The organism is Mesorhizobium sp. M4B.F.Ca.ET.203.01.1.1 (assembly GCF_004791025.1).
GTDB classification, from domain to species: domain Bacteria; phylum Pseudomonadota; class Alphaproteobacteria; order Rhizobiales; family Rhizobiaceae; genus Mesorhizobium; species Mesorhizobium abyssinicae.
This window is the reverse complement of record NZ_SRUO01000020.1, coordinates 1-57,671: the sequence shown is the minus strand read 5'-3', so window position 1 is coordinate 57,671 and position 57,671 is coordinate 1. Positions and strand designations below refer to the sequence as shown.

At 64.7% G+C, this 57,671-nt stretch carries 48 protein-coding genes, 2 tRNA genes and 1 pseudogene (1 of these 51 running past the window's edge); 30 read left to right on the top strand and 21 right to left on the bottom strand.

Annotation, left to right across the window (positions count from 1 at the left end):
* From EN846_RS29295 to EN846_RS29250, 10 genes are all read left to right on the top strand, one after another.
* Positions 1-2,200, top strand: the 3' portion of a protein-coding gene (locus tag EN846_RS29295) for a caspase family protein (protein WP_135858355.1). Its footprint begins 812 nt before the window's first position; only the last 2,200 of its 3,012 coding nucleotides appear in the window; the start codon falls outside the window, past its left edge; it ends in the stop codon at positions 2,198-2,200.
* A gap of 84 nt (positions 2,201-2,284) precedes the next feature.
* Positions 2,285-2,833 (top strand): histidine phosphatase family protein, encoded by a 549-nt coding sequence (locus tag EN846_RS29290; RefSeq protein ID WP_127311155.1) that lies wholly within the window; start codon positions 2,285-2,287, stop codon positions 2,831-2,833.
* Positions 2,834-3,062: 229 nt separating this feature from the next.
* Positions 3,063-3,136 (top strand) — tRNA-OTHER (locus tag EN846_RS29285).
* Between the two features lie 2 nt (positions 3,137-3,138).
* Positions 3,139-3,214 (top strand) — tRNA-Arg (locus EN846_RS29280).
* A gap of 353 nt (positions 3,215-3,567) precedes the next feature.
* Positions 3,568-4,710, top strand: a complete 1,143-nt coding sequence (locus tag EN846_RS29275; RefSeq protein ID WP_189340610.1) for a slipin family protein — start codon at positions 3,568-3,570, stop codon at positions 4,708-4,710.
* A 177-nt stretch (positions 4,711-4,887) separates the two neighbouring features.
* Positions 4,888-5,169: an acyl carrier protein gene (locus EN846_RS29270; protein WP_126054139.1), complete on the top strand. Its 282-nt coding sequence runs from the start codon at positions 4,888-4,890 to the stop codon at positions 5,167-5,169.
* A gap of 54 nt (positions 5,170-5,223) precedes the next feature.
* Entirely contained in the window at positions 5,224-6,414 is a 1,191-nt protein-coding gene (locus tag EN846_RS29265) for a beta-ketoacyl-ACP synthase (RefSeq protein WP_135858353.1), read from the top strand.
* A 20-nt stretch (positions 6,415-6,434) separates the two neighbouring features.
* Positions 6,435-7,706, top strand: a complete 1,272-nt coding sequence (locus EN846_RS29260; protein ID WP_127393278.1) for a beta-ketoacyl-ACP synthase — start codon at positions 6,435-6,437, stop codon at positions 7,704-7,706.
* Between the two features lie 38 nt (positions 7,707-7,744).
* Positions 7,745-8,770 carry a zinc-binding dehydrogenase gene (locus EN846_RS29255; protein ID WP_127285699.1) on the top strand — a complete coding sequence of 342 codons (1,026 nt, stop codon included), beginning with the start codon at positions 7,745-7,747 and terminating at the stop codon, positions 8,768-8,770.
* Between the two features lie 4 nt (positions 8,771-8,774).
* On the top strand, positions 8,775-9,788 hold the full coding sequence (locus tag EN846_RS29250; protein ID WP_127311765.1) for a lipid A biosynthesis lauroyl acyltransferase: 1,014 nt from the start codon (positions 8,775-8,777) through the stop codon (positions 9,786-9,788).
* A gap of 227 nt (positions 9,789-10,015) precedes the next feature.
* Here EN846_RS29250 and EN846_RS29245 read toward each other — a convergent pair whose 3' ends face one another.
* The 3 genes from EN846_RS29245 to EN846_RS29235 form a co-directional block, all read right to left on the bottom strand.
* Positions 10,016-10,861, bottom strand: a complete 846-nt coding sequence (locus tag EN846_RS29245) for a hypothetical protein (RefSeq protein WP_127394190.1) — start codon at positions 10,859-10,861, stop codon at positions 10,016-10,018.
* 357 nt (positions 10,862-11,218) lie between these two features.
* Positions 11,219-12,064: a hypothetical protein gene (locus tag EN846_RS29240; RefSeq protein ID WP_128346155.1), complete on the bottom strand. Its 846-nt coding sequence runs from the start codon at positions 12,062-12,064 to the stop codon at positions 11,219-11,221.
* Positions 12,065-12,222: 158 nt separating this feature from the next.
* A complete protein-coding gene (locus EN846_RS29235) occupies positions 12,223-12,654 on the bottom strand; it encodes a L,D-transpeptidase (protein ID WP_127285696.1) in 432 nt (143 codons plus the stop codon).
* Positions 12,655-12,876: 222 nt separating this feature from the next.
* Between EN846_RS29235 and EN846_RS29230 the strand changes: the two genes are divergently transcribed.
* The 5 genes from EN846_RS29230 (at position 12,877) to EN846_RS29210 (ending at position 19,296) form a co-directional block, all read left to right on the top strand.
* Positions 12,877-14,157 (top strand): acetylornithine deacetylase/succinyl-diaminopimelate desuccinylase family protein, encoded by a 1,281-nt coding sequence (locus EN846_RS29230; RefSeq protein ID WP_127285695.1) that lies wholly within the window; start codon positions 12,877-12,879, stop codon positions 14,155-14,157.
* A 151-nt stretch (positions 14,158-14,308) separates the two neighbouring features.
* On the top strand, positions 14,309-15,790 hold the full coding sequence (locus tag EN846_RS29225) for an ABC transporter substrate-binding protein (RefSeq protein ID WP_128346156.1): 1,482 nt from the start codon (positions 14,309-14,311) through the stop codon (positions 15,788-15,790).
* Positions 15,791-15,863: 73 nt separating this feature from the next.
* Positions 15,864-16,811, top strand: coding sequence for an ABC transporter permease (locus tag EN846_RS29220; RefSeq protein WP_127391680.1), 948 nt, complete (start codon positions 15,864-15,866; stop codon positions 16,809-16,811).
* Positions 16,808-17,677: an ABC transporter permease gene (locus tag EN846_RS29215; RefSeq protein WP_127391679.1), complete on the top strand. Its 870-nt coding sequence runs from the start codon at positions 16,808-16,810 to the stop codon at positions 17,675-17,677. The genes EN846_RS29220 and EN846_RS29215 overlap by 4 nt, the downstream gene beginning before the upstream one ends.
* Entirely contained in the window at positions 17,674-19,296 is a 1,623-nt protein-coding gene (locus EN846_RS29210) for a dipeptide ABC transporter ATP-binding protein (RefSeq protein ID WP_127391678.1), read from the top strand. The genes EN846_RS29215 and EN846_RS29210 overlap by 4 nt, the downstream gene beginning before the upstream one ends.
* A gap of 32 nt (positions 19,297-19,328) precedes the next feature.
* Here EN846_RS29210 and EN846_RS29205 read toward each other — a convergent pair whose 3' ends face one another.
* Positions 19,329-19,760 carry a TerB family tellurite resistance protein gene (locus tag EN846_RS29205; RefSeq protein WP_127287368.1) on the bottom strand — a complete coding sequence of 144 codons (432 nt, stop codon included), beginning with the start codon at positions 19,758-19,760 and terminating at the stop codon, positions 19,329-19,331.
* Positions 19,761-19,874: 114 nt separating this feature from the next.
* Here EN846_RS29205 and EN846_RS29200 point away from each other — a divergent pair, with 114 nt between their 5' ends.
* The 4 genes from EN846_RS29200 to EN846_RS29185 all read left to right on the top strand — a co-directional run bounded on the left by EN846_RS29200 (position 19,875) and on the right by EN846_RS29185 (position 22,324).
* Positions 19,875-20,660 (top strand): TSUP family transporter, encoded by a 786-nt coding sequence (locus EN846_RS29200; protein WP_127391677.1) that lies wholly within the window; start codon positions 19,875-19,877, stop codon positions 20,658-20,660.
* A 51-nt stretch (positions 20,661-20,711) separates the two neighbouring features.
* Positions 20,712-20,882 (top strand): hypothetical protein, encoded by a 171-nt coding sequence (locus EN846_RS29195; protein WP_126054125.1) that lies wholly within the window; start codon positions 20,712-20,714, stop codon positions 20,880-20,882.
* 103 nt (positions 20,883-20,985) lie between these two features.
* Positions 20,986-21,810 carry an AraC family transcriptional regulator gene (locus EN846_RS29190; RefSeq protein WP_127391676.1) on the top strand — a complete coding sequence of 275 codons (825 nt, stop codon included), beginning with the start codon at positions 20,986-20,988 and terminating at the stop codon, positions 21,808-21,810.
* Between the two features lie 91 nt (positions 21,811-21,901).
* Positions 21,902-22,324, top strand: coding sequence for a VOC family protein (locus EN846_RS29185; protein WP_127391675.1), 423 nt, complete (start codon positions 21,902-21,904; stop codon positions 22,322-22,324).
* Here EN846_RS29185 and EN846_RS29180 read toward each other — a convergent pair.
* Positions 22,321-23,814, bottom strand: coding sequence for a cobyric acid synthase (locus tag EN846_RS29180; protein WP_128346158.1), 1,494 nt, complete (start codon positions 23,812-23,814; stop codon positions 22,321-22,323). The genes EN846_RS29185 and EN846_RS29180 overlap by 4 nt on opposite strands.
* Positions 23,814-24,428 carry a dimethylsulfonioproprionate lyase family protein gene (locus tag EN846_RS29175; protein WP_127391673.1) on the bottom strand — a complete coding sequence of 205 codons (615 nt, stop codon included), beginning with the start codon at positions 24,426-24,428 and terminating at the stop codon, positions 23,814-23,816. Before EN846_RS29175 ends, EN846_RS29180 begins: the two co-directional genes overlap by 1 nt.
* Positions 24,429-24,566: 138 nt before the next feature.
* Between EN846_RS29175 and EN846_RS29170 the strand changes: the two genes are divergently transcribed.
* The 3 genes from EN846_RS29170 to mmsB all read left to right on the top strand — a co-directional run bounded on the left by EN846_RS29170 (position 24,567) and on the right by mmsB (position 27,096).
* Positions 24,567-25,733, top strand: a complete 1,167-nt coding sequence (locus EN846_RS29170) for an isobutyryl-CoA dehydrogenase (protein ID WP_127310007.1) — start codon at positions 24,567-24,569, stop codon at positions 25,731-25,733.
* Between the two features lie 42 nt (positions 25,734-25,775).
* Positions 25,776-26,144 (top strand): four helix bundle protein, encoded by a 369-nt coding sequence (locus tag EN846_RS29165; protein WP_128346159.1) that lies wholly within the window; start codon positions 25,776-25,778, stop codon positions 26,142-26,144.
* 67 nt (positions 26,145-26,211) lie between these two features.
* Entirely contained in the window at positions 26,212-27,096 is an 885-nt protein-coding gene (mmsB, locus tag EN846_RS29160; protein ID WP_127391671.1) for a 3-hydroxyisobutyrate dehydrogenase, read from the top strand.
* A gap of 333 nt (positions 27,097-27,429) precedes the next feature.
* On the opposite strand, the gene EN846_RS29155 is transcribed toward mmsB, so the two are convergent.
* The 7 genes from EN846_RS29155 to EN846_RS29125 all read right to left on the bottom strand — a co-directional run bounded on the left by EN846_RS29155 (position 27,430) and on the right by EN846_RS29125 (position 38,279).
* Positions 27,430-29,868: an FAD-dependent oxidoreductase gene (locus tag EN846_RS29155; protein ID WP_127391670.1), complete on the bottom strand. Its 2,439-nt coding sequence runs from the start codon at positions 29,866-29,868 to the stop codon at positions 27,430-27,432.
* A gap of 191 nt (positions 29,869-30,059) precedes the next feature.
* On the bottom strand, positions 30,060-31,439 hold the full coding sequence (locus EN846_RS29150) for an aspartate aminotransferase family protein (protein WP_127391669.1): 1,380 nt from the start codon (positions 31,437-31,439) through the stop codon (positions 30,060-30,062).
* Between the two features lie 51 nt (positions 31,440-31,490).
* Complete coding sequence (locus EN846_RS29145; RefSeq protein ID WP_127391668.1) at positions 31,491-31,613, bottom strand: capsid protein; 123 nt, start codon at positions 31,611-31,613, stop codon at positions 31,491-31,493.
* A gap of 32 nt (positions 31,614-31,645) precedes the next feature.
* Complete coding sequence (locus tag EN846_RS29140) at positions 31,646-33,715, bottom strand: prolyl oligopeptidase family serine peptidase (RefSeq protein ID WP_128346160.1); 2,070 nt, start codon at positions 33,713-33,715, stop codon at positions 31,646-31,648.
* A 106-nt stretch (positions 33,716-33,821) separates the two neighbouring features.
* Entirely contained in the window at positions 33,822-34,982 is a 1,161-nt protein-coding gene (locus EN846_RS29135; protein WP_127393373.1) for an MFS transporter, read from the bottom strand.
* An 89-nt stretch (positions 34,983-35,071) separates the two neighbouring features.
* A complete protein-coding gene (locus tag EN846_RS29130; protein WP_127393374.1) occupies positions 35,072-36,241 on the bottom strand; it encodes an MFS transporter in 1,170 nt (389 codons plus the stop codon).
* A 130-nt stretch (positions 36,242-36,371) separates the two neighbouring features.
* Positions 36,372-38,279, bottom strand: a complete 1,908-nt coding sequence (locus tag EN846_RS29125; protein ID WP_127393372.1) for a phospholipase D-like domain-containing protein — start codon at positions 38,277-38,279, stop codon at positions 36,372-36,374.
* Between the two features lie 204 nt (positions 38,280-38,483).
* On the opposite strand from EN846_RS29125, the gene EN846_RS29120 reads away from it, so the two are divergent.
* From EN846_RS29120 to EN846_RS29095, 5 genes are all read left to right on the top strand, one after another.
* Positions 38,484-40,061, top strand: coding sequence for a trimethylamine methyltransferase family protein (locus tag EN846_RS29120; protein ID WP_128346961.1), 1,578 nt, complete (start codon positions 38,484-38,486; stop codon positions 40,059-40,061).
* 361 nt (positions 40,062-40,422) lie between these two features.
* Positions 40,423-40,908, top strand: coding sequence for a DUF559 domain-containing protein (locus EN846_RS29110; protein WP_127392220.1), 486 nt, complete (start codon positions 40,423-40,425; stop codon positions 40,906-40,908).
* Positions 40,905-43,475 carry an FAD-dependent oxidoreductase gene (locus EN846_RS29105; RefSeq protein ID WP_127311051.1) on the top strand — a complete coding sequence of 857 codons (2,571 nt, stop codon included), beginning with the start codon at positions 40,905-40,907 and terminating at the stop codon, positions 43,473-43,475. Before EN846_RS29110 ends, EN846_RS29105 begins: the two co-directional genes overlap by 4 nt.
* A gap of 14 nt (positions 43,476-43,489) precedes the next feature.
* Positions 43,490-45,079, top strand: a complete 1,590-nt coding sequence (locus EN846_RS29100; protein ID WP_127392221.1) for a glycosyltransferase family 39 protein — start codon at positions 43,490-43,492, stop codon at positions 45,077-45,079.
* A gap of 20 nt (positions 45,080-45,099) precedes the next feature.
* Positions 45,100-46,452 carry a Xaa-Pro peptidase family protein gene (locus tag EN846_RS29095; RefSeq protein WP_127392222.1) on the top strand — a complete coding sequence of 451 codons (1,353 nt, stop codon included), beginning with the start codon at positions 45,100-45,102 and terminating at the stop codon, positions 46,450-46,452.
* Between the two features lies 1 nt (position 46,453).
* On the opposite strand, the gene EN846_RS29090 is transcribed toward EN846_RS29095, so the two are convergent.
* Both EN846_RS29090 and EN846_RS29085 read right to left on the bottom strand, forming a co-directional pair.
* On the bottom strand, positions 46,454-47,254 hold the full coding sequence (locus tag EN846_RS29090; RefSeq protein ID WP_127392223.1) for a PhnD/SsuA/transferrin family substrate-binding protein: 801 nt from the start codon (positions 47,252-47,254) through the stop codon (positions 46,454-46,456).
* 90 nt (positions 47,255-47,344) lie between these two features.
* Positions 47,345-48,355, bottom strand: coding sequence for a fatty acid desaturase (locus EN846_RS29085; RefSeq protein ID WP_189379712.1), 1,011 nt, complete (start codon positions 48,353-48,355; stop codon positions 47,345-47,347).
* Positions 48,356-48,582: 227 nt separating this feature from the next.
* On the opposite strand from EN846_RS29085, the gene EN846_RS29080 reads away from it, so the two are divergent.
* Positions 48,583-49,425, top strand: a complete 843-nt coding sequence (locus tag EN846_RS29080; protein WP_127392224.1) for a helix-turn-helix transcriptional regulator — start codon at positions 48,583-48,585, stop codon at positions 49,423-49,425.
* A gap of 89 nt (positions 49,426-49,514) precedes the next feature.
* On the top strand, positions 49,515-50,531 hold the full coding sequence (gene bmt, locus EN846_RS29075) for a betaine--homocysteine S-methyltransferase (protein WP_127392225.1): 1,017 nt from the start codon (positions 49,515-49,517) through the stop codon (positions 50,529-50,531).
* Positions 50,532-50,555: 24 nt separating this feature from the next.
* Here the strand turns inward: bmt and EN846_RS29070 are convergent, their stop codons facing one another.
* The 6 genes from EN846_RS29070 to EN846_RS29045 all read right to left on the bottom strand — a co-directional run bounded on the left by EN846_RS29070 (position 50,556) and on the right by EN846_RS29045 (position 57,280).
* A complete protein-coding gene (locus EN846_RS29070) occupies positions 50,556-50,741 on the bottom strand; it encodes a hypothetical protein (RefSeq protein WP_245493432.1) in 186 nt (61 codons plus the stop codon).
* A gap of 453 nt (positions 50,742-51,194) precedes the next feature.
* On the bottom strand, positions 51,195-53,348 hold the full coding sequence (locus EN846_RS29065) for a VWA domain-containing protein (protein WP_127392227.1): 2,154 nt from the start codon (positions 53,346-53,348) through the stop codon (positions 51,195-51,197).
* Between the two features lie 2 nt (positions 53,349-53,350).
* Positions 53,351-53,908 (bottom strand): RNA polymerase sigma factor, encoded by a 558-nt coding sequence (locus EN846_RS29060; RefSeq protein ID WP_128346821.1) that lies wholly within the window; start codon positions 53,906-53,908, stop codon positions 53,351-53,353.
* Positions 53,909-54,090: 182 nt separating this feature from the next.
* The gene (locus EN846_RS29055) at positions 54,091-54,822 is read right to left on the bottom strand and encodes a dienelactone hydrolase family protein (RefSeq protein WP_127394225.1); all 732 of its coding nucleotides are present in this window, start codon (positions 54,820-54,822) and stop codon (positions 54,091-54,093) included.
* Positions 54,823-54,926: 104 nt separating this feature from the next.
* Entirely contained in the window at positions 54,927-55,616 is a 690-nt protein-coding gene (locus EN846_RS29050; RefSeq protein ID WP_127394224.1) for a 4Fe-4S dicluster domain-containing protein, read from the bottom strand.
* Positions 55,617-55,705: 89 nt separating this feature from the next.
* Positions 55,706-57,280: a trimethylamine methyltransferase family protein gene (locus EN846_RS29045; protein ID WP_128346820.1), complete on the bottom strand. Its 1,575-nt coding sequence runs from the start codon at positions 57,278-57,280 to the stop codon at positions 55,706-55,708.
* A 274-nt stretch (positions 57,281-57,554) separates the two neighbouring features.
* Between EN846_RS29045 and EN846_RS36095 the strand changes: the two are divergent.
* Positions 57,555-57,671, top strand: a pseudogene (locus tag EN846_RS36095) (cobalamin-binding protein); the annotation flags it as partial.

Sequence of the window (57,671 nt, the reverse complement as noted above, 5' to 3'; positions counted from 1 at the left end):
GGTCAACGAAAGCCTGCGCCGGCTGCTCTATTTCGGCGTCGCGCCGCCGGAGCCGGCCGGCGATGACGGGCTGATCACCGGCGAGCGGCGGCAGCTGCTTTTGACCATCGCCGACCTGCCCGATCCGAAGCGCTCGCAAGTGGAACTGGCTTCGCAGCAGGACGGCGTGCCGCTCGACGCGCTCTATGGCGTGCTCAGGGCACTGGGCACGGAGAAGATACCCGAGGACCCAACGGACCTGGAAAAGCTCCTCGATGCCCAGGCCGAGCGGCTGAAGAAGATGCTGTCAGAGCGCGACGCGCTCAGCACCGACGACCCCGAGATCAAGCGCCTCGTAGCCTCGGCCGACAAGGCGATCGGCCAGGGCGCGATAGTCACCGCGCACAAGTTCCTCGACGAAGCGGTGAGCCGGGTCGAGCAGACCCGCGGCGCCGTCGACCAGGCGGAGGAACTGGTCCGGCAGAAGCGCCTTGCCGATGCCGCCATCTATGCCAGGCGAGCCGATGCCTCGGCGCTGGTCTTCGACTACAGCGCCGCCGCCAGTGACTACGGCAAGGCGTTCTCGCTGGTCGAGAAGTGGGACGACAAGCTGCGCTGGAATTACAAGAACCAGGAGGCCGAGGCGCTGAACGCGCATGGCGATGCCACCGGCGACAGGAAGGCGCTCGAGCAGGCGATCGATGCCTATCAGGTCATCCTCGGCTTTATTCCCAATGGCCAACAGAACCGCGACTGGGCGATCACCCGCAACAACATGGCGGTGGTGCTGCAGACCATTGGCGAGCGCGAAACCGACACGGCCAGGCTCGATGAAGCGGCACGGATCTTCCGGGACTCGCTGGTCGTCTTCGAGCGCGAGAAGGACGACCTCAACTGGGCCGCAGCCCAGAACAATCTCGCCAATGTCCTGTTGAAGATCGGCGAACGGGAGAGCGACCCCAAGCGCGTGAACGAGGCGGTTGCCGCCATGCGCGCGACGCTGGAAAAGCGGCCGCGCGACAAGGTTCCGCTCGACTGGGCCGCCTCGCAGAACAATCTCGGCCTGGCGCTTTACGCGCTCTCGGAACGCGAGCCCGGCGGCGAGCGCCTTGTTGACGCCGAGGCCGCCTATCGGCTGGCGCTGCAGGAGTACACGCGCGAGAAGGCGCCGGTGCAGTGGGCAATGGTTGAGAACAATCTCGGCAACACGCTGGTGTCGCTGGGCACGCAGCTCAACGATCAGGCGAAGATCACCGAGGCGGCCGCGGCCTTCCGCGCCGCGCTCGAGATCCGCACGCGCGAGACCTTCCCGGTTTCCTGGGCGACCAGCCGGCTCAATCTCGGCAACGCGCTGAGCAGCGCCGCCCGCTTCGATCTCGGCACCGGCGAGCTCGAAGAAGCGGCGACGGCCTATGGCGATGCGCTGAGCGTCTTCACCCGCAAGCGTTTCCCGATGGACTGGGCTTCCACCCAGAACAATCTCGGCTCGGTCTACCAGACGCTCGGCCAGCGCGCCCGCGATCCGGCGAGACTGGAGCAGTCGGTTGCCGCCTTCCGGGCGGCGCGGCGCATCTACACCAGGCGCGCCTTTCCGCTCGACTGGGCGATGACCGCCTACAATCTCGGCAACACGCTGCAATTGCTCGGCGGCCTGTCCGACAAGCCGGAACACTACAAGGATGCGGTGACGGCCTATCGGGACGCGTTGCGAGAATACAAGCGCGAGACGACGCCGCGGCAATGGGCGCTGGCCCAGGCCGGCCTCGGCTCGGCGCTGCATTGGCTGAGCATGGCCGAAGGCGATACCACGTCCCTGGCCGAGTCGGTCGCCGCGCGCCGGGCCGCGCTCGAGGTGCTGACCTTGGAAGCGGCACCCGTCGATTGGGCGAACGCCCAGAACGGCATCGGCATGAGCCTGCTTAATCTCGGCACGCTCGAACGCAGCGGCAAATATCTGGACGAGGCCGAAGCGGCCTTCCAGGCGACGCTCAAAGTGTTCACCCGCGACAGCCAGCCGCTGCAGTGGGCCTTCGCGCAGAACAACCTCGGCGATGTCTATTGGAACCGCGCCAGCCAGGGCGGAGGCGACGCCGATTATTTGAAAGCGATCGAGTTCTTCGAAAATGCCAAGGAGGGTTTTGTCGAAGCCGGCTACACCATCCCGATCCCGCTCACCGACAAGAAGATCGAGCTGGTGAAGCAGCAACTGGCGAAGAAATAGCCCGAGCTTGTCTTTCAGCCGGCTTTGCGGTCCCTATATGGCGCTCACCGCCGTCGCTGCCGGTGGATGCAAGAAGGATGGCTGATGGTTCGATTTCTCCTGGCGCTGATGCTGCTCCTCGCTTCTGCCACGGCGCATGCGACGGATGCCGGCTGGGCGCTGCTGCGCGACGGCGGCCATATCGTGCTTTTGCGCCATGCCATGGTCACCGGCGCTGCCGATCCGGCCAATTTCGACATCGCCAAATGCCCGACCCAGCTCAATTTGTCGGCGCGCGGCCAGCAGCAGGCGAGCCGGATCGGCGCCCTGTTCGCCGCCCGCGCAGCACCCATCGAGCGCGTGCTCTCCAGCCGCTACTGCCGCTGCCTCGACACCGCCCGCATCGCCTTCGAGGCCGAGCCCGAGCCTTTCGCGCCGCTCGACCTCCTGAAGACCGATCCCGCCGAGAAGGCCGCACAGCTTGAGGCGACGCTCAAGGAGATTCGCGGCTATTCCGGTTCCGACAATCTGGTGCTGGTCACCCATCTGGAGAACATCATGGCGCTGACCGGCGTCGCGCCGCGCGAAGGCGAAGCGGTGGTGGTCGAGCCACAGGGCGACGGCCTAAGGGTGCTTGGCCGCGTCACTTTCTGACGGGCGCGAGCCTGATACAGGCGATGGTTGCAACTGTTGCCGAAATGCCACTGCCGAAAGAAGCCGCAAAGCCGCCGCGACAATGCCGCTTGCGACAACCCGTCGCAGGGTCTATAGGCGCGCTCCCGGTCACGAAAACCGAAGCGAGCACAGCGGTTGGAGCTTTCGTCTCCGCCCGCGCAGGCGGCACTGCCGCCCTGTGTACGGCGCCGTTTCGGAGGTTGGGATCGCGGATGTAGCTCAGGGGGAGAGCGCCGGATTTGGATCCGGAGGTCGCAGGTTCGAATCCTGCTGTCTGCACCACGGATAGCTCAGTTGGGTAGAGCATCAGATCACGAATCTGACGGTCGAAGGTTCGAATCCTTCTCCATTGGCCTTCCAAGCCAAGCCACCCTGTCACGGTGTTATTCGGAAAATCGGTCCGGGGACCGGAATGCGAAAGAGCTGACGGACGGCCGAAGCCTTCGGGCCAAGGCCGTACCGGCAGATCCAACGCCATCGGCTCGCGGCCAGGCCCGCGGTGACGATCAAGGCGCAGTGTCGCCGGCTAGGGAGGCCAAGGCCTCCGGCGCCCGCTTCGCTGCCTCGCGATCCGCTCCCGAAAGCCCGCTGCTTGGCGATGCCACCGGTCTCCGGATCATTCGTGCCGGGAAAAGGGAAACGAGAAACGAAAAGGATGATCGACGCATGAGTTGACGCCTCGCATGGGGCCATGCCCGACAGGAGTGAAGACAATGACCATTCTCGATAAGGTTCTGGGGCGCGAGCGCGTCCTTGTTAAGGAAAACGAACGGGCCGTCACCCTCTACAAGGGGGAGATCAAGGCTGTCCTGATGCCGGGCGAGCATTGGCTTGCCAACCGGCGCGGACGCCTTGAAGTGTCCCGGCACGACCTGAAGAACCCGGAATTCGTTTCGGCCTACGAGAAGGCGTTGTTCGACAAGCTGCCGGAGGTGGCGGCGCGTCATTTCACCGTCGTTCGCACCGGGCGTACGGATGTCGCCGTCATCGAGCGTGACGGCAACCTCCATGCCGTCCTGGCGCCGGATCGCAAGCTCGTGCTGTGGACCGATGCCGGCCCGTGGAAGGTGACGCTGGTCGACACCTCGGCCGATCTTGCGATCGATCCGGCTCTCATGCGCCGGCTCGGCCAGGCCCGCAAGACGGAACTGATGTCCGTTCACCCGGTGGTCGACGGTCAGGCCGGACTGCTGTTCGTCGACGGGGCGCTGGCGCGGACGCTTGCCGCGGGCGTGCACGCCTTCTGGAACGTCGGGCGCATGGTGCAGATCAAGGTCGTCGACCTCAAGCGCCAGTCGCTCGACGTCGCCGGGCAGGAAGTGCTGACCAAGGATCGCGTGACGATCCGCGTCAACATCGCCGCCGAATACCGGGTCCTCGATCCGGTCAAGGCGGTGAGCGCGGTGAAGGACTTCTCTGAAGCCCTCTACCGCGCCCTGCAGTACGCCTTCCGCAAGACGCTTGGCGCGCTCACGCTCGACCAGATCCTTGAAAAGAAGGTGACGGTCGACGAGGAGGCGGCGGCCAAGGTCCGCGCCGACATGGCCGAGATCGGGGTCGAGGTCAGCGACATCGCGCTCAAGGATGTGATCCTGCCGGGCGAGATGCGCGAGATCCTCAACCAGGTGGTTTCGGCCGAGAAGCAGGCCGAGGCCAACGTCATCCGCCGGCGCGAGGAGACGAACGCGACGCGTTCGCTCCTCAACACGGCCAAGGTGATGGCCGAGAACCCGGTGATGCTGCGGCTGAAGGAGCTCGAGGCTCTGGAAGCCATCGCCGGCAAGGTCGAGCGGCTGACCGTCCATAACGGGACGGGCGGACTGCTGAACGACCTGGTTAAGCTCCGTGAAAACTGAGCTGACGTGACGTCAAATGGGAAGGGCCGCCGGCAATCCGGCGGCCCTTCTTGCGTTTCGAAAGCCAGCATCCCATCTGCACCGGGCTTATCAGCCCTTTTCCTGCCCGGAAAAACCGATTAGACAGCGCCCAAACAAGATGCGGACAGATTCCGCCCGCAACCGAAGGAAGAGCCCTTGTCCACCACGTTCGACAAAGTCGCCAAGATCATTGCCGACACCAGCGAGATCGATATCGAGACGATCACGCCCGAAAGCCACACCATCGACGATCTCGGCATCGACAGCCTCGATTTCCTCGACATCGTCTTTGCCATCGACAAGGAATTCGGCATCAAGGTGCCGCTGGAGAAGTGGACGCAGGAGGTCAACGACGGCAAGGCCTCGACCGACGACTATTTCGTCATGAAGAACCTGTGCGCCAAGATCGACGCGCTGGTCGCGGCCAAGAACGCCTGAGGCGGTTCGGGCGCGAACTTGACGCGCCCGGCCACGTGACCCACAAAGCCGCCCATGAGCAGCCCCCACGACGTCGTCATCACCGGTATCGGCCTTGTCTCCTCGCTGGGAGAGGGCCCGGATGCGCACTGGCAGAAGCTCGCCCAGCCCGGCCTTGAGCCGGTGCTCGATGCCGGGCGCTTTGCGCCCTATACCATCCACCCGCTGCCGGAGATCGACTGGAACCTGCAGATCGCCAAGCGCGGCGACCAGCGGCAGATGGAGACGTGGCAGCGGCTCGGCACCTATGCGGCGGGTCTGGCGCTGGACGATGCCGGCATCAAGGGCAATGACGAGCTCTGCGCGACCATGGACATGGTGGTGGCAGCCGGCGGCGGCGAGCGCGACGAGGCGGTCGATGCCGCCATCCTCGCCGCATCCGAAAGCCGCAACGACCGCGACGTGCTGCTCAACGAGAAGCTGACCACTGAACTGCGCCCGACGCTGTTCCTCGCCCAGCTCTCCAATTTGCTCGCTGGCAACATCTCGATCGTCCACAAGGTCACCGGGTCGTCCCGCACCTTCATGGGCGAGGAAGGCGCTGGCGTCGCCGCCGTCGAGACGGCGGCCGCGCGCATCCGCTCGGGACAGTCGACGCATGTGCTGGTCGGCGGCGCCTTCCAGACCGAACATTCCGACATGCTGCTCGGCTACGAGTTGGCCGGCTACCTCCATCGTGGCGCCTGGAAGCCTGTCTGGCAAAGGCAGGGCGGCGAAGGCGGCGGCGTGGTGACCGGATCTGGCGGCGCTTTCCTGGTGCTGGAGCAGCGCGAGCACGCGACGAGCCGCGGGCGCAAGATCTACGCCGAGCTCGGCCCCATCGTTTCCGGCCGCGCCAAGCGGCGGAACGGCGGGCTCGATGCCGAGATCGCGACCTTGCTCGATCAGACGGCGCTGCCGAATGGCGAATTGCTGGCGATCTCCGGCGCCTCCGGCGCCCACACCGCCACAGCGGCCGAAAGAGCCGCGTTCGCCGCCCACCCGGCGATCGCGGCGCGTGCCTTTTCGACGCTGACCGGCCATATGAAGGAGGCGCAGTTCCCCTTCGCCGTGGCGCTGGCGGCGCTCACCGTCGAGCGCAAGGCCGCCTATCCCGCTTTCGATGCCGCGACCGAGAAGCCGTTCGCCGGCATTCCCACGACCGTGCTTGCAACGGCGATCGGCTATCACCAATTCGAGGGCATGGGGCTGATCAAGGCGGCCTGAGTGACCACCAGGGACAAAACATGGCCAATCTGAACGACCACATGGGCAGGCCGATCGTCGCCGTCACCGGCATCGGCGTGGTGACGTCGCTGGGCGTCGGCAAGGCCGACAATTGGGCGGCGCTCACCTCCGGCAAGTCCGGCATCCACCCGATCACCCGCTTTCCGGTCGATCATCTGAACACCCGCATCTCCGGCATGGTCGACTTCCTGCCGTCAAGCTCCAAGGGCGCCAGCCCCCTCACCTACGAGCTGGCCGAGACCGCGGCGCAGGAGGCGGTGGCGGAAGCCGGGCTCGACAGCGGCGATTTCGCCGGACCGCTCTTCCTTGCCTCGCCGCCGGTCGAACTCGACTGGGCCGACCGTTTTTCGCTCTACAATTCCGACAAGCAGGATGCCGGCGCCGAGAGGCTGCTGCGCGTGGCGCGCGCGCTGAAGGAGCTCGACATCTTCGAGACCACCCAGTTCGGTTCGATCGCCGACCGGCTGGCCGACCGTTTCGGAACGCGCGGCCTGCCGATCACGCTGTCGACCGCCTGCGCTTCCGGCGCCACCGCCATCCAGCTCGGCGTCGAGGCGATCCGCCGCGGCGAATGCGACAAGGCGCTGTCGATCGGCGCCGACGGCTCGGCGACCGCCGAGGCGCTGATCCGCTTCTCGCTGCTTTCGGCGCTCTCCACTCACAACGACATCCCGGAAAAGGCGTCGAAGCCTTTTTCCAAGGATCGCGACGGCTTTGTGCTGGCCGAGGGATCCGGCGCGCTGGTGCTGGAATCGCTGGAGGCGGCCCTTGCCCGTGGCGCCCCTATCCTCGGCATCATGCGCGGCTGCGGCGAAAAGGCCGACGATTTCCACCGTACCCGCTCCAAGCCCGATGGTTCGCCGGCGATCGCTGCGGTGCGCGCCGCCCTTGCCGATGCCGGCCTGAGCGAGGACGAGATCGACTACGTCAACGCGCATGGCACCTCGACGCCTGAAAACGACAAGATGGAGCATCTGTCGTTGTCGACCGTATTCGGCGAGCGGATCGGCTCGATGCCGATCTCGTCCAACAAGTCGATGATCGGCCACACGCTGTCGGCAGCCGGCGCGGTCGAGGCCGCTTTCTCGCTGATGACCATGCGCGAAAGCGTCATTCCGCCGACCATCAATTACGACAATCCCGACCCGGCGATCGTGCTCGACGTGGTGCCCAACAAGCAGCGGAACGCCGAGGTCGGCACCGTATTGTCGAACTCCTTCGGCTTCGGCGGCCAGAACACCTGCCTTGTCATGGCGAGGGAACCGGTCTAAGCGGACGTTTTCCCGCTTTTGACGAACTGACAGGCCCAATGCGCGCATTGCAACTTATCGAGGACCGCCGTCTTGAAACGGTGGACCTGCCGCCTCCCCCGCCGCCTTCGCTCGGCGAAGTGACGCTTCGCATCAAGGCGGTGGCGCTGAACCATATCGACGTCTGGGGCTGGCGCGGCATGGCCTTCGCCAAGCGCAAGCTGCCGCTTGTCGTCGGCGCCGAGGCCTCGGGCGAGGTCGACGCCGTCGGACCCGGCGTCTCCAGCCTTCTGCCGGGACAGCTGGTCTCGATCTATGGCGCGCGCACCTGTGGCCTTTGCCGGGCCTGCCGCGAAGGCCGCGACAATCTCTGCGAGCACGTCTCCGGCGTTCATGGCTTCCACCTCGACGGCTTCGCGCAAGAGAAGATCAACCTGCCGGCCCGCCTGCTGGTCCCCGCCCCGCCCGGCGTCAGCGAGATCGGCGCGGCGGTCGCGCCCGTTACCTTCGGCACGGTCGAGCACATGCTGTTCGACAATGCAAAGCTCGAGCCCGGCGAGACCATCCTCGTCCATGCCGGCGGTTCCGGCATCGGCACCGCCGCGATCCAGCTGGCGAAAAAGATGGGCTGCACCGTCATCACCACCGTCGGCTCCAACGACAAGATCGACAAGGCCAAGGCGCTCGGCGCCGATCATGTCATCAACTACCGCGAGGACCGTTTCGAAGGCGTCGTGCGCAAGCTGACGAAGAAGAAGGGCGTCGACGTCGTGTTCGAGCATGTCGGCGCCGACACCTTCGCCGGCTCGATGCTGTGCCTCAAGCGCGGTGGCCGCCTTGTCACCTGCGGCTCGACCTCCGGCGTGTCGACGCAGGTCAATCTTATGCAGCTCTTCCAGCAGCAGCTGAAGCTGCTCGGCTCCTTCGGCTGCCGCATGGAGAACATGGCCGATGCCATGCAGAAGATGGCGGCCGGCCTCGTCGCTCCCGTCATCGACACCGAAGTCGGCTTCGACGACATCGACGCGGCGCTGAAGCGCATGGAAGGCCGCGACGTGTTCGGCAAGATCATCCTGCGCGTCTAGGGCAATGGTCGGCAAGGTGCTCAAGAAAGCCCGCCGGGACTTCATGTTCCGCTACGGCCGGCGGCTGCGCCAGATGGAGCACTGGCTGGTGGCGCGCCTGGCCATGGCGATGATCTCGCTGCTGCGGCTCCTGCCGCCGGACAAGGCGCTCAACTTCGCCGACCGCGTCGCCCGCCGCATTGGCCCGCTGGTCGGACGTCACCGCGTTGCGGTCAACAATCTGCGCCTTGCCTATCCCGAAAAGAGCGACGCCGAGATCGAGGCCATCGCGCTCGACATGTGGGGCAACATGGCCCGGCTGGCGGCCGAGTACATCTTCCTCGACGCCCTCTTCGATTATGATCCGAAAGCGACAAAGCCCGGCCGCGTCGACGTCCGTGGCGTCGAGCATTTCGTCGAGATCGCCGGCGAGAAGAAGCCGCATATCCTGTTCACCGGCCATCTCGGCAATTTCGAATTGCTGCCGGTGGCCGCCGCCACCTTCGGCATGAACATCACCGCGCTGTTTCGCCCGCCCAACAATCCCTATCTCGCCGACTACATCCACTCGACGCGCCGCTCGACCATGGGGGGCTTGCTGCCCTCCTCGACCGGCGCGTCCTTCGCGCTTGCCGCCATCCTGGAGAACGGCGGCAATATCGGCGTGCTTGTCGACCAGAAATTCTCCAGCGGACTGGAGACGACCTTTTTCGGCCGTCCGTGCCAGAGCAATCCGGTGCTGGGCATGCTCGCCCGCCACTACGACTGCGACGTCTATCCCGCCCGCTGCGTCCGGCTGCCGGGCAACCGGTTCCGCCTGGACATCGAGGACAAGCTGACCTTGCCGCGCACCGAAAGCGGTAGCGTCGACGTCCACGCCACCACCCAGCTTCTCGCCGACGTCGTCGAGCGCTGGGTGCGCGAGGATCCCGGCCAGTGGATGTGGTTCCACAAGCGTTGGGAGATGAGCGGCCGCCGGCGCAAGCGGCGTGGGCAGGCCGAGGAGCGGCCGGCTGACCCGGTGCCCGGCCCGAATTGACCATTGACGCCGCACCAAGCAAAAGCCGCGAAGAGACCCTTCGCGGCTTCGTTGTTTGTTCATCGGTTGCGCTTGTGGGAAATTCTGACTGAAGGACCGGGCGCCGAAGCCTTTTCCATTCCGCTCGGTGAATGTGCCATCGCGTGCGCAGATTGGACGCGGCAAAGAAAAACCGCGAAGATTGCTCTTCGCGGTCTTCGCCATAAATCTCTTGTTTCCCGCCGATACTACAGTAACGAAGGCAGGATGAGGTTCGGCCGGCCGGTATCCATCGTGGCGCCGTTGCGATCCTCATCAAGCAATGTGTCCGAACCGAAGCTCGCCCGCACGCCAATCACATATTTGTGGATGTTCTCGGTTACGTCGAACGCAGATATGGACGCGCGTTCGAACTGATAGCGGCCGAACACCGAAAACGCCGTTCCGGAAAACCGGTACGTAGCCTGCAGCGCGCCGGTGAAGGTGTTGGTGTCGAAGGGGCCCACAGATGTCGTCGAATAGCCCAGTTCACCATCGAAGCGGAGATTGTCCTGGGCGAAATAGCGCACCACCCCGCGACCGCCCCAGGTGTCGATATGCTCGGACGAGCCACTGGCCCGCAACTGGCCATAGTAAACCTGGCCGTACACGGTCACATTACCCATGTAGACTTGGCCTTCCGGTCCAACCGAGAAACTGTAGAGATCGTCGTCGAACCCGTCGCCGCCATAGCCGGTGACGGAGGCGAACGCGCCAAGCGCAAAGGCGCTGGGATCGCGCCAGTAGCCGTGAACCGCGCCGCCATAGCCGTAAATGTTGGTGCCCTCGGCCCACAGCGAATCGACGAACGCGTCTGTCTGGACGTTCCAGCGGGAATCGATCGGGAAATTGACCCGGCCCGTGCCGCCTGCGGTCGTGCCATCCGCGTGCTCGCCAGCGGCCGTCACATACAGCCCGCCGAGATAGGCCTCGACGTAGCCCGAAACATGCGGCTGGGCGAGTTCCTGATCCATAACGATCGGAGCGACGGCATCGGCGGCAAAAGCCGACGTGGCCGTTGCGGCAAGTGCCGCACCAAAGAGAAGTCGATACATCGTGAAGCCCCTCAAATGTCTGACTTATCCGGCATTTACCATCGCTGCCCGTTCACACAAGCGTGAACAGCCTCAAACCCGGGCGTAGAAGCCGGGTTCTGAAGCCCTGCGACATTACTGCAACGCTTTGGCCTTGATCTGCCCAAATACTGTGCAGCGTTCATGGGCACTTGCAGTATTCATAAGCACTGGCAGGAGCCGGATTGTCTTTTCTCCAACACTCCATCTGATCCGTGACGGCGATGCGCGTTGGCAGATGAGCGGCCGTCGGCGCAAGCGGAGGCTCCGATTGCCCTGCTCCGATGCGCAACAAAAAAGCCGCGAGGAGTACTCCTCGCGGCTCTGGATTAAGCTCCCTCAGAGCGGAGCAGGGACGGTGAAGTTCGGCCGGAATGTATCCATGGTGGCGCCGTTGCGATCTTCGGAGAGCAACGTGTCCGAACCGAAGCTTGCCCGCAGGCCGATCAGATATTTGTGGATGTTCACGCTGCCCGAAGCTTCCGAGAAGCTCAGGTGATCCAGCTGATAGCGGCCAAACACTGACCAAGGGGTCCCCGAGAACCGATAGTTCGCCTGCAATGCCGCCGAGACGGTATCGAAATGCCCGCCAAAACCGGACAGCCGCGAGAAGCCGAGTTCGCCGTCGAAGCGCAGATCGTCCTGCGCGAAATACCGCACGACGCCGCGGCCGCCCCAATTGTCGAAGTGTTCGGGTTCGCCGCTGGCCCGCAGCTGTCCGTAATAGACCTGCCCGTAGACCGTCACGTTGCCGAAATAAGCCTGTGCCTCGGGACCGACGGTGAAAGTGTAGAGGCCTGCGTTACCGAGGCCCTCGTCGCCGCCATATCCGTTGATCGTGGCAAAGGCGCCCAGGGCATACGAGCTCGGATCGCGCCAGTAACCATGGATGGCGCCGCCGTAGCTGTAGATGTTCGTACCTTCGACCCACAGCGAATCGATCACTGCGTCGGTCTGGATGTTCCAGCGGGCGTCGATCGGAAAATTGACCCGGGCGGCGCCGCCGGCGGTCGTGCCGTCTGCATCGTCCCCTGGGGTCGCGAAGTACAGACCGCCGAGATATACCTCGCCGTAGCCTGAAACATGCGGCTGGGCGAGTTCCTGGTCCAGGACGACGGGCGCGTCGGCAGCGAAGGCGGAAGTAGCGGTTACGGCAATCGCCGCGCTCAAAACAAGTCGATACATTGTAGTCCCCAAGCATCAAAAAGTAACGTTGCGATACCTACCACCGCCGAAGATTCACGCAATCGACGCCGGCACCGGAAACCATGCGTCGACGCGAGTTCCGGTTGCAGTGCGGCATTGCTGCAACGCTTTTGGCGCCGAAAGCCAATCGCGCGAGGTCAGTCGGTGACCACGATGCGCGTGTTGCCGTAGCCCGCTTCGCGCACCATCGAATAGAAGGTCGCGGCGTTGGCGGTGTGCAGGCGCACGCAGCCATGCGAGGCCGGACGCCCGAGATATTTCACCGCACCGGTGCCGTGGATGGCGTAGCCGCCACGGAAGAACACTGAGTATGGCATCGGCGACATCTCGTATTTGCGCGAATACCACATCCGGGCCGTCCACTGCGGGCGGTAGCTGCCGCGCGGCGTGAAGTAACCTTTGCGGGCGGTGGACACGCTCCAGCGGTACAGCACCTGGCCGTATTTGCTGACGGTCATCGTTTGTGAGGATACGTCGATATTGGCCACCAGTGCGGCAGCCTTGCCTGCGACCGAGGTGCCGAACAGCGCGGTCGCCAGTATCGTTGCCATGAGAACAGTCTTTTTCATGCGATCAAACCCCTTTGATTGCCCCTTGCATGCCTGCCATCACGCGATTTTTCAGCATTTTAACGGCAGGTGAATGAAGTAACACACACTCGTTGATGAATTCGCCAATCCAAAGCAGCGAATTTGAACGATTTTCCCGCCATAGTTGCCGCCGCGACACGTAGTTTCAAAGACTTCGCCGTCGCGCTTGCCAGTCGCCCGCTTCACTGCTCAACTTCAGGAATGACCGAACGACTCCTTAAGGCCGTCGACGCGCGGATCGACGACCTCGTTGCGCTGACCGCGGACCTGATCCGCTTCCCGACCGTCAATCCGCCAGGCGAGGCCTATCGCCCCTGCGCCGAATATGTCGGCGAGCGCCTGAGGAAGCGCGGCTTCGAAACCGAGTTCATCCGCGCCGAAGGCACCCCCGGCGACACCGACCGCTACCCGCGCGTCAACGTCGTTGCCCGCTTCGACGGCAGATCGGCCGGCGCCTGCGTGCATTTCAACTCGCATATCGACGTCGTCGAGGCCGGCGAAGGCTGGACCGTCGATCCGTTCGCCGGGCTGGTGAAGGACGGCAGGGTCTACGGCCGTGGCGCCTGCGACATGAAGGGCGGGCTGGCGGCCTCGATCATCGCCGCCGAGGCATTCATGGAGGTGTTCCCGGACTTCCCGGGCGCCATCGAGATCTCGGGTACGGTCGACGAGGAGTCCGGCGGCTTCGGCGGGGTCGCCCATCTTGCCAGGCTCGGCTATTTCTCGAAGCCGAAAGTCGACCACGTCATCATTCCGGAACCGCTGAACAAGGATCGCATCTGCCTTGGCCATCGCGGCGTCTGGTGGGCGGAGATCGAGACCAAGGGCGAGATCGCGCATGGCTCGATGCCGTTCCTCGGCGACAATGCGGTGCGCCACATGGGCGCCGTGCTGCAGGCCTTCGAGGATGAACTGTTCCCGGCCCTCGACCGCAAGGTGACGCGCATGCCGGTGGTGCCTGAAGGCGCCAAGCGCTCGACCATGAACATCAATTCCATCCATGGCGGCCAGACCGAGGATTTTCGTCCCGGCCTGCCCTCCCCCAACGTGCCCGATTCCTGCCGGCTGACCATCGACAGGCGCTTCCTGCTCGAGGAGGACCTCGCCACGGTGAAGAGCGAGGTGACGGATATCCTGGAGCGGCTGAAGCGCGAGCGGAAGAAGTTCGACTACGAGATCCGCGATCTGATGGAAGTGCTGCCGCTGATGACCGAGCGCGACGCTCCGGTGGTGAAAGCTGTGGCGCAAGGCATCATGGCGATATTCGACCGCGAGCCCGACTATGTGATTTCGCCCGGTACCTACGACCAGAAGCACGTCGCCCGTATCGGCCACATCTATGACTGCATCGCCTATGGGCCGGGCATTCTCGACCTGGCCCACCGGCCCGACGAATGGGTCGGCATCGCCGACATGGTGGAATCGGCCAAGGTGATGGCGATCGGCCTCAACGTGCTGTTGCGGGGCACCGTCGCGGACTGATCCATACGAAAACAGGCAAGTGGAGGTCGGCCAGTCCGCCTGTTTCGGGAAAAACATTCCGCCTGGCGCTGTCCGACAGCACGAAACGCAATTTACTCGACCTCGAAATCACGCTTCTATCCACCCGGTTTGAGAAGATGGGAGTTGCCCGATGAAATTGTGGAAGACCGTTCTCGCCGCCGCCGCCGCTCTGGCGCTCGCCACCGCCACCTCGGCTTTTGCCGCGCGTACCGATCTCGTCATCGGCATTCCGCTCGAACCCCCGCATCTCGACCCGACCGCGGGTGCTGCCGCGGCGATCGACGAAGTGCTCTACGCCAACGTGTTCGAAGGCCTGACCCGCATCGGCCCGAACGGCGAGGTGCTGCCCGACCTCGCCGAAAGCTGGAGCATTTCCGACGACGGCAAGGTCTACACGTTCAAGCTTCATACCGGCGTAAAATTCCATGACGGCGCCGACTTCAGCGCCGACGACGTCAAGTTCTCGCTTGACCGCGCCCGCGCCGACAATTCGGTCAACGCGCAGAAGGGCCTGTTCGCGGCGATCGACAAGGTCGATGTCGTCGATCCGGCCACCGTCAAGGTGACGCTGAAGAACCCGCAGGGCTCCTTCCTCTACAATATGGGCTGGGGCGACGCGGTGATCGTGTCGCCGAAATCGGCCGACACCAACAAGGAGAAGCCGATCGGCACCGGCCCGTTCAAATTCCAGGACTGGGTCAAGGGCTCGTCGATCACGCTGGTGAAATCTGACGCATACTGGGGCGCGCCGGTCTCTCTCGACAAGGCCGAGTTCCGCATCGTCCCCGATGCCGCCGCCGCCGTTCCGGCCCTGCTTTCCGGCGACATCCAGGCCTTCCCTTTCTTCGATCCCGACAGCGTCGCCCAGGTCAAGGACGATCCGCGCTTCCATGTCGTGATCGGCTCGACCGAGGGCGAGACCATCCTGTCGATCAACAACAAGAAGCCGCCCTTCGACAAGGTCGAGGTCAGGCAGGCGATCTCCTACGCGCTCGATCGCAAGGCGATCATCGATGGCGCCTCGGCGGGGCTCGGCCAGCCGATCGGCTCGCACATGTCGCCCGCCAACAAGGACTATGTCGACCTCACCGGCCGTTATCCGCATGATGTCGCCAAGGCCAAGGAACTGCTCAAGCAAGCCGGGCTCGAGAACGGCTTCAAGGCGACGCTGAAGCTGCCGCCGCCTTCCTATGCGCGGCTCGGCGGCGAGATCATCGCCTCGGAGTTGCGCGACGTCGGCATCGATCTCGAGATCGTGCCGGTGGAATGGGCGCAGTGGCTGGACCAGGTGTTCACCAAGAAGGACTACGACCTCACCATCGTCTCCCACACCGAGCCCAACGACATCGATATCTATTCGCGCAAGGACTATTACTTCAACTACGACAACCCGGCCTTCGACAAGGTCATCGCCGATCTGAACCTCACCTCCGACGAGGCCAAGCGCAAGGAATTGCTCGGTGAGGCGCAGAAGATCCTCGCCGACCACGCCGTGGTCGGCTTCCTCTACGAACTGCCGAAGGTCGGCGTTTGGGACGCCAAGCTGCAAGGCCTGTGGGAGAACGCGCCGATTCAGGCCAATGATCTGACCAAGGTGAAGTGGTCGGATTGACCTCGAGAGAAATGCAACGCCCCGGTGGCGAAAGCCGCTTCCGGGGCCTTTGCTTTTCCGGCAGGTTGTGCCGATGAGTGCCTACCTCCTGAAGCGTCTGATCATCGCCGCCGCCACGCTTGTGCTGGCCTCCATGGTGGTGTTCGCGGTGCTCGAGATCATCCCGGGCGACCCCGCGCGCCTAATGCTGGGCATGAACGCGAGCGCCGAGCAGGTCGAGGTGCTGCGCAATCAGATGGGGCTCAACGCGCCGCTGGCCTTGCGTTACCTGCATTGGGCGGGCGGGCTGCTGAGCCTCGATTTCGGCCGCTCCTACACCTATTCGGTGCCGGTCATCGATCTCGTGCGCGAACGCGTCGTCGTCTCGCTGCCGCTGGCGCTGATCGCCCTGGCGCTGTCCACGGCCATCGCCATTCCGGTTGGCCTGTTTTCCGCCAGCCGGCGCGGTCGCGCCGGCGACGCGATCGCCATGGGCGTCGCCCAGTTCGGCGTCGCCGTGCCGAACTTCTGGTTCGCGCTGATGCTGATCTATCTTTTTGCCGTCTGGCTCAGGCTGGTACCGGCCGGCGGCTTCCCCGGCTGGGGCGCCGGCGCCTGGCCGGCGCTGAAATCGCTGCTTTTGCCGGCGGTCGCCCTTGCCTTGCCGCAAGCCGCGATCCTGGCACGCGTCGCCCGCTCGGCGCTGATCGAGGTTCTGAACGAGGACTATATCCGCACCGCCCGCGCCAAGGGCATGCCCTACCGCGCCGTGCTTTGGCGGCACGCGCTGCGCAACGCCATGATCCCGGTGCTCACCATCCTCGGGCTGCAGTTCGCTTTCCTGCTCGCCGGCACCATCATCATCGAGAACGTCTTCTACCTGCCCGGCCTCGGAAGGCTGCTGTTCCAGGCGATCACCCAACGCGACCTCATCGTCGTCGAAAGCGTCGTCATGCTGCTGGTCGCCGCCGTCATCGCCGTCAACCTCCTCGTCGACCTCTCCTACGCGGTCGTCGATCCGCGCCTGAGAAGCCGGCAATGACACTGCATGTCGACATCCCCGAGGAGACCCTGGCCGGCATTCTGGCCAAGGCGTTCCGCAACCGATCCTTCCTTGTCGGTTTCGTCATCACCGCGCTGGTGGGGGCGGTGGCGGTCCTCTCCTACGCCTGGACGCCATACGACGTCACCAGGCTGGTGATCTCGGACAAGACCCTGGCGCCCTCATGGGCGCACTGGTTCGGCACCGACCATTTCGGTCGCGACATCCTGTCGATGATCATGGTCGGCGCCCGCAACTCGATCGCCGTGGCGCTGGTCGCGGTCGGCATCGGCATGGGCGTCGGCGTTCCGCTCGGCGCCTTCGCGGCAGCGCGCGGCGGCCTCGCCGACGAAGCGCTGATGCGACTGAACGACCTCGTCTTCGCCTTCCCCGCCCTGCTTTCGGCGATCATGATCACCGCCATCTTCGGGCCGGGCGCCATCAACGCCATCATCGCCATCGGCATCTTCAACATTCCGGTGTTCGCGCGCGTCGCCCGTGCCGGCGCGCTGGCCATCTGGCCGCGTGAGTTCATTCTCGCCGCCCGCGCCGCCGGCAAGGGCCCGACGCTGATCACCATCGAGCACATCCTGCCCAACATCGCGACGCTGCTTCTGGTGCAAGGCACCATCCAGTTCGCGCTGGGCATCCTTGCCGAAGCAGGCCTCTCCTATGTCGGCCTCGGCGCGCAGCCGCCGATGCCGAGCTGGGGCCGCATGCTGTTCGACGCGCAGACGCGCATGGTGGTGGCGCCGTGGATGGCGATCTTCCCGGGCATGGCGATCGCCGTCACCGTGCTCGGCCTCAACCTGCTCGGCGACGGCATCGCCGACATCCTCGACCCGAAATCGCGGCGGCAGCGATGAGCCTGCTCGAGATCGAGAACCTGTCGCTCTCGATCGGCGACACGCCGATCCTGAAAGGCGTCGAGCTTGCGGTGGCGCCCGGAGAGGTGATGGGGCTGGTCGGCGAATCCGGCTCCGGCAAGTCGATGACGGCACTCGCCGTGATGCGGCTCATGCCCTTCGCGGCACGCGCCAGCGGACGCGTCGCTTTCGACGGCATCGACATCCTCGCGGCGAGCGAGGACCAGATGTGTGCGTTGCGCGGCGACGACATCGGCATGGTGTTCCAGGAGCCGATGACGGCGCTGAACCCGGTCAAGACCATCGGCGAGCAGGTGGCGGAGGGCATTCGCTGGCACACCAAGGCGAGCCGCGCCGAGGCCGAGGAGCAGGCGCGCAAAATACTCGACCGCGTCGGCCTGCCCTCGGCGAAATTCCCGCTGTCGCGCTATCCGCACGAACTGTCGGGCGGCCAACGCCAGCGCGTCGTCATTGCGATCGCCTGCGCGCTGAAACCCAAGCTCCTGATCGCCGACGAGCCGACCACGGCGCTCGACGTGGTGCTGCAGGCGCAGATCCTCGATTTGCTGCGCGATCTCGTGGCGGAAAACCGCATGGGTTTGCTTCTGATCTCGCACGACCTCGCGGTGGTGACCGCGATGGCCGACAAGATCACCATCATGCGCCATGGCGAGGTGATGGAAGCCGGCGACACCGCACGCACGCTGTCTGGGCAGCTCCATCCCTATACGCGTCAGTTGGCGCAGGCCTCCATGCATGTGCCGGCCCGCCCTCGCCCCCACACCGCCGGCTCGGCCAGGCCCTTGCTGCAGGTCGATGGCGTGACGCGCGACTATCCGGGACGACGCAGCTCGCTGTTCCGGCGTGCCGCTCCCATCCGCGCCGTCGACGACGTCTCGCTGTCGATAGAGCCCGGCCAGTCGGTGGCGCTGGTCGGTCGCTCCGGCTGCGGCAAGTCCACGCTTGCCCGCATGATCCTGGCGCTGGACAAATCGACCTCGGGGACGATCCGCTTCAGCGGAGAGACCATCACCGGCAGGAGCGAGGCGGAGCTGAAGCCGGCGCGGCGCGACATGCAGGTCGTGTTCCAGGACCCCTACGGTTCCTTCGATCCGCGCCAGAAGGTCGAGAAGCTGGTCGCCGAGCCGTTGCACGTGCTGGACAAGAAGCCGGCCAATGCCGAGCGGCGCGAGCTGGTGGCGCATGCGCTGCACGAGGTGGGCCTCGGGCCGCGCGACATGGACAAATATCCGCATGAATTCTCGGGCGGCCAGCGCCAGCGCCTGTCGATCGCGCGCGCCATCATCACCCGTCCCAAGCTGGTCGTCGCCGACGAGCCGGTCTCGGCGCTCGACGTCTCGATCCGCGCCCAGATCCTCGACCTGTTCGCCGAGCTCAACCAGAAGCTCGGCATCGCCTACCTGTTCATCACCCACGACCTGACCGTCGCCCGCGCCATCACGGACGAGGTGCTGGTCATGCATGAGGGCAGGATCGTCGAGCGCGGCAAGACCGGCGCGGTACTCGATCATCCGCAATCCGAGGCGGCCAGGGCGCTGGTGAGAGCCGCGCCCGATTTGCACCGGGCGATCGCACGGAGACTACAGGAACAAGGGTAAACAGCGAGCCTGCCGGCCGCTATCGAAACCGGCTATTCCTGCGGCTTCACAACATCGACCGGGCTGATGTCGAGCAGGTCGAGCGTGCGGCGCAGCAGCCTGACCTCGTTTTCGGCCAGCTTCGAATCGGCCTTGGCGATCTCGGCCATGTGCTGGGCGAGCAGCTTGCGCCGCTCGACGTCGAGGTCGCGGAACAGCGCTATCGCCTGCGAGCCGTTGGTCTCGTAGCCGAAGTCGTTGAGATATTCGATGACGCTGTCGATGCTCGTCTCGGGAATGCCGAACGCCTCCTTGCAGATGCGCCGGAAGGCGACCATCTCGCTCTCCGAGACGGACCCGTCGGCCAGGATCATGCGGAACAGCATCAACAGTTCCGCCGACAGGACCGGATCGTCCGCGACCTTGCGCACGCCGGGATCGCCGTCGAAGATCGAGCGTATCTGATCGAGCAGTGCCATCGCCATCGGCCTCCCCTTTGCGATTCCGTCGCAGATAGTTAGCGCGGAATCGGCCTTGCGCAAACGGGGTTGGCATGGTCGAAGCGCGCATATCGTCCCGCCGCAAGACCCATAGCCCCGATGATCGATCTTAGCATACAGACTGTTGCCGTGTTGGCCTTCGCCGCGTTTGCCGCCGGCTTCGTTGATTCCATCGCCGGCGGCGGCGGCCTGATCACCATTCCGGCGCTGCTGCTGGCGGGCTTCTCGCCGACTGCCGCGCTCGGCACCAACAAGCTGCAAGGCATGTTCGGCTCCGGGTCGGCCACCATCCACTATGCGGCGAACGGCCATGTCGAGCTGCGCCGGCAGTTGCCGTCCGCCTTGCTGGCGTTAATCGGCAGCGCCGTCGGCGCCTTGCTGGCTACAATCGTGCCTGGTGATTTCCTGCGCGCCTTGCTGCCACTGCTTTTGATCGCCATCGCGCTCTATTTCGCGCTCAAGCCCAACATGAACGATGTCGACCGCGCCGAGCGCCTGTCGCCCTTCCTGTTCGGACTGATCGTTCCACCTCTTGTCGGCTTCTATGACGGCCTTTTCGGACCCGGTGCAGGCTCCTTCTACATGTTGGCCTTCGTCAGCCTTGCCGGCTACGGCGTACTCAAGGCGACCGCGCACACCAAGATGCTCAACTTCGCTTCCAACATTGGCGGTTTCGCCATCTTCGCCGCCGTCGGCGTCGTTTACTGGAAGATCGGCCTGATGATGGGCGTCGCCCAGTTCCTCGGCGCGCGCCTCGGCGCCAGCCTCGCCATCCGCATCGGCGCCCGGCTGATCAAGCCGCTGCTGGTTGTCGTCTGCGTGGCGCTGGCGGTGAAGCTTCTCGCCGACCCGGCGAACCCGCTGCGCCAGCTGATTGGTGTGTGACGGCCCCGCTGATACAATGCCGGCGTACGAATCATGTTGGAGGAGCCACACATGAATCTCAGTGCACCTACTCAGCTTATTTTCATTATCTCCCTTGTCATCGCCATCATCGGCGTTCTCGCCGCTCTTGGCGTTCTTGCGTTCATTCCTCTTGCCGCAGTGTGGATTGTTCTCATCGGCTACATCGTGCTTGCCGCCGGCTGCATGATGCGCGGCGCTTAAGTCAGGCACATTCAGATCTCAGGTAACCGGAGCGCCCGGCCACAAGCCGGGCGCTTTTGATTTCGGAATGTGGTCTGCTAGATTTGGCGGGCGAGGATTGCCGATGTCGATCGAGACAGAGCGCCGTCATGAACAGGACCATTCTTTAGCCGCAAGGTTCGAGATGGTGCGGCGAGCGGCTGACGCTTCGCTTGCCGGCTCAGTCACCGACCTTTGCGGCTATCGCGAGATGCTGCCCGTCTGCTCCCGCAATGTCGAATATGCTTCGCTGACCGTGCCGCTGGTGATCAGCTTCGCCGAGCCCTTCGCCATCGGGCTTGGGCGCGATCCCGGCGACAACGATCGCTTCGCCAGCTTTGCCGCCGGCCTCTTTGCCGGGCCGGTGGTGATCCAATCCTTCGGCGGCGCCTGCTGCGTCCAGATCAACTTCACCCCGCTCGGCGCCCGCCGCTTCTTCGGCCTGCCGATGAGCGAGCTGACCGACCGCATGGTCGGGCTCGACGATGTGCTTGGCCTCGAAGGCATCGCGCTGCGCGAAAGGCTCGGCGAGGCACGGGATTGGAGCTCGCGTTTCGCGATTGCCGAGAGCTTCGTCGCAGCAAGGCTGGCGGAGGCGAAGCGGATGTCAGCCGAGATCGCCTGGGCCTACCGGCAAGTCATTGGCTCTGGCGGACGCACGCGGGTCTCCGTGCTTGCCGATGAGCTCGGCTGGAGCCGCAAGCATCTCGCGGCGAAATTTTCCGACGCGATCGGCATCGGGCCGAAAACGCTGTCGCGCATCGTGCGCTTCAACCGGGCGCTCTCGCTGTCCAAGCATCAGCTCGACGACTGGGCGGGGATCGCCGCCGATTGCGGCTATGCTGACCAGGCGCATCTGGTGCGCGAATTCCGCGATCTCGCCGGCGAGACGCCAACCGCGCTCGCATAGTATCTTTCTCCACCGAGGTAACATTTCTTCAAGACGCCGCGGCGGCCTTCGCCGAGACTGGATACCATCAACCGACACCAGGGAGATTGCCATGTCGACCGCGAACGAAGCACCTCGTCTCTACCCCGCTCTGCGCTACAGGAATGCCGCCGGAATGATCGACTGGCTGTGCGACGCCTTCGGCTTCACCGTGCGCGCCCGCTATGGCGAGGGCGACGTCGTGCATCACGCCGAGCTCGTCTTCGGCGCCTCGATGATCATGCTCGGCACCGCGCGTGACGACGACTACGGCAAGATGGTCGGCGAGCCGGGCGCCGGCGGCGGCAAGTCGATCTATGTCGCGGTGGAAGACGCCGATGCCGCCTACGCCAGGGCAAGAAAGGCCGGCGCCACGATCCTGCAGGAACTGACCGATCGCGACTATGGCAGCCGCGAGTTCATCTGCCGCGACCCCGAAGGCAATGTCTGGTCGTTTGGCACCTATTGGCCGAAGGCAGGAGACGCCGCCAGCTAACGGGCCAGGCCAAAAATCGCGTCGCAGTCGAGGTGGGTTTCCAGTTCGGCCGCGACCTCGTCCAGCGCCCGCTCGACATCGGCGCGATAGTCGATGCCGCCGCCTTTGACGCCGAGGCTTTCCAGGAATCTTGCCCGGAAGGCGTCTGCGGAAAACAGCCCGTGCAGATAGGTGCCGACCACCTTGCCGTCGGCGGAGATCGCGCCGTCATCGATGCCGTTGATGATGGCGGACGGCCGCGCCAAATCCGGACCAACGGTGCGGCCGAGATGGATCTCGTAGCCTTCGAGCGGCAGATCGAACTGCACCGAGCGGGCGCTGACATTGCGGACCGTCTTCTCCGGCTCCATCAGCGTTTCGATGTCGAGCAGGCCGAGCCCCTCCGCCTCGGTCACGCTGCCCTCGATGCCGGCGGGATCGCTGACCTTGCGGCCGAGCATCTGGAAGCCGCCGCAGATGCCGACGACATGGCCGCCCCGCTTGCGATGGGCGAGGAGGTCGCGGTCCCAGCCATTCTCCCGGAACTTCAAGAGATCGCCGATCGTCGACTTCGAGCCGGGAATGACCACCAATCCCGCATCCGCGGGCAGCGGCTTTCCGGGCGGCACGAACACCACCTCGACCTGCGGTTCGGCCTTCAATGGATCGAGATCGTCGAAATTGGCGATGCGCGAAAGCATCGGCACCGCGACCTTCAGCGCCCGCTTCTCGCCGGATGCCAGCCGTTCCAGCACCACCGAATCCTCAGAAGGAAGCCTCGCCGCCGCCTTCAGCCACGGCACCACGCCGAAGCAAGGCCAGCCGGTGAACTTTCCGATCGCCTTGATGCCGTCGTCGAACAGCGAGACGTCGCCGCGGAACTTGTTGATGAGGTAGCCGACGATCATGCGCCGGTCCTCCTCCGGCAGGATGAGATGAGTGCCGGCGACGGAAGCGATGACGCCGCCGCGATCGATGTCGCCGACCAGCACCACCGGCACATTGGCCCGCGTCGCAAAGCCCATATTGGCGATGTCGCGGCTCCTGAGATTGGTCTCGGCCGGCGAGCCAGCGCCTTCGACGATGACGAGATCGGCGCCCTCGCCGACCTTCGCCCAGGACTCCAGCACGGCATCCATCAGCCGGCCTTTCATCGCCTGGTAGTCGCGCGCCCTGGCCTCGCCGAACACCTTGCCCTGCACCACCACCTGCGAGCCGACATCGCTTTGCGGCTTGAGCAGCACCGGGTTCATGTGAACGGTCGGCGCCACGCCGCAGGCGATCGCCTGCAGCCATTGCGCGCGGCCGATCTCGCCGCCGCCGGCCTTGTCGTCGCCGGGAATGTCGTCGCCGGGAATGTCGGCGACGGCGGCATTGTTCGACATGTTCTGCGGCTTGAACGGCCGCACCTTCAGCCCGCGCATCTTCGCCGCGCGGCAGAGCCCCGCCACCAGCACGCTCTTGCCGACATCGGAGCCGGTGCCTTGCAGCATGATCGCTTTTGCAGCCATCAGCCCCTGCCCTGCGCCACGGTGCCCGGGATTGTCGACTTCTGCGCCAGCGGCCCGCCACGCCAGATGTAGAGCGCCAGCAGCGGCTCCTTGCCCGTGTGCATGGCATGGCTGACATTCGAAGGGTGATGGATCACCTCGCCCGCCTCGCGAACATGGAAACCACTTTCGCTCTTGTGCCACTCCGTACCGCCGGTCAGCGGAATGTAGATCTCTTCGGCAATGTGATGGTGGTCGGGATAGACGATCCCGGGCCCGAGGATCAGCAGGCCGGCCGCGACCTCGTCATTGACGAAATGGCCGCGCGTGCCGAAAACCTCCAGCCAGCCGTAATTGTCCAGGAACGCCTGGCCGAAATCCGAGACGCTGTAGGTCTGGCCCCAGCGCAGATCGCCGCGATGTTCCGCCACGAATCGCGTGAGGGGCCGGATGTCCGATGGCGAAAGTTCGGCGATGCGGTCGAGATGGCGCAGGCAGGCGAGCGGATGCGGCTCCAGCGGTCGCACCGGCATGTCCCAATCGATGCGGGCGACGGCGTCGCTGACCAGAGCGCTGTCCAAGGTCCTGAGGTAGGCGTGGAACCGGTCGAGCAGTTCATAGAAGACTGTCGTCACGCCATGCTCCGTTGGTCGATCTATGCACAGCCGCTCCGCGGCCGGGCGGGTTGCGCGGCGGCATCATTGGTCTAGATTGAATGGCGCGCAAAGCCAAAAACGACAGGCCAGAAGGCCTAAAACGACAGGGAGCACGCCATGGACGCCGCGGTCGATGCGAGCACCAGCCAATTCGAACTCACCGAGGAGCAGCGCGCCATCCAGGAGATGGCCGAGGCCTTCGCCGCCGACCGCGTCGCGCCGAACGCGCTCGACTGGGACCGTGCGAAACATTTCCCGGCCGATGTGATTCGCGAAACCGGGCCGCTCGGCCTCGGCGGCATCTATGTCCGCGACGACGTCGGCGGCTCGGCGCTGGGCCGGCTCGATGCCGTGCTGATCTTCGAGGCGCTTGCCCGCGCCGATCCGGCATTTTCCTCCTTCATCTCGATCCACAACATGGCGGCGTCGATGATCGACCGCTTCGGCAGCGAGGAGCAGCGCCAGCGCTTCCTGCCCAGGCTGACCTCGATGGAATGGCTGGCGAGCTACTGCCTGACCGAGCCCGGTTCCGGCTCCGACGCCGCCGCGCTGAAGACGCGCGCGGTGAAAGACGGCGGCGACTATGTGCTCAACGGCGCCAAGCAGTTCATCTCCGGCGCCGGCGACAGCGACCTCTATGTCGTCATGGCGCGCACCGGTGCCGACGGGCCGAAAGGCATCTCGACCTTCGTCGTGCCCAGGGATGCGCCCGGCCTCTCCTTCGGCGCCAACGAGCACAAGATGGGCTGGCACATGCAGTCCACCCGCCAGGTCATCTTCGAGGATTGCAAGGTGCCAGCCGAGAACCTGCTGGCCACGGAAGGCGCCGGCTTCGGTATCGCCATGGCCGGCCTCGACGGCGGCCGGCTGAACATCGCCGCCTGCTCGCTCGGCGGCGCGCAATCGGCCCTCGACAAGGCTTTGTCCTATACAGGCGAGCGCAAGGCCTTCGGCTCGAAGATCAACCAGTTCCAGGCGCTGCAGTTCAGGCTGGCAGACATGGAGACCGAGCTGCAGGCGGCGCGAATCTTCCTCTACGCCGCCGCTTCGAAGCTCGATCGCAAGGCGCCGGACGCCGGCAAATGGTCGGCGATGGCCAAGCGCTTCGTCACCGATGTCGGCTTCGATGTCGCCAACGAGGCGCTGCAGCTGCATGGCGGCTATGGCTATCTGCACGATTACGGTGTCGAGAAACTGGTGCGCGACCTGCGCGTCCACCAGATCCTCGAAGGCACCAACGAGATCATGCGCGTCATCATCGCACGCGCGCTGATCGGCCGGTAGGCAGTAGGCAGTAGGCAGTAGGCAGTAGGCAGTAGGCGAAGGATGACCGGCAAGATCAATTCGTACAAGGATCTTATCGTGTGGCAGCAGGCCATGGGTCTGGCCGTCGCTACCTACTCCTTGACCAAGGCATGGCCAAAGGAGGAATTGTACGGGCTGACCAGCCAAATCCGCCGCTCAGCCACATCTATCCCTTCAAACATCGCGGAAGGTTACGGCCGCGATAACACGGGTTCCTATCAGCAGTTTCTCAGGATAGCCCAAGGCTCTCTAAAGGAGCTCGAGACACACCTCCAGATCGCTGAACGCATCGGCTTGGCCACTCGTGATGAGGTTCGTCATATGCTCTCAGCCACAGAAGCCATCGGAAAGATGCTTCGCCAGCTTATTATCAAGCTGGCACCTGAATAGATCCCCTACTGCCTACTGCCTACTGCCTACTGCCTACTGCCTACTGCCTAACCCTGGGAGCACCGCTATGACAACCATCGCCTTCATCGGATTGGGCAATATGGGCAATCCGATGGCCGCCAACCTGGTCAAGGCCGGGCATTCTGTGCACGGCTTCGACCTGGTGCCGGAGAACCTCACAGTCGCCAAGGAGCATGGCGTGGTCGTCATGGCCAACGCCGTCGCGGCGGTGAAGGACGCCGATGTCGTCATAACCATGCTGCCGGCCGGCAAGCATGTGCTGTCGGTCTATGAGGACATCGCGCCCAAGGCCAAGAAAGGCGCGCTGTTCATCGATTCCTCCACCATCGACGTCGAATCGGCCCGCAAGGCCCATGCCGTCGCCAGCAAACACGGCCTGCTGTCGATCGACGCTCCGGTCTCGGGCGGCACCGGCGGCGCCACCGCCGGCACGTTGACATTCATGGCCGGCGGCTCGAAGGACGCCTTCGCCAAGGCCGAGCCGGTCCTGAAGCCGATGGCTGGCCGCATCGTCCATTGCGGCGACGACGGCGCCGGGCAGGCGGCCAAGATCTGCAACAACATGATTCTCGGCATCTCGATGATCGGGGTCGCCGAAGCCTTCGTGCTGGCGGAAAAGCTAGGCCTGTCGCATCAGGCGCTGTTCGACGTCGCCTCGACCTCGTCGGGCCAGTGCTGGTCGCTGACCACCTACTGTCCGGTGCCCGGTCCGGTGCCGGCTTCGCCGGCCAACCGCGACTACAAGCCCGGCTTTGCCGCCGCCCTCATGCTGAAGGACCTGAAGTTGTCGCAGGAGGCGGCGCAAAGTGCTGGCGCGGTGACGCCGCTCGGCGCCGAGGCGACGCAGCTCTACGCGCTGTTCAACACGCAGGGCAATGCCGGGGTCGATTTCTCCGGCATTATTAATTTCCTCCGCGGCCAACTCGCATAAACCGCTGCTTTCAAAGGCTTATTAGAAGATTATTTGGCCGAAAACCGGCAAATTTAGATTTGCTTAAGGTCTCGATAACCGGCCGGTAACGATGTGCCTATAAAACGGACTGCGAGGCGGACATATCGCATCCGCCCGGCGCTCCGGATCAGGTCTCGCGTACCGGAGCCCGTAAGTTTCGCAAGTCGCTTGTAGCGAAACGCCATGCGTATCTGGCAAAGCCGCGTTCCCGGTGGGACGCGGTTTTTGCGTTTTGCTGCACTATATTTCGTTGCCGCATTCGGCGAGGTATGCGGTCTTCGCAGCTTGTTCCGAGAATTGTGCCCGGGCGTTTCACATGCGCCCACGCGTGCCTTCCGGATCGTAGGGCGAGTCGGCGGTCACCTTTGCCCGACGCCGCTCGCCGAGGACTGAAACTTCCAGTTCGGTACCGGGCGACAGCAGTTCCAGGGGCAGCAGCGCGAGTGCGATGTCGTGACCAAAAGTATAGGAGTAGCCTGCCGACGTGACGTGGCCGACAAGCTCGCCGTCGCGGTAAACGCCCTCGAAGGCGAACGCGCTCGCGCCGTCCGTATCGATCGACAGCGTTGCGATCCGGCGCGCCGTCCCCTGCTCCTGTTTAGCGACCAGTGCGGCCCGGCCGACGAAGTCGCCCTTGTCGAGGCTGACGAAGCGGTCGAGGCCGCTTTCCCAGGCTGACAATTCGACATTCATGTCGCGATACATGGCCCGGTAGGACTTGTCGAAACGCAGGGACTCCAGTGCCTGAAGTCCAACCAATCTCATCCCCTGCGCCTCGCCCGACGCCAAAAGCGCGTCCAGCAAATGCCGCTGATAACAGAGCGGATGATAGAGCTCCCATCCCAGTTCGCCCGAGTAGTTGACGCGCAGCAGACGCACATCGCTGGCCAGGCCGACGGTTCCGGACCGCACGCTGAACCATGGGAAGGCCTCGTTTGAGAGATCCACTTCCGTCAGTGGCTGCAATACCTCCCGCGCCTTCGGTCCAACGATTGTGAAGCTGCCGCGATCATCGGTGACATTGCGAAGCTGAACGTTGCCGCCCTCTGGCAGCAGCCGGCTCAAGTCGTCAAAATTCCAGCGCTCGGCGCGCGGCGTCGATATGAGATTGAACAGATCGCTCTTTAGCCGCGCCACGACATACTCGGCCTGCACGCCACCGGCCGGCGTCAGGTGATGGGCAAGGGCGACACGACCGGGACGAGGCAGCTTGTTGGCAAGGATTCCGTCGAGCCAGTCCTCGGCGCCCGGCCCGCTGACCTCGAACTTGGTCATCGGCGTCATCTCGACCAGCCCCACGGCCTGGCGGACGGCCTGGACTTCCTCGGCGACGTGGTTGCCTTTGGAGGTCCAACGCCAGCTATAGATGTTGCGCGCTTCGACACCCGCGGGCGCAAACCAGCTCGGCATCTCCCAGCCGTTCAGCACGTCCCAAACCGCGCCGAGCTGGCTTAGGCGGTCGTAGGACGGCGCCGTTTTCTGCGGTCGCGCCGCCGGCATGTCCTGGCCTGGATAGTGCTGCACGGCGTGGGTGCCCCAGGCTTCCCTGACTTTTTCCCGGGTCCAGTTCTTGTTGGCATACTCGCCGAACCGGCGGGGATCGAGTTCGGCCGTGTCGATGCTGTTGCCGCCCTCCACGATCCGCTCGGAAAGATAATAGCCGATCGCTCCGCCCCAAAGGATGCCGCCCGGCACGCCCTCCGCGAGCCAGACGTTCTCAAGACCCCAGGCCTGCCCCATCAGCGGCAGTTCATCGGCGGTCATCTGGAAAGGCCCGCGCACATTGCGCTTTATGCCGGCGCGCCCGAGCGCCGGGACCAATTCGCTCGCGCGCTCCCAATTCCAGGAGACGGCATCGAAATCCTCGTCGAGCAGATCGGCGCCGAACCATTCCGGGACGCCGTTTTCGGCGAACAGCTTGAGCTGTTCGGTCCGCTCATAGGGACCGAACAGCAGCCCGTCCCCCTCTTCGCGCAGATAGCCCTCGTAACCCTCGTCCCTGAGGATCGGCATCTCCGGCAGGCCCAGCCGTTTGCGTTCGACAACTTCCGGAACCGCCTCGGTGATCCAGTACTGATGCACGATCGGGATCGCGGGAATGTCCAGCCCCAGCATGGCGCCGGTCTGGCGCGCATAGTTGCCGGTTGCGAGGATGACATGCTCGCAGAGGATGTCGCCGCGCGGGGTCTTGACCTTCCACTCGCCGCCCGGCATCCGCTCGAACCCGACAACTTCGGTGTCGAGATGGACCTTCGCGCCGAGGTCGCGTGCGCCCTTGGCCATCGCCTGGGTAACGTCCGCCGGTGCAATGTGACCATCGTCGGGATGGTAGAGGGCGCCCCGCATGTCCTTATTGTCGAGCAGCGGCCAGATCTCGCGCGCCTCCGCCGGCGACACGATCCGGGCCCGCACGCCCTGGACCTCCGCGACGTCCATATAGCTCTTGTACTCGTCGAGCCGGTCGCGCGTGTTGGCGATGCGCAGCTGGCCGCATTTGTGCCAGCCGACCTTCTGGCCCGTTTCGGCTTCCAGGCCCTCATAGATTTCAATCGACCTGGCGATCATGCGGCCGACGTTGCGGCTGCGCGCATAGGACGGAATGAGCCCTGCGGCATGCCATGTCGAGCCGGCGGTAAGCTGCGTCCTCTCCAGCAATGCCACATCGGTCCAGCCGCGCTTTGCCAGGCCATAGAGAATGCCGGCACCGACGCAGCCGCCACCGACCACGACCGCACGAAAGGAACTCACCATATGCGCCTGCCCCTGTATGAAACTGCCATTGGTTCACATGACCGCTGGCGCATACTGTCAGACGGCATCCGGCTTTTCAGCACATTTCCTGGTCTGGGACACGGCAGCAACCGCCCGGCCGTTGGTCCACGATCATGATTGACGCCAATGGAAACGGCCGGGCGCCGTCGCGGACGCCGCCCGGCCTTCGTTCAGCGCTTGCGCAAATCCGCTTCGGCGAGATCGAGCGCCCTGGCGATGCGATCGCAAGCCATGTCGACCGTCTCGCGCGTCCAGATCAGCGGCGGCGACAGGATCATCGTGTCGCCGGTGGCGCGCAGCATCATGCCTTGCGCGATCGCGTGGTCGCGCACGACGACGGCGGCACTTCCCGACGGCAGGTAGCGCTCCTTGGTCGCCTTGTCCTTGACGATCTCGATCGCCCCCATCAGCCCGATCGAGCGCACTTCGCCGACCAGATTGTGCCCGGCGATACGCTCCTGCAGCGCCTGGGCGAAGTATGGACCGGTGTCGTTCCTGACCCGCTCGACCAGGCCTTCGCGCTCGATGATCTCGAGGTTCTTCAGCGCCACGGCGCAGGCCACGGGGTGACCGGAATAGGTGTAGCCGTGGTAGAACTCGCCGCCCTTCTCGACCAGCGTCCTGCTGATGCGGTCGCCGACCAGCAGCGCCGACAGCGGCTGGTAGCCCGATGTCAGCGCCTTGGCCGTGGTGATGGTGTCGGGCTCGATGCCGAAGGTCTGCGCCGCGAACCATTCGCCGGTGCGGCCGTAGCCGGTGATCACCTCGTCCAGCATCAAGAGCACATCGTATTTGCGGCAGATGCGCTGCACTTCCGGCCAGTAGCTCAGCGGCGGGATCTTCACCCCGCCGGCGCCCATCACCGGCTCGCCGATGAAGGCGGCGACCTTGTCGGCGCCGGCCTCGAGGATGGCGTCCTCGACGGCCTTGGCCGCGCGCAGGCCGAAATCATGGTCGCTTTCGCCGGGCAGCGCGAGCTCATAGGCATAGGGCATCATCACATGGACGATGTTGGGCACGGCGCCGCCGAGCTGCTTGTGCATCGGCTCCATGCCGCCGAGCGAGGTGCCTGCAACGGTCGAGCCGTGATAGCCCATCTTGCGCGAGATGATGCGGTTCTTCTCCGGCTTACCCTCCAGCGCCCAGTAGTGGCGCACGAGCCTGAGCGCCGTGTCATTGGCCTCCGAGCCGGAAGAGCCGTAGAACACCTGGCCGACTTGCTTCGGCGCCAGTTCCGCCAGCTTCTTCGACAACAGCACCGGTGTCGGCGTCGAGCATTTGAAGAAGGAGTTGTAGTATGGCAGCTCCTTCATCTGCGCATAGGCGGCCTCGGCCAGCTCGTTGCGGCCGTAGCCGACATTGACGCACCAGAGGCCAGCCATGCCGTCGAGGATCTCGGTGCCGTCGGCATCGTAGATGAACGGTCCGTCGGCGCGGGTGATGATGCGCGAGCCCGCCTCGCGCAGCTCCTTGTGGTCGGTGAAGGGATGCAGGTGATGCGCGGCGTCGATCTGCTGAAGCTGCTTCAGCGAATAATTCTGATAGGTCATGGATTTGCTCTTTCCTCTTGAATCAATCCGGCAACGGCCGGGGCGGATTCCTCAGAGGCGGGCGGGCGGCGAATAGCCGATGCGGGCGCAAAGCCTGAGCAGCTCGGCACGAAGCGTGCGCGGTGACGGCGTCACCGCGACCCCGAAGGCGCCTGATGTCTTCGTGCAAGCCATGGCGGCACCTTAAGCCGCCTGATGCCCTGAATTCAAGCCGTACCCGCCAGCGCCCGCTGCAGGAATACATAGCGCATCGCCGTTTGCGCCGCTTGAGGACGACGATCGCCACGCCCGCCATGGCCACCTTCGGTTTCCTCGAAGAAGAGTGTCCGGCCGTGGCCAGCCTCCTGCAGGCGCGCCGCCATCTTGCGGGCATGGCCGGGATGGACGCGGTCGTCGGCCGTCGAGGTCATCAGCAGCACCGGCGGATAGGCGGCACCCGCTTTGACATGTTGATAGGGCGAGTAGGCGGCCAGCCACGCCGCCTCTTCCGGCTTCGCGGGATCGCCATACTCGGCGATCCACGAGGCCCCCGGCGGCAATTCGGTGTAGCGCAGCATGTCGAGCAGCGGCACGTCGATGATGACGGCGCCGAACAGTTCCGGATGCTGGATCAGCGACGTGCCGGTCAGCAGGCCGCCATTCGAGCCACCCTGGATGCCGAGCTGCGCCGCCGTGGTGATGCCGCGCCGGACAAGGTCCGCGGCAACGGCCGCGAAATCGTCAAAAGCCTTCTGGCGATTGCCCTTGAGCGCCGCCTGGTGCCAGGCCGGGCCGAATTCGCCACCGCCGCGGATGTTGGCCTGCACATAGACATTGCCCTTCTCCAGCCAAAGCCTGCCGCGCACGCCGGCATAGCCCGGCAGAAGCGGCACTTCGAAGCCGCCATAGCCGTAGAGCAGCGTCGGCACCGGTCCGCCCTGGTCGCGCCGCCTGACCACGAAATAGGGGATCATCGTGCCGTCGCTCGAGCGTGCCTCGAACTGTTCGGAGATGAAGGGCGAAGCGTCGAAGCGGGCCGGCTGCGCCTTCACCGACCGAAGCGTCTCGCCATCGTCGTCAGACCAGATGATCGAGCTCGGCGTCAGGAAATCGGTGAAGGAGAAGGAGACGCTGGCGCCGAAATGCTCGGCATGGCTGGTGCCGACATTGCCGTTTTCCGGCAGGCCGACCGGCTTCAGCGACCAACCCTCGCCTGTCCGATCGCAAGCGACGACCTTGCCGCGCACATTGTCCATCAGGTTGATGAACAGCCGCCGCTCGGTGCGGGCGAGCCCGGCGATCGAGACGCGATGCGCCGGCGCGAGCACGGTTTCGACCCGCCCCAGCGTGTTGGTGTCGATCCAGCGTTCGAAATCCACCGAATAAAGCCCGTCTGGCAGGCAGTGCGTGCCGTCGGGCGCCGTCCACGGGCTGCGCACGCCAAAGACGAGCTGTCCCTGGAAGATCGCCGTGTCGGTTACGTCGTCTGGAAGCGGAATGCGCCGGTTCTCGCCGGAAGCGAGCCGCAGGAAGCTGTGCGAGGAGAAGAAATCGATGGTTCGGGCCAGGAACAGGTGCCGCCTGTCGCCGTCGATCTCGACCCCGCCGCCGGCCGCGAGGTCCTGCTTTTCGGTCTCGAAGATAAGCGTGGCGTCTTCCAGCCTCGTTCCGCGCTTCCACAGCTTGACCACGCGCGGATAGCCGGACTGCGTTTTGTCGTCCTCCTCGAAGGCGGCCGAGACGATGACGGTGTCTTCGTCCAGCCAGGAAAAACCCGACTTCGAGGCGGCGGCGCGAAAGCCGCCTTCGACGAAGGACTTCGCCGCGATGTCGAACTCGCGCATCTCGCTGGCATCGCCGCCATCCGGCGACATGCTCACCAGGCAGCGGTTGAAATCCGGATAAAGGCGGCTCGCGCCGCTGAACACCCATTTGATGCCTTCTTTCGCGGAGAGCACGTCGAAATCGACGATCGTCTCCCATTCCGGCTTGTCGGTCTTGTAGGAAGCGACCGCCGTGCGGCGCCACAGGCCGAGCACGTTGTTCTTGTCCTGCCAGAAATTGTAGACGTGGCCGTTGATCGCGGTCCCGATCGGGATGTTGTCCTCGGCCGTCATCAGGTCGAGTGCGGTTTCGAACGAAGCCTGGTAGCCGGGATCGCCCTGCAGCTCGGCAACCGTCAGCTCGTTCTGGGCGTGCACCCAGTCGAGCGCCCCCTTGCCATTTCGATCTTCCAGCCAAAGGAAGGAATCTTCAGCGGCCGGTTCAGTCTGGCCTTTTGTGATGGTTTGGGTCACGCACGGTCTCCGAAAGCTAGTCAGGCGGCCTCGCCTACATCGCGTCACGGACGCTCACATTCAAGATGGCAATGACAGCTTGTCGCGACGAAACGCGGCTTTTCCTTCACATCACGCGCCGGCGCAGAACGGTCGCCACCGCCAGTGCGGCACAGATCGCGCCGAGAGTGGCCGGCAGGCCGGACGCGCCGGTGATATCCATGACGCCGCCGGTGAGTGGCGGCACCAGGATGCCGCCGACGCCCCACATCAGCGAGAAGGCGGCGTTGCCGGCGACCAGCGCCGAGCCGGTGAAGCGCTCGCCGAGCTCGATGATCGACATCGTATAGATGCCGTAGGAGACAGCGCCCCAGATGAACACGCAGGGCCAGATCAAAGGCGTCTCGATCAGCAGCGGCAGCAGCACGCAGCCGAGCACGGTCAGCGACACGCACAGGAAGCGCACCAGGCGCGCCGTCAGTCTTTCGGCCAGCAGGCCGAGCGGCACCTGCATGGCGATGTTGCCGGCGATCATCGTCGACAGCAGGGCCGACATGCTGGCCTCGGCAATGCTGTAGTGAGTGCCGTAGACCGGCAGCAGCGCCAGCACCGCCTGCTCGAAGCCGGCGGCCACGACCACGGCGGCGAGCAGCAGCCATGCCTTCGGCATGAAGCCCATCACCGAAACCTGCTGTCCGGCCTCGTCGACCTTGGGCAGACGCCCAAGCACCAGCGCCAGGCAGCCGCCGCAGAAGACAAACGCGGAGATGCCGACCAGGAAGGGCGGCCAGCCCTCGGTGCCGACCGCAAGCAGGCAAAGCGGACCGGCGGCGAAACCGGCCGAGATGACGGTCGAATAGACGCCCATGACGCGGCCGCGGCGCGACGGCGGCGCCAGCGCGATCACCCAGATTTCGCTGAGAACATAGAGCGGGTTGGTGACGACGCCGATCAGGAAGCGCAGCGGGAACCACAGATAGACGTTCTGCGTCCAGCCGACCAAAGCCAGCACCAGCGCGGAAAGCGCGGCGCAGGTGAGTGCCGTCCGCCCCGGCCCGAAACGGCGCGCCAGCGCCGGGATCATCGGCGAGGACAGGATGAAGCCGATCGGCGTCATCGCCGCCGAAAGCCCGATCATCGCCGGCGAGATGCCCTGGCGCTGCAGGATGAAGCTGAGCAGCGGGTAGCTCAGGCCTTGCGCGATGGCGAAGACCGAGACCGTCGCGATCACCCCGGTGATCGCCGCCCACTGTATCGTTTCGTCGCTGTTCGTTTCGGCGGCGCTCATGGCCCTTCCTCCGCCGGCAGCCTTAGCGGTTCGGCTGGACAGCCGTAACCCCCTCACCCGCGAAAACCGCTTGCTCCAGCCAAACCCTGTCAGGAACTTCGGCGGCTGGCCGACCTGTAGAGCGCGAAGGCCACCAGCAGCGCATCGAGCCCGACGATCACCGCCGGCAGGCCGAGTGGGCCGACCGCCTGCATCAGCGCACCGGCGCCTGGCGGGCCGACAATGCCGCCCGCGCCCCACATCAGTGCGAAGGCGGCGTTGCCGGCCACCAGCAGACTTCCCTTGAAGCGGCTGCCTAGCTCGACCAGCGCCATCGTGTAGACGCCGTAACCGACCGCGCCCATCACCACCAGCACCGGCCAGACCAGCGGCGTCGTGATCAGCAGCGGCAGCGACAGCGCGCAGGCGCCGGTCGCCAGCGCGCAAAAGACGATCATCGCACGGCCGCCGAAGCGCTCGGCCATCAGCCCGAGCGGGATTTGCAGCAGGATGTTGCCGGCCGACAGCGCCGTCACCAGCGCCGCGAGCTTCGCCTCCGGCAGGCCGTAGCCGGTGCCGAAGACAGGTATCAGCGAATAGGTGCTCTGCTGCACGGCCGCCGAAACCAGCACCGCAAGCAGCAGCGCCGGCGCCAGCCTGGCGAACCCGGCGATGCCGCCGGAAGCCTGGCCGTCATCCTCGAAGCCGGCGAGTTGCGAAGAGACGGCGCGCAGGATCAGCGCGCACAGGCAAAAGCCCGCTATGGCGGCGATGAACGGGGGCCAGCCGGACGCGCCGAGGGTGATCAGGATCAACGGCCCGGCGGCGTAGCCGGCGCCCATCAGCGCGTTGAACACGCCCATCACCCTGCCGCGGCGCGACGGCGCCGCCAGCGACAGCGCCCAGACCTCGCCAAGCACATAGAGCGGATTGATGACCACGCCGACGAGGAAGCGCAGCGCGTACCAGGCGATCCAGTTCTGCAGATAGCCGATGCCCAGGAAGCATAGCGCGCCGATCAGCGAGCAGCCGACGGCGAGATTGCGCGCGCCGACCAGGCGCACGGCGGCCGGCACGAACGACGCCGACAGCAGCAGGCCGACCGGCATCATCGCCGCCGAGAGGCCGATCAGCGCCGGCGACAGGCCCTGCCGCTGCATCAGCAAGGTGAACAGCGGATAGCTCAGCCCCTGCGCTGCGCCGAACATGGCCAGCGCCGTGGTGACGCCGGCCAGTGCCGCCCATTGCGTTCCCGCCTCGCCATCGCTCGCCGCCGCCATCGCGCCATCCGTCTGCATCGCCCAGCCTTGGGCGGCATGCGATCCGGCTAGCGGCTCGACACTGGAAAAGGAAGGGCCGGTGGCGAAATCTGCTTGCGCCAACGGCCATCGCGCCTCAGGGCCACGCAGACTACGGGAAGTAGCGGGCGATCGCCCCCTTCTTGCCGTCGGCATAGGGTTTCAGCCACTTGTCGTCGATGGAAATCCCGTCGTCAGCCGACGGCCCCTTCCCGATCGTCCGGCGCCATGCGCGGAACTTGTAGTGGTCGAAGACGTCGAGCATGTGCACCGCATAGGCCGCGGCAAAGGTCTTGTCGCCTTCGACGATGACCAGGTTCTCGTCATTCTCGTAGGACGCCTTGTAGCCGAGGTTGTGGCTGCCGGTGATGACGGTGGCATTGTCCTCCATCGGATCGATGATGACGATCTTGTCGTGCACGATGGAGTGCCCGACGGTCAGCACCTCCGCCTGGAAATCGCGGGCGATCGTGGCGCCGGTCAGGTTCGCCGCCCTGACGATCGAGACGTTCGGCGCCTCCCAGGCCTTCTCCGGATAGACGAAGGGCGACTTGCCGTCCTTGTTCGACTTGTGGGTCACCGGATCCCTGGTTGGGGCGACATAGTTGGGCATCGCGGTCTCGTCGCTGATCGCGCCCTGCACGATCAGCTTCGGATCCGCATTCGCCGCCGCGACCGCCTGGTCGACGATCGAGTTCTCGCCGAGCCGCGACGGATTGAACACGAGAAACAGCACCGCGCGCTTCGCCGCCTTGATGCGGGCGAAGACGTCCTCGAGGTCGACCGGGCGCACCGAGATGTCCTTCTTGCTGCGCTCGGGATCGTTCGGCGAAAACCACACCGTCATGCCGTCCAGCGCTGCGCTGGCGCCGTTCAGCGGGTTCGAAATGTGGTTTTCCTTGCGAAACGGCACGCCCTGCTTTTGCGCCACATGTCCGGCGGCGCTTTCGCTCGCCGGCGGCGGGAAGACGTCGGCCTTCATGCGCTCCCAATAGGCGTTGAACACGTCTGCCATCGCCGGGTCGTCGCGGACGAAGGCGTTGTTGGACTGCCCGCAAATGCCGGTCGAGGTCCAGTTGGTGCTGCCGGTCATCACTGCTTGCGGCTTGCCATGGGCATCGCGGTAGACCGCGAACTTGTTGTGGCCGATATGGTTGTTGTTGAACAGGCGGTCCGTCACCACGACGCCGGCATCGCGCAGCCGCTTCCGGAACGGCGCGTTGCCGAAGTCCCATTCCTTCGTCTGCTCGTCCTTGCCCGAATTGGAAAGGATGACTTCGACGACATCCTTGGCGGCGATGATCGCGTCGCTCAATTCGTCGTCGCCAAGCTCGTAGAGCGCAAGCCTGACGGAGCCACCTTGGTCCTTGGCCCGCTCCATCAGGCTGATCAAAACCTGGGGCACATCGCCTTGCAGATAGGCGCGTATCTTGCTCGCCGGGTTCTGCAGCTCGGCCCTGATCTTGTCGCGCTGTCCGACCTTGATGCCGGCTTCCGCCAGCGCGTGCGACATCCATTGCGTCGACAAGACACCATTGGTGAAAGCGACCCGCGCCTTGCCGAACATCTGCCCCAGGAAGATCGGCGGACTGACGGCGCCCTGGCCGAGATAGCCGAGAGGCCGGGCCGCGCCGGTATAGGCGGGTTGGCCGTCGACCACCTGCTCCGGACGCACCGGCACCGGCTCGAGGCCCGGCTTCATGTCGCCGACCGGGCGCACCCGATAGGCGATCATTTCGCCTTCCGGCCGGATCGTGAGGCTGTCGCGGCGCCGGCGCACCGTGAGGTCGCGCCAGAAGGTCTTCTGCACCGGCCACACGCCGGTGTCCTGCGGAATCCAGCGTGGATTGCGTTGCCCCTTGAACGGCACCCATGCCGCCAGGCAACGCTCCTCGCCGGTGTCGGGATAGAGGCGGACGATCTCGAAGCCGAGGCAGCCCGGGATCATCCCGTCAATATCCCAAGCCAGGAACGCGACCTCGTTGTTGGTCGCCGCACGCACTTTGATGACATCAGGCATCGCCACCCCCCTCGAGATGCTCGGCGCGTAAGTATAGCAGAAGTAAAAGACGAAACTGTAACAGGCTTCACGTTGCGAAGCGCTGGGCTCTCGGTTGGCGCTCCGTCATGTCGCTTCCCTCGCCCTAGTGGTCGCCGCCTCCTCACCGGCGGCATTGGCGGCGGTCCATTATGCCGCCGACCTTCGCATCCCATGAGGCTTTTCATGACCGCTGCCCTTCACCCCGCCGAACCGGCACTGGCAACCGATCGCGCCCGCCGCGGCGGCCGCGCGGGCAAGCGCGCCGGTGGCTCGGCGGCGTTCGAGCAGCCGCCGTTCCGGCAGCTGAAGAATCCGCTCGCGCCGACCAGGCTGGTCTCGGATGACGAATTGGAATCGATCCACCTCGCCTCGCTGCGGGTGTTGAAGGAGATCGGCGTCGACGTGCTGCACGACGAAGCCCGCCGCATCATGAAGGCGCATGGCGCCGACGTGCGCGACGGCAGCGAGCGGGTGCGCTTCGACAGCGACCTGATCCTCGAACTGATCTCGCACTGCCCGCCGGAATTCACGCTGCATGCCCGCAACCCGGCGCACAATCTGCGCTTCGGCGGCAACAACGTCATCCTCTCGATGATGGCCTCGGCGCCCAACTGCTCCGATCTCGACCGTGGCCGCCGTCCGGGCAACCAGGCCGACTATCGCAACTTCCTGCGCCTGGCGCAGATGCACAATATCCTCAACTGCACGGGCGGCTATCCGGTCGAGCCGATCGACATCCATCCCTCGGTCCGGCACCTGGAATGCATCCGCGACCTCGCCATGCTGACCGACAAGGTGTTCCACATCTATTCGCTCGGCAAGGAGCGCAATGTCGACGGCATCGAGATCACCCGCATCGCGCGCGGCATCAGCCATGAGCAGCTGCTCGAGCAGCCGTCGGTCTTCACCATCATCAACACCAACTCGCCGCTCAAGCTCGACGTGCCGATGATGGAAGGCATCATCCAGATGTCGAGCAAGGGCCAGGTCGTCATCGTCACGCCGTTCACGCTCTCGGGCGCCATGGCCCCGGTGACCATCGCCGGCGCGCTGGTGCAGCAGAACGCCGAGGCGCTGTCCGGCATCGCCTTTGCGCAGATGGTGAAGAAGGGCGCGCCTGTCGGCTATGGCGGCTTCACCTCCAATGTCGACATGAAGTCCGGCGCGCCGGCCTTCGGCACGCCCGAATACATGAAAGCGCAGCTCGTCGGCGGCCAGCTCGCGCGGCGCTACAACATCCCCTACCGCACCTCCAACACCTGCGCCGCCAACACCGTCGACGCGCAGGCCGCCTACGAAAGCGTCTTTTCGCTGTGGGGCGCCATCCAGGGCGGCGGCAATCTGATGATGCACGGGGCCGGCTGGCTCGAAGGCGGCCTGCGCTGCTCCTACGAGAAGACCATCCTCGACATCGACCTGTTGCAAATGGTGGCCGAGTTCCTGACCCCGCTCGACCTGTCGGAGGACGCGCTCGGCTTCGACGCCATCCAGTCGGTCGGTCCCGGCGGCCATTTCTTCGGCACCCAGCACACCCAGGACCGCTACAAGACCGCCTTCTATTCGCCTGTCCTTTCCGACTGGCGCAATTTCGAAAGCTGGACGGAGGCCGGTTCGCCGACGGCGCTCGAAAAGGCCAACCGGGTCTGGAAGGAGCGGCTGGCGTCCTACGAAGAACCCTATATGGACCCGGCGATCCGCGAAGAACTGAACGACTTCGTCGAGAAACGCCGCGCCGAAGGCGGCGCCCCGACCGATTTTTGATCTTCCGTAGGTGATGAACAGTCGACCCCCACTCCGTCGAGCTTCGCTCGACACCTCTCCCCCGATCGACGGGGGAGAGGAAAGGCGCGAGGCGATTCCAGCCGGCACCCTTCCTCTCCCTCCGGAGGGGGGAGAGGGGGCGCTGCGAAGCAGCGACGGAGTGGGGGAAGCCACTCCTCAAACGCGCAGTCGCCGCAAAGCGGGCGCGACCCAGAAAGCAGGAAATCAAGCTGATTTGGTGCACGGTCGACCCCCACTCCGTCGAGCTGCGCTCGACACCTCTCCCCCGATCGACGGGGGAGAGGAAAGGCGCGAGGCGATTCCAGCCGGCTCCCTTCCTCTCCCTCCGGAGGGGGGAGAGGTGGCGCCGCGAAGCGGCGACGGAGTGGGGGAAGGCGCTTCTCAAACGCGAAGCCGCCGCAAACAAGGCACCACCAAGCGAGCAAGAAACCTGCGTCAAGCAGGCAATCAGGCCGAAGCATTGCTTTGGCTCGAACTGAAGGGTCGCAAGCTTGGCGGCTACCGCTTCACGCGCCAGTTTTCCATCGGCCCCTTTTTTGCGGACTTCGCATGCCGCGAAAATTGGCTCGTCGTGGAAATCGACGGCCACCAGCATGCAGACAGTTCATATGGCCGCCGCCGCGACGAGTTCATGCGCGCCCAAGGTTATTCGATCCTGCGCGTTTGGAACCATGACGTCCTGAAACATCGCACTTCCGTCTGTGAAACCATCCTTGCCACGCTTGATGGCAGGCTAACCGAAAACATCGCGGTATCCGGTCTCCGCTTTGTCTTCACGCCTCGCTCACTCGATTCAATCTCTTCAAACACGGACCTATCTGTATGAAATCTCATGTCAAAGCGGTTGTCATTGGCGGCGGCGTCGTCGGCTGCTCGGTGCTCTACCATCTGGCCAAGGCCGGCTGGACCGACATTATGCTGATCGAGCGTTCGGAATTGACCTCGGGCTCCTCCTGGCATGCCGCGGGCGGCTTCCACACGCTGAACGGCGACCCCAACGTCGCCAAGCTGCAGGCCTATACGGTGCAGCTCTATAAGGAGATCGAGGAGATTTCCGGCCAGTCGTGCTCGCTGCATCTCACCGGCGGCGTGATGATGGCCGACACGCCGGAGCGCATGGACTTTCTGCGCCTTGCCCACGCCAAGGGCCGCTATCTCGGCATGGACACCGAGCTGATCACGCCGTCGGAAGCCAAGGCGATGTTCCCGCTGATGGACGAGAAGAATTTCGTCGGCGCCATGTGGGATCCGGTCGAAGGCCATCTCGACCCCTCCGGCACCACCATCGCCTATTCCAAGGCGGCGAAAAAGCTCGGCGCTGAGATCGTGCTGCGCAACCGCGTCGTCGACCTGACGCAGCAGCCGGACGGCACCTGGAACGTCGTTACCGAGCAGGGCACGGTTCACGCCGAGCATGTCGTCAACTGCGGTGGCCTGTGGGCGCGCGAGATCGGGCGCATGGTCGGTGTCGAGCTGCCGGTGCTGGCGATGGAGCATATGTACCTGCTCACCGAGCCGATGCCGGAGGTCGAGGAATTCAACAAGTCAACCGGCCGCGAGATGATCGGAGTGCTCGATTTCAAGGGCGAGATCTATACCCGTCAGGAGCGCAACGGCATCCTGCTCGGCACCTATGAAAAGGCCTGCAAGCCGTGGTCGCCGGTGAACACGCCCTGGGATTTCGGCCATGAGCTCCTGCAGCCCGACATCGACCGTATCGCGCCGTCGCTGGAGATCGGCTTCAAACATTTCCCCGGCATCGAGAAGGCCGGCATCAAGCAGATCATCAACGGCCCCTTCACCTTCGCGCTCGACGGCAATCCGCTGGTCGGCCCGGTGCAGGGCCTGACCAATTTCTGGTGCGCCTGCGCCGTCATGGCCGGCTTCAGCCAGGGCGGCGGCGTCGGCCTCGCACTGTCCAACTGGATGGTGCATGGCGATCCCGGCTTCGACGTCTGGGGCATGGATGTCGCCCGCTTCGGCGAATGGGCCGGCCTGCGCTACACCAACGCCAAGGTGCGCGAGAACTATTCGCGCCGCTTCTCGATCCGCTTCCCCAACGAGGAACTGCCGGCCGCTCGCCCGGCGCAGACGACGCCGCTCTACGACACCATGCTCGCCAACAACGCGGTCATGGGCGACTCGTGGGGTCTGGAGACCCCGCTATGGTTCGCACCGAAGGGCACCGAACCGAAGGACATCGTCTCCTTCCACCGCTCCAACGATTTCGGCCCGATCGGCGAGGAGGTGCGCGCCACGCGCGAGAAGGTCGGCGTCACCGAGATCGCCAACTTCGCCAAATACGAAGTCTCCGGACCAGCAGCCGAGGAATTCCTCAACCGGCTGATGACCAACCGCATGCCGAAGGTTGGCCGCATCGTGCTGACCCCGATGGTCAACGAGTTCGGCAAGCTGATCGGCGACTTCACCATCGCCAAGTCGGGCGAGGACCGGTTCATGATCTGGGGCTCGTCCGCCGCGCAGAAATACCACATGCGCTGGTTCGAAAAACACCTGCCGAAGGACGGTTCGGTGCGCATCCACCGTTTCGACCAGACGCTGGTCGGCCTGTCGATCGCCGGGCCGAAATCCCGCGACCTGCTGCAGAAGCTGGTCGATGTCGATGTCTCGACCAAGGCCTTCCGCTTCATGGATTTCCGCGAGATGGCGGTCGGCGGCGCGCCCTGCATGGTCAACCGCATCACCTATACCGGCGATCTTGGCTACGAGATCTGGATGGCGCCCGCCTATCAGCGCCTCGTCTATAAGGCGATCAAGGAAGCCGGCGAGGAATTCGGCCTGGTCGACTTCGGCATGCGCGCGCTTCTGTCGATGCGCCTGGAAAAGAATTTCCCGACCTGGTTCCGCGAATTGCGCCCGATCTACGGTCCGTTCGAGGGCTCGATGGATCGCTTCATCAAGCTGGAGAAGAACGACTTCATCGGCCGCGAGGCGTCCGCCAAGGAGCACGCCGAAGGCCCGAAGCTGCGCCGCGTCTCCTTCATCGTCGATGCAGCCGACGCCGATGTGATGGGCGACGAGCCGATCTGGGCCAAGGTCAGCAAGGACTACGGCACCGTGGAAAAGCCGCATGGCTATGGCGCGCCGCGCTTCGACACCACGGGCAAGGAAGTGCGCGGTTCGCAGGCTGCCGAAGGCGCCTCCGCAGTGCGCGGCATCGCCGATGGCGACTGGCGCGTGGTCGGCTGGGTCACTTCGGGCGGCTATGCGCACTACGTCCAAAAGTCGATGGCGCAGGGCTATGTGCCGGCGGCGTTGGCCGAGGACGAAAGCGCCGGCCTGTTTGAGATCGAGATCCTCGGCCACCGCCGTCCGGCCCGCATCAATGTCGAGCCGCCCTTCGACCCGAGCGGCGAGAAGATGCGCACGTAAAAGGGCGACAGCGCGTGCCGGATCGTGTAGTTGGCGTTTCGACCAAGCACGGTTCGACCGGCCGCTATCGGAAGACGACGTCCTTGCAGCATCTAGAGAAATGGACCGACTGGCTTTGCGACGACAAGGCCGGTCCATTCAACGCCGCGCTCGCCTTTGCCGTCACATACTGCCTTGTCCAGGTCGTGGTGATGACGCTGTCGTCGCACTGGGCAGGCACTGGCGTCGGCGTCGATGAATCCGAGCAATTGATGGTGATGCGGGTCCTGGCGGCTGGCTACGGCAGCTCGCAGCCACCGCTCTATACGTGGCTTGCCCACCTGACGGCCTCGCTGGTCGGAACCAGCATCCTCGCCCTCAAGATCGTGAAATACGGTCTGCTGGCCGCAGGGCTCGCAGCATACTTCACCGCGGTGCGCCGGCTCGGCTTCTCGAATCGCGCGGCCGCGGCCGCCATGTTCGGCCTGCTTCTGTTTCCACAGATCATCTGGGAAATGCAGCATGCCCTCACCCACTCGGTCGCCATATTCTGCTTTTCGTCGGTGCTGTTCCTGGCGCTGGTCGAGCTGCTGAAACGGCGATCCCTCGCCGCCTATGTGCTGTTCGGCCTGGCAACGGCTGCGGCGATGCTGTCGAAATACAACAATGTCATCTTTCTCGCCGCGCTGCTCCTGGCGGCGCTGTCGCTGCGCGAAACCCGCGCGGCGATCTTCGACCGCCGCTTCCCGATCAGCGTGGTGGTGGCCATCCTTGCCTGTCTCCCGACATTCCACTGGAGCCTCGCGCATCTCGAAGACTTGCTGTTGCACAGCGACGGCTTCGGCGTTGCCGAGGGTGGCAGCGCGGCGGCGACTGCATCGCTCGGCGTGTTCGGGTTGGGCAAGGCGATACTCAACTTCGCCGGGCTTCCGGTCGCCGTCTTCGCCGTTGCGTTTTTGGTGGCAATCAGCAGACCCGCGCCATCGTCAGAGCCTTGGCCCTGGCCCGAAAAGCTGCTCTGGCGCGCGATTGCTTTTGCTCTGCTGATTACGCTGGCGGTGGTGCTGGCGGGCGGCGTGACGCAATTTCGCGATCGTTGGATGCTTCCGGTTTTCGTTCTGCTGCCCGCTGCCCTTGCCATGCGTCTGGATGCCATGGGCGACAGGGGCAGGAAGACGCAAGCCACGATTGTCTTCGCCGGCGCCGTCCTCGCCATCCTGGTGCTGCCGGTAAGCTGGTACATGCAGGTGTACGGCGGAGACAGCCGCGGGCGCATCGTGCGGATGGACTATCATTCGCTGTACGGCCAGCTCATGTCCGAAGGGCCGGTGCGCACGGTGATATCCAGCTGGTTCTGGGCCGGCAATTTGCGTCTTGTCGATTCTGATCTCGTCGTGCTCGACGACGAGATACCCGATTTTGCCGCGTCGATCCGCGAACCAGCCGTGCTTGTCCTGGCGGCTGACGACGGCGAGCCGAATTCGATCATTTTCGACAGGATCGCCAAGGCCGGCTACGCGATGGACACCATCCATCGGCAGGTTGAGGTACCTCAGTTGCTCGGCGGCACCCCTGCGACCCGCCAGCTCACGATAGCCAGACTTCACAGGATCACGGCGCCGTAGCGCGCTTCGGGAGGGATCGCATGGAGACACAACGCTTCGGCCGCCATCGCAAGATCATGCCGTTCGAACCGGAAGCGGCCGGCTCCGTTGAAGTGCTGCGTGAAGCCTCCCGCCAGAAGGCGGCCTCGCTCAACCAGCATGTGCTGGGCTACGGCGCGCAGGCCGAGGCCGAATGGCAGGCGGCCGGCATCGCCGCTCCGGACCTTGCCGCCATGCGCAAATACCGGCTCGACCGCATCCGCTCCGAATTGAAGCGCCGCGGCTATGCCGGCGCCCTGCTCTACGACCCCGTCAACATCCGCTACGCCACCGACTCGACCAATATGCAGCTCTGGGTCGCGCACAATCCGACCCGCCATTGCTTCGTTGCCGCCGAAGGGCCGGTGGTGCTGTTCGACTATTTTTCCTGCGAGCACCTGTCCGATCATTCCGGCGTCGTCGACGAGGTGCGGCCGGCGGTGTCGTGGATGTATCTCTACAGCGGCGAGTTGACGCCGTTGAAGGTCCGCCGCTGGGCCGCAGGCATCGCCGATCTGGTGGCGCAACATGGCGGCGGCAACCGCCGCATCGCCGTCGACCACATCAATCCGGAGGGCGCCGAGGAGCTTGCCCGCCTCGGCGCCAGCATCGGCAATGGCGAGGCGGTGATGGAGAGCGCGCGGCTGATCAAATCGCCGGACGAGATCCTCGCCATGCGCCGTTCGATCGTCGCCTGCGAGGCGGCGATGGGCGAGATGGAACGGGCGCTGGAGCCAGGCATTTCCGAAAACGAGCTGTGGGCGGAGCTGCATCGCGGCAACATCGCGCGCGGGGGCGAATGGATCGAGACCAGGCTGCTGTCTTCCGGTCCGCGCACCAATCCCTGGTTCCAGGAATGCTCGTCGCGCGTCATCGAGGCCGGCGATCTCGTCGCTTTCGACACCGACCTCATCGGCCCGTATGGCTTCTGCGCCGACCTCTCGCGCACCTGGCTCTGCGGCGACGGCAAACCCTCGAACGAGCAGCGCGATCTTTTCCGCATCGCCGCCGACCAGATCGCCCACAACACCGAACTGATGCGCCCGGGCATCTCCTTTCGCGAGCTTGTCGAGCGCGCCGCGGTGCCGCCCGGCGACTGTTTCCCGACACGCTACGGCGTGCTCTACCACGGCGTCGGCCTGGCGGACGAATATCCGACGCTGCCGTATGCCAGCGACTGGACCGACGATACGCCGGACGGCGTGCTCGAAGCCGGCATGGTGCTGTGCGTCGAAAGCTATATCGGCCGGCTGGGCGGACGCGAGGGCGTCAAGATCGAGGAGCAGATCCTCATCACCGAGACCGGCAACCAGCAGCTCTCGAGCTATCCGCTCGACGAGCGGTTGCTTGGCTGAGTCACTCGAGGCCCTCGATCGCTTCGCGCAACGCCGCTACCGTCTCTGGCGGCGTGGCTCGGGCGGTGATGAACGGCAGGCCCTTGCGCCGTCTCGTCCAGCCGACGACCTTCACGTGCCTTGCCGCCGGCTCGAAGCGCTTGGCCAGCGCCCAGCTCTCGCAGTCGATCGCCGCGACATCGGCCCTGCCCTCGGCAATGGCGACGATCGATGAACGGTGGCCGCCGCTCTGTATCTGCGAAGCAAAAATGTCGAGGCTTTCGCCCATCGCCTCCAGGTCCCGCGTCAGCCCGAGCAGGCCGGACATGGAGTCCGGATTGTTGAAGGCGAAGCGCTTGCCGCGGATGAGATCGAGCGGGATCGAGGCGCTGCCATCGGCCGGCGATGCGACGGACTGCCCGCCGTCGGTCGGCATGACGATCGCGCTGGAATAGAGCTCGCCCTGCCCGCCCTCGACGGCATCGTAGCTCGGCTGGCCGATCACCTGGACATGGCTTGCGAGCCCGAGCTCCATCGGCCCCCAGCAGGTCTGCCCGAACAGCAGCGCCGGATGCAGCCAGAGCCCGTGGAAATCGAGCTCGCCCGCCGGCAGCGTCGCCGGATCGGGCGCGATGACCTTGCCGGCTGCGTTGCGGATGCCGCCGGGCACCGGCGGCAGGTCGCCATTGACGCGGACGAGCGTCTCCGGCGCGTCGATGCCCTTGCCCCTGATGGCTTCGCGCAGCCGCGCCCATTGCGCGTCGACCTCGCCCCTCGCCTCGGGCCAGTCATACATCGGCAAGGCCGCAACGAATTCGCTCATGCCTGGATTTGACCGCCGTTCTGGAAAACTGACAAGATCGCGGACGCGAGCCGCCCGCAGCATGGATGCCGCGTGGCGGCTATACTGGGATCATTCCTTTGGCGGCTCGGCCGGAACCGGGGCGCTGCCAAGGCCATTGATGCTGCGCGCCCGGACACGCGGCTTGAATGCCCGGCCCGGCTCCGGCGCGCGCCGCAGCACCGGATGGACGATCGGCTCCTTGGCCTTGAAGGCATGCGCCTTGAGCAGGGCGAAATAGTTCGGATAGGCATAGCCGTTGTTCATCCGCAGCCATTCCTCGCGGCGGTCGCGGAACAGCTTCGGCAGCCGGTACCAGGCAACCGTCGGGCTCTTGTGATGAACGAAATGCAGATTGTTGTTGAGGAACAGGAAGGACAGCGGCGAGCGCTCGATGATCACCGTGCGCCCTTCCGGATGTTCCGACCACTGATGCTCGGCATAGGTGCGGACCGAAATCATCGACTGGCCGAGCCAAACGGGTACCAGAATGTAGAGCCACAGCGGAATGCCGAAGCCGTACGTCACGATCGGCACCACCATGGCAAGTCCGGCGGCGTGCAGCAGCCATGCCTTGCGGATCGCCTTGTCGCCGGCTGCGATCTGCTTGGCGTCGTCGATGAAGAAGCCGATCGACGACAGCCACGGACCGAGGATGAGGCGGCCGACCATCGTGTTGTTGATCTTCAGCAAGAGTTTCATTGCCGGCGGCAATTCCTCATGCATCCAGAGCGCCTGGTAGTAGCTCTCCGGATCGTCGAGCGGATCGGTCAGCCGCTCGTCGGCATGATGGCGAAGGTGGATCGTCTTGAAGCGGCGGAATGGCCATACCATGCCGATCGGCAGGAAAACGAAAGCTTCATTGATCCGCGCGTTGCGTGTCGGATGGCCATGCAGCACTTCGTGCATCAGCGACGATTGCAGTGCCGCTATCAATGCCAGGGCCGCGAGAGCCAGAAGTGGGTAAGATGGCCAAAGCAGGAAGCCGGTGGCAAGCCAGGCGCCGTAGCAAAAAAATGCGAGGAACACGGTCGGCCATTCGATAGCCGCTGCACTGCTACGTCTCTTAGTCATGCTTGCCATGCGATCGACCACTGCCCTCCAGTCGCCGGAACCACCTTGATTCCTGACAACATTGTGTCAGGAGCCTGTCGTTGCCGCAACGCGACAAAGCGCACAAACTGTTGCGAGTGCGCATTTTCAGCCGCATATGTTATACATTGTAAACAAACAGAGGATTCATTTCCGCCTGAGCCACGTTCAATCCGGCTACGGCGCAAATTTTTCCTCTCCGAAGCAGGAGCAGCCTGATGGACAAGCGCGATCTGTCGACCCTCTTCCGGGACCGTTTGAAATTGCTCTTGACACGCTCGGACCTGAACCAGTCGGCTTTCGCGACAGCGGTCGGCATCGACCGTTCGGCGCTCTCGCAACTGCTCTCCGGGACGTCGACCCGACTGCCCCGCGCCGAGACGCTGCTCAACATTGCTGCCGAGTTCAAAGTGTCGCTCGACTGGCTGCTGGGCCTCAGCCATGACGAAGGCGTCACCGGCGAAATCCGCGAGAGCCTGGAGATCGAGGAGGCGCCCGACGGCTTCGACCGCACGCTGCTCGCCAAATGGCACTCCGAAGCGGCGGGAACGAAAATCCGCTACGTGCCGGCCGGCATTCCGGACCTGCTGCGCACCGAGGCGCTCGTCGACTACGAGGCGAACATCACCAACAAGAGCCGCGAGGCTCAGGCGGGCGAGACGCAATACCGCATCGACTACACCAGGCGCCCTGAGACCGACATGGAGGTCTGCATGCCGCGCCACACGCTGGAGATCTTCGCGCGCGGGCTGGGCGTCTGGGACCGCTTTCCCGAGGCCAACCGCCGCCAGCATCTTCTGCACATGGCAACGCTGCTCGACGACCTGTATCCGACCTTTCGCCTGTATCTCTATGACGGGCGCATGCGCTATTCGATCCCCTACACCATCTTCGGACCCTACCGCGCCGCGATCTATGTCGGCGACATGTATCTGGTGCTCAACGCCCCCCAGCCGATCCGCACGCTGACCAGCCATTTCGACAATCTGATCCGCGCTGCCGACATCAACGCGCATGAGGCGGCGAGCTTCGCGCAAAGGCTGGCCGAGCTGCGATTTTGATGGCTGGACGCCGGCTTTGACATTGACGACATATAAAGAGTTCTTTATATCCTTATCTCAACAAAGAACTCCGTAAGGCGTATGTCATCATGACCAATCCGATCGAGGCACTGCTTGCCGAAAAGGGTGTGCTGCTCGCCGATGGCGCTACCGGCACCAATCTGTTCGCCATGGGCCTGGAGGCCGGCGAGGCACCGGAGCTGCTGAACGAGACCGCGCCCGACACCATCACCAGCCTGCACCAGAATTTCGTCGACGCCGGCGCCGACATCATCCTGACCAATTCCTTCGGCGGCACCCGCCACCGGCTGAAGCTGCATCATGCGCAGGATCGCGTGCATGCGCTGAACAAGCGCGCCGCCGAGATCGCGCGCGCGGTGGCCGACAAGTCCGGCCGCAAGGTGATCGTCGCCGGCTCGGTCGGCCCGACCGGCGAATTGCTGGTGCCGCTCGGCGCCATGACCTATGACGAGGCGGTCGACGCCTTCGCCGAGCAGATCGAAGGCCTCAAGGCGGGCGGCGCCGAAGTCGCGTGGATCGAGACCATGTCGGCGCCGGACGAGATCCGCGCCGCCGCCGAAGCCGCGATCCGCGTCGGACTGCCCTACACCTATACCGGCTCTTTCGACACCGCCGGCCGCACCATGATGGGCCTGCTGCCCAAGGACATCCACGGCGTCGTCGACGGGCTGTCGCAAGATCCGCTCGGCGTCGGCGCCAATTGCGGGGTCGGCGCGTCCGACATCCTTGCCTCGCTGCTCGACATGACCGAGGCCAGGCCGGAGGCGACGGTGATCGTCAAGGGCAATTGCGGCATTCCGGAATTCCGCGGCACCGAGATCCACTATTCCGGCACGCCGGAACTGATGGCCGACTATGTCCGGCTCGCCGTCGATGCCGGCGCCAAGATCGTCGGCGGCTGCTGCGGCACCTCGTTCCAGCATCTTGCCGCCATGCGCAAGGCTCTCGACGCGCACACCAAATCGAGCCGGCCGACCATCGAGACGATCGTCGAGCGCATCGGCCCGATGCGCAACAAGGTGGCTACCGCAAACACCGCCGAGACCAGCGAGGCCCGCCGCGAACGCCGTCGCGGCCGCGCCTGACCGTTTGATCGGTCGCCGTTTCGATTATTCGCTGTTTTCGGCGTAGCGCGACAGCGCCGTGTTGAAATCGGTGGCGCTGCCTGCGTCGCTGCCCATGCTCATCAAGGCGCCCGATGCGCGGGGATCGCTGATCTGCTCCAGCATGACGCGGAAGCGGTCATTGTTCAGGGCCGACTTCGCGGTGTTCCTGGCCGCCTCGACATCATTCATGATGCGCCGGGATTCCGCCGACGGCGCCTGCGAGGCGGTCGACTGAACGTCCCTTGCAGCCGGCGTTGAATTCGCAATGTCTCTGATCAGCACTTCCGGCCCCCACAAGCCCGTGTATTAGCTTTTCGTAACAAGAGGGAATTGCGATCATATTCCTGAAAAGCCTCGCAATTTAACGATCTGCCGAAAAGGGAGCCGGCTTCAGGATCTATTGAGATTCAGGTCAGGCCGAGCCGAAAATGGTGAGTTTCCGACAACCGGAGCGGAGCGTACTGAAGTACGTGAGCACCGGAAGCGCAGGAAACCTCCATTTGCAGGCCGGCCTCACATGAATCTCATCAGATCCGAAAAAAAGGCCGGCAAGGTTCCCCTCGCCGGCCTGCCTCACCCGCCCGTGGCCGGTTCCCCGTATCAGAACGATCCCCGTCTGAAAGGAACCGGCCGTTATTGCCACTACCGGTTACCGCCCAGCGCCGAGGCAAGGCGCACAAGCGACAGGAATTCCGACCTGTAGCCAAACGGATCGGCTCCTCGGGCGGCGGTGGCAATCTCCATGATCTTGTCGTAGCCGAACTTCGCGGTCGCATCCTCGTCGCGCAGCTTCTGGCCGAACGCCGCGACCGCGACCGAGAAGCGCTGGTCGGTGCCGGCCTGGTCGAAGGACTGGACTTCGTTGGCTGACGTCACTGGCGTGGTGATCAGCTTCGAGGTGTCCTCGTCCGGCAGCTTGTAGCGGATCTTGACGAAGGCATATTCGTCGGCATTGGCGACGCCGCCATTGTTGACCGTTGCCTGGCCGTAGCGCAGCGGGTCGATCTGCTCGCCGCCGCTGCCCTTCGGCGTGATCTCGTAGATCGCCGTCACCGAATGGCCCGAGCCGATATCGCCGGCATCGACGCGGTCGTTGTTGAAATCCTCGCGGTTGAGCGCGCGGGTCTCATAGCCGATCAGGCGATATTCCGAGACCTTGTTCGGATTGAACTCGACCTGGATCTTGACGTCCTTGGCGATGGTGAACAGCGTCGAGGACGCATCTTCGACCAGGACCTTCTCGGCCTCGGCGAGCGTATCGATATAGGCGGCGGTGCCGTTGCCGTTTTGCGCGATGGTCTGCATCATCTGGTCGTTCAGGTTGCCGCGCCCGAAGCCGAATACCGACAGGAAGACGCCGGTCTTGCGCTCCTGCTCGATCAACCGCTTCAGGTCGTCGTCGTCTGTCTGGCCGACATTGAAGTCGCCGTCTGTGGCGAGCATCACACGGTTGACGCCATCCTTGACGAAGGATTGCTGGGCAAGCTTGTAGGCTTCCCGGATCCCCGCCTCGCCCGCCGTCGAGCCGCCAGGCTGCAGATGGTCGATGGCCGACAGGATCTTGTCCTTCTCGGCAACCTTGGTCGGCATCAGCACCGTGCCGGCATCGCCCGCATAGGTGACGATCGAGACCGTATCGTCCGGCTTCAGCTTGCTGACCAGCAGACGGAAGGCCGACTGCAGCAGCGGCAGCTTGTCCTGCTCGTTCATCGAACCCGACACGTCGATCAGGAACACCAGGTTGGCCTTGGGCTGCTCGGTCGCCTTGACGTCGAAACCCTTGATGGCGACGTGCATCAGCTTGGTGTGCTCGTTCCACGGCGTCGGCATGACGCTGACGGTCGAGTTGAACGGCGTCGAGGCCGCATCCGGTCCCTTCCAGTCATAGGGGAAGTAGTTGATCATCTCTTCGACGCGCACGGTGTCGGCCTGCGGCAGGTAGCCTTCCTTCAGCGAGCGCCGCACGAAGGAATAGGAGGCGGTGTCGACGTCGATCGAGAAGGTCGAGACCGGGTCCTCGAGCGCGGCATGCACCGGGTTGGTCTTGAAATCCTCAACGCGGTCGCGGTTTTCCTCCTGCGGCAGCAATTGGTCGGCAGGCAGCGTGGACGGCTGCGCCATCAGCTTGGATTCGGCGGCGGTGCCCGGCACCGGGCCGCCGCGTGCGACATCGGCGGGGGCCGCGGCGCCACCATCGAGGGAAAGCTGGCCACTGACGGTCGGCGCAGGCGCCGGCTCGGTGCGCTGGAGCGCATCCTGCCGGACCAGGCCGCCGGCCTTCTCCGCTTCGGACTTCGGCGGCTGTGCCGGCGCGACCAGCACCTCGTTCAAACCGCGGCTTTCACTATCGGTGTCTTTCTTCTGCTTATCGGCCTCGGCAACCGGCTTCAGCGTCGCCGGCACTTTAGTCGCCGGCGCGTTGGTCGCCGGCACGTTGGTTGCCTGCCCGTTGGTTGCCGGCTTGTCGGCCAGCGTCTCGGTGATCTTCTCATCGCCGCCGATCTGCGGCGGCGCCTCCCTCAGCATCTGCAAGGTGGCGTATCCGGCGATCGGCAGGGCGACGAGCCCGGCAATGGCCGGCGTGGCGATCAGTTTCTTTTGCATGATCTCTCTCCAGAGCTTTTGTACCCGCTCTGTGAGACGAAGCCCGCCGGCCGATCCTTGGGCGGCAGCGAAGATTTTTTCCTGCTCGTCGAAAGCCTGCATGGCTGCTGCCAGCGCGCGCGCCTTCGCCTCGGCGTCCGGCGCCGGTGCCGTGATGTTGCGCAGCCTCTCGAGTTCGTTGTCGTCGACCATGGTCACACTTCCCCGGCTGAACGCATCAACGTCTTCAGCCGTTTCTTCGCTTCATGGATGTGCCAGGAAACGGTCGTCTCCGAGATCGCCAGCGCCTCGGCAGCATCCGCGTGGCTGAGCCCCTCGCCATAGACGAGCAGCACCGCATCGCGCTGCTTGTCCGGCAGCTTGCGCACCGCCGCCCATAGCGCTTCGGCCGGGTCCTCGGGTTCCGCCGCCTCTCCCGCGATCAGCGCGTAGGCGCCGTAGGCCTCGGCCTTGCGGGTGTCGCGGGCGCTCTTGCGCATCATGTCGCGCGCTGCGTTCAGCGTCATGGTGTAGAGCCACGTCGTGAAGGCGCCCTTGCCATGATAGTCGCGGATCGCCCGGCCGAGCCGGACGCAGACTTCCTGGGCGATGTCCTCGGCGTCCGCCTTCCTGCCGCACCAGCGATAGGCAGCGCGATAGACGAAGCCGTAGTGCCTTTCGAGCAATTTGCCGAAAGCACCCCTGTCTCCGCCCTTCGCCCGCCCGACCAATTCGGCGTCGGAGGCTTCGCCCTCGTCCAGCATCATCGCCATCATTTGCCTGTTGGACGAAGGCTAATGGCCAATCCTTGGGGTTATGGAAAGATTTTTTTGCCGCAGCGCTTTCCCTTCTCTCCGTTTACGGGGAGAAGGTGCCCGAGGGGCGGATGAGGGGCGGCGCGAACGTTCGAAGGCTCGCGCTACATGGTGCCCTCGCCGCGATCTGCGAGAGAAGGCTAGCCAAGCGTCTCGGCAAACAGCGTCGTCAAGCGCTTCCAATGGCGCTCGGCGGCGGCCGCGTCGTAGACGCTGTGGTCGGGCACGCACCAGCCATGCGCCACGCCGACATAGTTCTCGATCGCGTGGTCGACCTCGGCCACCCTCAGCGCCTCGGCCAGTCGCGCCGACTGCTCCGGCGGAAAGCTGCGGTCGACGCCGGCTACGCCGACATAGACCCTGGCCTTGATTGACGCCGCCTTGCGATGCGGGCTGTCGGCTGCATCGCTGGCCAGATTGCCGCCATGGAAGCTCGCCGCGGCGGCGATCCGGTCCGGATAGCTCGCCGCCGCGTTAAGCGCCCGCGCGCCGCCCATGCAGTAGCCGACGACGCCAACCGGCCCGGTGATCCCTGCGGCGGTCAGTGCATCGAGGAAGGCGGCGCCGTCGCGGATGGTCATGCCCTGCGTCGTGCCGCCGCTCAGCATCAAAAGCGCAGCCTTGCTCTTTTCCTCGGCAAAGGCGGTCTTGGGGTCGAACGGACCATAGGGCACATAGCGATAGAAGAGATCGGGCACCAGCACGGCGTAGCCAAGCCCGGCGAGGCGCTCGGCCATCTGGTCGAGCGCCGGGCGCGGACCGAAAATATCCATGTAGAGGATGATTCCGGCCTTGGCCGGCGCGGCTGGACGAAACAGCCGAGCTTTCGCCGAACCATCCTGGGTCTTGATCTCGAGGTCCTGCTTCGCCATTGCGCGCTCCGCTTGTTGCCAGGCGATAGATATCCGCGTCGGCCGTCAGGGCAAGTCACGGCATCTCAATCGCAGTCAAGTTTCCGTGCGGCTCGGAACCATCTCTACAGGCCGGCGAACGACGCCATGTGGAAGGCCTGAACATCTGCTGGGTAGCGAGAGTCGGAGCCATAAGGACAGGCGTTGCGGTCGAGGCAGCCGCCGCTGCGGCAAGACGCGCCATCGGCGCCGCGCACATGCGCCAGACAGGCCTGGTGCGTGAAGCCGTCCGCCGCATAGGCGTCGACCGGACAGGATTTCAGGCAAGGTTTTTCGACACATGCATCGCAAAGGTGGAGAGCTGCGTCAGGTTTGGGGATGGCAATCGCCTGCTCGAACAGCAGAGCGCCGCGATAGGCATGCCAAAGCCCGTAGCGTGGGTGCATGAGGATGCCGAGCGGCGACGGCCTTAGCCCCTCCGCCCGCATCGCCCATTGCTGGAACGGGAGATACGGCCTGTCGGAGGGCGACACGGCGCGCGCGCCGAACTCTTCCGCAACCGAGCCGATCACTGCGCGCGCCCATGTGTCGAGCGCATTGGCGAAGGCCTGCGGTTGCCGCTCCCGCCAGCGCAGGAAATGCGGCCACGGTGCAGCACCCGCCTGCCCGACCAGCAGGATGGACCTGGCGGGCATGCCGCAGCGCCCGGCGGGTGCTGTGTCTTGGCTGGTGAAACGGAAGCCGCCGCGCAGGATCAAGCCATCGACCGCGAGCACGGCCGAGATATCGTCGACCGTGCCGCGCGAAACAATCATCCCCTCTTGCCCGGCTCGGAGAATGCGCTCCGCCAGACTTCCTTGTGGATGATGTCGGCCACTTTAGCCCGGCCTGACTCGGGCTCCTTTCAAGTGAAGGCGTCGGCCATCGAGCCTTTCTTCTTGGCGATGAAGTCGGTCAGGGCTTCGTCGATCGCCGGATCGAGGTAAGGCGCCTCGTAGCTTTCCAGCCAGCGGCGGGCGAGTTCGTTGGCCCGCTGCGGCGCGGTCTTTTCGCCTTCCGCCAGCCACTGCTCATAGGAATTGTTGTCGGCAATGTTGGAGCGGTAGAAGGCGGTCTGGAAATTGGCCTGGGTGTGGTCGCAGCCGAGATAGTGGCTGCCCGGACCGACCTGGCGAATCGCGTCCATCGCCTGGCCGTTTTCCGACAGGTCGACGCCCTCGGAGAATTTCTGCTGCATGCCGAGCTGGTCGATGTCCATCATGAACTTCTCGTAGCAGGACGCCAGCCCGCCCTCGAGCCAGCCGGCGGAGTGCAGCACGAAATTCGCACCGGCAAGAATGGTCGAGTTCAGCGTGTTGGCGCTCTCGTAAGCCGCCTGCGCGTCCGGGACCTTCGCGGCGCAGAGCGAGCCGCCGGTGCGGAACGGCAGGCCGAGACGGCGGGCAAGCTGCGCGGCGCCATAGGAGACCAGCGACGGTTCCGGCGTGCCGAAGGTCGGCGCGCCCGACTGCATCGAGATCGACGAAGCGAAAGTGCCGAACAGCACCGGCGCGCCCGGCCGGATCAGCTGCGTGAACGAAGCGCCGGCCAGCACTTCGGCCAGCACCTGCGTCAGCGTGCCGGCGACAGTCACCGGGCTCATCGCGCCGGCAAGGATGAACGGCGTGACGATGCAGGCCTGGTTGTGGCGCGAATAGACCTTCAACGCGCCGAGCATCGTCTCGTCGAACACCATCGGCGAGTTGGCGTTGATCAGGCTGGTCAGCACCGTGTTGTTCTCGACGAAGTCGTCGCCGAAAACGAGTTTGGCCATCGCCACCGTGTCCTCGGCGCGCTCCGGCGCGGTCACCGAGCCCATGAACGGCTTGTCGGAATATTTGATATGGCTGTAGACCATATCGAGATGGCGCTTGTTGACGGGAACGTCGACCGGCTCGCACACCGTGCCGCCCGAATGGTGGATCGACGGCGCCATATAGGCGAGCTTCACGAAGTTCCGGAAATCCTCGATCGTCGCATAGCGGCGGTTGCCGTCGAGATCGCGCACGAAGGGCGGGCCATAGACCGGCGCGAACACCGTCGCTTTGCCGCCGACCTGCACCGAGCGTTCGGGGTTGCGCGCATGCTGGGTGTAGACGGACGGCGCTGTCTTCAGCAGCGAACGGCAGAGCCCCTTCGGGAAATGCACGCGCTCGCCCTTGACGTCGGCGCCGGCCTCTTTCCAGAGCTGCAGGGCTTCGGCATCGTCGCGGAAGATGATGCCGATCTCTTCCAGCACCGTGTCGGTGTTCTTCTCGATCAGCGCCAGGCCTTCCTCGTCCAGCACTTCATAGACGTTGATCTTGCGCTTGATGTAGGTGAGCTGGGTGCCCGGACCGCCGCCCGAGCGCGCTGCCCGTCGCGCCGCCGCGCCACTGCCAGCGCCGCGCCCGCGTCTGCCGCTCGACGGCTCCTGCTCGACTGCCGCGTTCTCGCTCATGATCGTTCTTCCCTGATTTTGTTCTGACCTGATGTGGATTGCGGCCGCGTGCGGCTGCTTCTCGCCGGATCGTAGCCATGCACCCTATTCGAAACGGCCAGCCAGCGCCAACGCCTGTCGCAAAATCGACAAGAATTCCAATAGATTTGCGGTCGCTTTCCTTTTGCGGGAAGTCGCAAATCAGCTATGGATACGCGGCCCTCGCGGGTTAGGTATTGGCGCATCGATTTTAGGCTGCCGCAGACATTCCGAGCAGCAAGGAGCCCGAGAAAAAATGTCCGACGACGAGATCATCCTTTCCGAGCTTTCCGACGACGAGCTCGTGCAGCAGATGCACGACGACCTTTATGACGGGCTGAAGGAAGAGATCGAGGAAGGCACCAACATCCTT

Bases quoted from the DNA above. Each gene is read 5' to 3' on its own strand.
- EN846_RS29055 (WP_127394225.1), bottom strand. From the start codon at position 54,822: ATGGCGAAGCAGGACCTCGAGATCAAGACCCAGGATGGTTCGGCGAAA.
- EN846_RS29195 (WP_126054125.1), top strand. From the start codon at position 20,712: ATGAATCTCAGTGCACCTACTCAGCTTATTTTCATTATCTCCCTTGTC.
- bmt (WP_127392225.1), top strand. From the start codon at position 49,515: ATGACCAATCCGATCGAGGCACTGCTTGCCGAAAAGGGTGTGCTGCTC.
- EN846_RS29170 (WP_127310007.1), top strand. From the start codon at position 24,567: ATGGACGCCGCGGTCGATGCGAGCACCAGCCAATTCGAACTCACCGAG.
- EN846_RS29200 (WP_127391677.1), top strand. From the start codon at position 19,875: ATGATCGATCTTAGCATACAGACTGTTGCCGTGTTGGCCTTCGCCGCG.
- EN846_RS29130 (WP_127393374.1), bottom strand. From the start codon at position 36,241: ATGGCGGCGGCGAGCGATGGCGAGGCGGGAACGCAATGGGCGGCACTG.
- mmsB (WP_127391671.1), top strand. From the start codon at position 26,212: ATGACAACCATCGCCTTCATCGGATTGGGCAATATGGGCAATCCGATG.
- EN846_RS29185 (WP_127391675.1), top strand. From the start codon at position 21,902: ATGTCGACCGCGAACGAAGCACCTCGTCTCTACCCCGCTCTGCGCTAC.
- EN846_RS29250 (WP_127311765.1), top strand. From the start codon at position 8,775: ATGGTCGGCAAGGTGCTCAAGAAAGCCCGCCGGGACTTCATGTTCCGC.
- EN846_RS29135 (WP_127393373.1), bottom strand. From the start codon at position 34,982: ATGAGCGCCGCCGAAACGAACAGCGACGAAACGATACAGTGGGCGGCG.
- EN846_RS29065 (WP_127392227.1), bottom strand. From the start codon at position 53,348: ATGGTCGACGACAACGAACTCGAGAGGCTGCGCAACATCACGGCACCG.
- EN846_RS29155 (WP_127391670.1), bottom strand. From the start codon at position 29,868: ATGGTGAGTTCCTTTCGTGCGGTCGTGGTCGGTGGCGGCTGCGTCGGT.
- EN846_RS29190 (WP_127391676.1), top strand. From the start codon at position 20,986: ATGTCGATCGAGACAGAGCGCCGTCATGAACAGGACCATTCTTTAGCC.
- EN846_RS29090 (WP_127392223.1), bottom strand. From the start codon at position 47,254: ATGAGCGAATTCGTTGCGGCCTTGCCGATGTATGACTGGCCCGAGGCG.
- EN846_RS29050 (WP_127394224.1), bottom strand. From the start codon at position 55,616: ATGATTGTTTCGCGCGGCACGGTCGACGATATCTCGGCCGTGCTCGCG.
- EN846_RS29240 (WP_128346155.1), bottom strand. From the start codon at position 12,064: ATGTATCGACTTGTTTTGAGCGCGGCGATTGCCGTAACCGCTACTTCC.
- EN846_RS29220 (WP_127391680.1), top strand. From the start codon at position 15,864: ATGAGTGCCTACCTCCTGAAGCGTCTGATCATCGCCGCCGCCACGCTT.
- EN846_RS29070 (WP_245493432.1), bottom strand. From the start codon at position 50,741: ATGAATGATGTCGAGGCGGCCAGGAACACCGCGAAGTCGGCCCTGAAC.
- EN846_RS29225 (WP_128346156.1), top strand. From the start codon at position 14,309: ATGAAATTGTGGAAGACCGTTCTCGCCGCCGCCGCCGCTCTGGCGCTC.
- EN846_RS29275 (WP_189340610.1), top strand. From the start codon at position 3,568: ATGACCATTCTCGATAAGGTTCTGGGGCGCGAGCGCGTCCTTGTTAAG.
- EN846_RS29060 (WP_128346821.1), bottom strand. From the start codon at position 53,908: ATGGCGATGATGCTGGACGAGGGCGAAGCCTCCGACGCCGAATTGGTC.
- EN846_RS29230 (WP_127285695.1), top strand. From the start codon at position 12,877: ATGACCGAACGACTCCTTAAGGCCGTCGACGCGCGGATCGACGACCTC.
- EN846_RS29260 (WP_127393278.1), top strand. From the start codon at position 6,435: ATGGCCAATCTGAACGACCACATGGGCAGGCCGATCGTCGCCGTCACC.
- EN846_RS29150 (WP_127391669.1), bottom strand. From the start codon at position 31,439: ATGACCTATCAGAATTATTCGCTGAAGCAGCTTCAGCAGATCGACGCC.
- EN846_RS29265 (WP_135858353.1), top strand. From the start codon at position 5,224: ATGAGCAGCCCCCACGACGTCGTCATCACCGGTATCGGCCTTGTCTCC.
- EN846_RS29235 (WP_127285696.1), bottom strand. From the start codon at position 12,654: ATGAAAAAGACTGTTCTCATGGCAACGATACTGGCGACCGCGCTGTTC.
- EN846_RS29095 (WP_127392222.1), top strand. From the start codon at position 45,100: ATGGAGACACAACGCTTCGGCCGCCATCGCAAGATCATGCCGTTCGAA.
- EN846_RS29205 (WP_127287368.1), bottom strand. From the start codon at position 19,760: ATGGCGATGGCACTGCTCGATCAGATACGCTCGATCTTCGACGGCGAT.
- EN846_RS29145 (WP_127391668.1), bottom strand. From the start codon at position 31,613: ATGGCTTGCACGAAGACATCAGGCGCCTTCGGGGTCGCGGTGACGCCG.
- EN846_RS29255 (WP_127285699.1), top strand. From the start codon at position 7,745: ATGCGCGCATTGCAACTTATCGAGGACCGCCGTCTTGAAACGGTGGAC.
- EN846_RS29085 (WP_189379712.1), bottom strand. From the start codon at position 48,355: ATGGCAAGCATGACTAAGAGACGTAGCAGTGCAGCGGCTATCGAATGG.
- EN846_RS29080 (WP_127392224.1), top strand. From the start codon at position 48,583: ATGGACAAGCGCGATCTGTCGACCCTCTTCCGGGACCGTTTGAAATTG.
- EN846_RS29245 (WP_127394190.1), bottom strand. From the start codon at position 10,861: ATGTATCGACTTCTCTTTGGTGCGGCACTTGCCGCAACGGCCACGTCG.
- EN846_RS29120 (WP_128346961.1), top strand. From the start codon at position 38,484: ATGACCGCTGCCCTTCACCCCGCCGAACCGGCACTGGCAACCGATCGC.
- EN846_RS29105 (WP_127311051.1), top strand. From the start codon at position 40,905: ATGAAATCTCATGTCAAAGCGGTTGTCATTGGCGGCGGCGTCGTCGGC.
- EN846_RS29210 (WP_127391678.1), top strand. From the start codon at position 17,674: ATGAGCCTGCTCGAGATCGAGAACCTGTCGCTCTCGATCGGCGACACG.
- EN846_RS29165 (WP_128346159.1), top strand. From the start codon at position 25,776: ATGACCGGCAAGATCAATTCGTACAAGGATCTTATCGTGTGGCAGCAG.
- EN846_RS29180 (WP_128346158.1), bottom strand. From the start codon at position 23,814: ATGGCTGCAAAAGCGATCATGCTGCAAGGCACCGGCTCCGATGTCGGC.
- EN846_RS29290 (WP_127311155.1), top strand. From the start codon at position 2,285: ATGGTTCGATTTCTCCTGGCGCTGATGCTGCTCCTCGCTTCTGCCACG.
- EN846_RS29125 (WP_127393372.1), bottom strand. From the start codon at position 38,279: ATGCCTGATGTCATCAAAGTGCGTGCGGCGACCAACAACGAGGTCGCG.
- EN846_RS29045 (WP_128346820.1), bottom strand. From the start codon at position 57,280: ATGAGCGAGAACGCGGCAGTCGAGCAGGAGCCGTCGAGCGGCAGACGC.
- EN846_RS29215 (WP_127391679.1), top strand. From the start codon at position 16,808: ATGACACTGCATGTCGACATCCCCGAGGAGACCCTGGCCGGCATTCTG.